The organism is Achromobacter sp. UBA4530, from assembly GCF_002388205.1.
Taxonomy (GTDB): domain Bacteria; phylum Pseudomonadota; class Gammaproteobacteria; order Burkholderiales; family Burkholderiaceae_B; genus Achromobacter; species Achromobacter animicus.
In genome coordinates, this window is sequence record NZ_DGMA01000004.1 from 57,672 (window position 1) to 115,342 (window position 57,671).

The window sequence follows — 57,671 nt, forward strand, 5'->3', positions numbered from 1 at the left end:
GGAAAGGATCCATCCACCTCGCAGAACAGCTCCGTCACCTCGCAGCCCAGCGCCCGGAAGAGCGCCGGCGCCACCGCGCCCGCGACCCCGCTGCCGCAGTCGATGGCGATCTTCATGGGCCGCGCCATGCGGATGTCGCCCACGAGGCGCGCCGCGTAGCAGGGCGTGATCTGCATCTGGGTGCGGCCGCCGGGCGTGGGCGCCGAATCGATCGGCTGGCGCATCGCGTCGCGCAGCGCGGTCAGGCCGTCGCCGTACAGCGAGCCGCCTTCCATCACGATCTTGAAGCCGTTGTGCGTGGGCGGGTTGTGGCTGCCCGTCACCGCGATGCCGGTCCCGGTGTCCATCAGCCGGGCCGTGAAATACACCATGGGCGTGGTCGCCATGCCGATGTCGATCACGTGCATGCCCGCCGAGCGCAGCCCGGCCTGCAGCGCCGCGGACAGCTCGACACTGCTCAGCCTGCCGTCGCGCCCCACCACGATCGACCGCACCCCCTGTGCGTGCGCCTTGGCGCCCACCGCCATCCCGAGGCTGTGGGCAAACCTGGCATCCAACTCGTCCGGGACCGTTCCCCGTATGTCATAGGCCTTGAAAACCGCATCCAGAATTTGCGGCGTGTCCCAGCCAAAAGTTCCGTGCATGCCAGTTTCTCCGTGTGGCGTTCACTTGGGACCGTTCTGTTTGAAATCACCGTAGTACGCCGCACGGGAGTAGCGATAACCACCGTACTTGGACCGGAACCCGAAACGTTCCGGCAGCAGCTTGAGACCGTTGAAGACCACGCCGTCGACCGGCGCGCCCGCCTGGATCAGGCGCTTGGCCGTTTCGCGGATCTCGCCGACCGTATTCATGCCCGACCGCACCACCACCATGACTGCCGCGGCATGCGTACCGACCACGGCGGCATCCGGCGACGACAGCACGGGCGCCGTGTCCAGGATCACCATGTCGTACTGCGTGGCCAGCTCCCGCAGGGTCTCGCCGAACACCGGCGAGGCCAGCAGCTCCGACGGATCGAACGTCACGGCGCCCGTGGCGATGAAGTCCACGCCTTCGGACACGCTGTGCTTGCGGACGCGGCTGAGCGGGATCGTGCCGGTCAGCACTTCGAACAGACCATCTTCCTTCGGCACGCCGAAATAGCGGTTGAGCTGGCCCTTGCGGAAGTCGGCATCGATCAGCAGCACGCGCTTGCCGACGCCCCCCTGGATGAAGGCAAAGTTTGCAGACAGGAAGGATTTACCCACACCCGCCACCGGACCGGTGAACATGACCATGTTGTTGGCGGACTGGCGCAGCGAGGCCTGCAGCACGTTGCGGAAGGATCGCAAACTCTCGATCGGTGGCGAGTTGCCCTGGCTCTGCGCCAGGAGCGCAGGCACGGTGGCGTTCTTGCGCCGGCTGCGGCGCCACAGCTTGTCCTGCACGTCGCTGTACGGAATGGCGGCCAGCACCGGCAGGCCGGTATGGCGCTCGACATCTTCCGGCTCCGACAGGCCGCCGAACAAGGCGTTGCGCACGAACGCGCACAGCATGGCGAAGATCAGACCGGCTGCGGTGGCCACGCCGATGATGATCGCGCCCTTCGGACGCACGGGCTTGTCAGGCTGCACGGCGGCATCCAGGATGCGCACGTTGCCCACCTTGCCGGCGCGGATCAGCTTGAGCTGCTGCGTGTTGTTCAAGAGCGCCGTGTAGAGCTCGGTGTTGACGCGCACGTCGCGCACCAGGCGCACCACATCCTGTTCCAGATCCGGCAGTTGCTTGATGTTGTTGCCCAGGCGGTTGACGTCGCCCGTCAGCGATGCGATCTGACGGTCGATGCCCACGATGCTCGGGTGCGTCGGCGCAAAGCGCGTGATCAGTTCCTGGCGCTTCTGGCGCAGTTCCATCACGCGGGTCTGGGCGTCGACCGACTGCCCCAGGATCAGCTTCGCTTCTTCGCTCAGGTCGATCGTGCCGCGCTTGTTGCGCAACTGGTTGTACTTGGTTTCCGCTGCATCAAGCTCGGCCTTCAGTTGCGGCAGCTGCTGCTCCAGGAACACCAGCGACTTCTCAGCCTGCGCGGACTTGCGGTTCACGTTCTGCTGCACGTATTCCTGGCCGATCTGGTTCAGCACCGCGGTGGTCAGCGCCGGATCGTTGCCCTCCAGCGTGACGCCGATCACGCCCGACGTGCGGCCGCGCTCAAAGATGCCCATGCGCGATTGCACATTCTCGATGGCCGCCAGACGCGAGCTGCGCGACACCGTGAACTCGGTGCCGGGACGGCCCGACAGCGCGTCGACGTGCACGTCCATCGCGCCGCCACCCGGCAACAGGAAGCGCTCGGGCTTGCCCACCGTGCCGGTGAACGTGGCGCCGGTCAGCTTGTCGCTGAGCGTGTAGCGGCCCTCGCCCAGCGTGGTCAGCCGGAACGGCTTGCCCAGCCACTCGTTGGGCACGTCCAGTTGCGAGATTGCAATGGACTCGCCGCCCCACGCATAGCCCCCGCGCGGCAGGCTGGACGGATACGGCAGGCTTTCGTAGCGCTGCGCCAGCCATTCGCCCACCACGGGGAAGTAGCGCGGCTTCGCATGGATGTAGAGCAGGAACTTGTCGACGGCGGGACCGACGACCATGCGCGAGCGCAGCACTTCCATTTCGCCCGACGTTTCCGCCTTGGTGTCGAACATGGATGAGACATCGCCCAGCAGGCTGCGCGCCTGGCCGTTCGGGAGCTCCTCCTCCACCTGCACGATGATGTCAGCCGAATAGACCGACGGCGTCACCATCACATAGGCGAGCGCGCCGAGAAACGCGAACATGGTGATCGCAATGATCATCCAGCGGTTGGAAAAAATGGCGTCCACGTGGGACGACAACGGGGTTTCCTGCTGACGGGCCGGTACTGACGGCTCGAACGATTCGATGGGCAACGACATGCAGCTCTCCAGGAGAGGGCGCCGCCGCGGTTGCGGCGCCCCCAAAGGCGGGGTTTTGAGGCGGACTAATCGATGGATCTGACGGTCTGTACGGTCTGCGCGCTCGGGAAGAGGTTGCTGATGAAGCGGTTCCACCGCACCAGGCCCGCCGAATCCACGAACACGACATCCTTGGGTTGCAATTCAAACTTGGCGCCCACCGCCAGTGCCTGCGGCGATGCGGCGTTCAGGTGATACACCAAAGGCTTTGCCTCCTCCGTGGCGCGCACGACGAAAATCTGCGAGGTGTCGGCCGTGATCTGGTTGGGCCCGCCAGCAAGACCCAATGCCTCGGTCAGCGACAAGCGTCCATCACGCATGACGGAAGCCCCGGGGATGAACACCTCACCCATCACGAACACCTTGCTATCCTCGCGCGGCGTGACTCTCACGATGTCCCCTGCCTTGAGCATGACCTGGTTCAGGTCCTGGCCGCGCTCGATCAGCGCGGGAAGGTTCACGCGAGTACGCTTGCCATCGCGGATCACATAAACCGCACTGCGGTCTCCGGTTGGCAGGATGCCTCCGGCCCTGTTGAGCGCTTCCAACAGGGTCATAGGCACATCATTGATCGCAACCGTACCCGGCGTGGTTACCTCGCCATCGACGAAGATGCGCTTGCTGCGGAATCCCAGAACGCGTACGGTGATCTGCGGGTCCTGTATGTACTTGCCCGAACTATTGACTATGAGATTGCGCGCCTGAAGTTCAGTCAACCCCGCCACTTTCAGCAGTCCCGTATACGGAAACTGGATATATCCAGCGGATGAGACCGTATAGCCCGGAATGCCCGAGGCGGTATCCCCAATAGCTAATTCCGTTGCCCCTGATCCGATGGCGTAGGTTTGCGTCGGAAGCACGAGCTCGGGGTGATCCCACACGACGATCGAGAGGATGTCTCCCGGCCCGATGAGGTAGGGAGCCGGCTTGCCGATGAGGTGACCGATGCCTTCGTTATCGATCAGTGCTTCACGTGCGCGCTGCTCTTCAAGAACGAGGGACGGCGTGATCTGTTTGATGACGGCCTTGGAGTTCGGATCCAGCGGATCCGCGAGCTGATTGGCGTTGAACGTCATACCGGGTGATAGCGCGCAAGCGCCTAGCGAGGACACGAGCGCGATAGCGGCTATGGCTCGGCTCATCGTTCCGAAAAATGTAGTCATGGCGAATCCACTGTGAATGACTTCGTTGCCTGGAAAGGAGCCCGATGCGTAACGGGTTGCGACATTCCACACGCTTTTCCTAAGCCCGCACATTCGACGGATGCCCTAAGCCTTCTCCTACACCGTTTGGAGGTTTCGGGTGAGTTGCGCACTCAATAAGATTTTGTCGGTAGCCACATGCTTTGCGGCACTGCACAGTTTTTGCGTTGCGCAAGGCGTTTCCCCGAACAGGAGTGCGCGATGGACCCGTCCCAAACGGACACGTCGGCAAGGTTCAGTGGGGCAAGCTATCTGTATCGCTTGCTCGACGCCGCGATCGTCATCACCTGCGGCCTGACTGCCACCGGCTTGAAGTTCTCGGAAGATGCTTTCACGGATCCTCCGCAGATTCATTTGTTCCTGATCTATCTGTGCGGCCTGGGCGTGATCGCGCTCTTCCCGGCCTTCCGCCTGTATGTCTCGTGGCGGGGACGCCTGCTCACCGATCTGGTGGTGCGCAGCCTTGCCGCGTGGGCCACCGTGTTTGCGTTGGGCATCTTCGTCAGTTTTCTCATGCACCAGACCGGCGCGATATCCCGCTTATGGGCTGCAACCTGGTTCGGCATGACGGCGTTGGCGCTGGCCGGCGTGCGCATCGCCGTCTATGCGGCGCTGGGCGCGGCGCGCGATCGCGGCATGGACAAGAAGCGGGTGCTGCTCGTGGGCTTTGGCGCGCTGGGCCACGACATGTGGCGCCGCGTGGAAAAGTACCGCGAGGCCGGCTATCAGATATCGGGGATCTACGCCGAACCGCATGAGATCCTGCCGCCGCAGGTCCGCCGTCTGCACGATCTGGACAACCTGACCGACTTCGTTCGTGAGAACAAGGTGCGCGAGATCTGGATCGTGCTGCCGATGGAAGCCGGCCAGGAGCTGCGCGAAGTGCTCTATCACCTGCGCAACGACCTGGTGGATATCCGCTGGATTCCCGATGTGATGTCCATCCAGCTGCTGGGCCATCGCATCGGCGAGTTCCTGGGACTGCCCGCGATTCAACTGAACAGCCTGCCCGCCGCCGGCGTGCGCGGCTGGGCGAAGGAAGCCTTCGACCGCAGCTTCGCGCTGTGCGCGCTGATCGGCCTGGCGCCCGTCATGCTGACCGTGGCCATGCTGATCAAGCTGACGTCGCGCGGCCCCGTGTTCTTCACGCAACCCCGCCTCGGCGTGGACGGCAAGGTGTTCCACGTCTACAAGTTCCGCACCATGACCGTGCACCAGGAACACGGCGTGGTCACCCAGGCCACGCGCAACGACAACCGCGTCACGCGCATCGGCGGCTTCCTGCGCCGCACCAGCCTGGACGAGCTGCCGCAATTCCTGAACGTGCTGATGGGCGACATGTCGGTGGTGGGCCCGCGCCCGCACGCGTTGGAGCACAACGAAATGTACAAGGACCTGGTGCAGCGCTACATGATGCGCCACCGCGTCAAGCCCGGCATCACCGGCTGGGCGCAGGTCAACGGTTTTCGCGGCCAGACCGACACGCTGCGCAAGATGAGCGACCGCGTCGAACACGACATCTATTACATCCAGCATTGGACGTTCAGGATGGACCTGCTGATCATCGCGCGCACCGCGATATCGGGATGGACGGGCCGCAATGTCTACTGAACCGTTGGGATGGCCCGTGCGTGAAGCGCCGGGGCCGCGTGGCGGCATGCTTGGCCGCTCGGACTTCCGCCAGGCAGTGGAAATGCTGCCCCTGGTGTCGATCGATCTGCTGCTGCGCGATGGCGCCGGCAACTACCTGACCGGGCTGCGGGCCAATCCGCCCGCCCAGGGCGCGTGGTTCGTGCCGGGTGGCCGGATCCGCAAGAACGAGTCGCTGCGCCACGCGCTGCGCCGCATCGTCCACGACGAGCTGGGCCTGTCGTTGCCCGACCTCGAGTGGACGCCGCGCGGCGTGTACGAGCACTTCTACGGCACCAATTTCGCGGGTGAGGCGGGACGCTCCACCCACTACGTCGTCCTCGCGTATGAGGCCGAGCTTTCTCTGGATACCGCAAGCCTTCCCCTGTCCCAGCACAGCGGCTATCGCTGGCTGCCGCGGGAAGTGATCGCCGCCGATCCCGGCGTGCATCCGTACACCCAGGCCTACTTCAAGGAGTGAGAGCCATGACCAACCCCCGTCCTCCGTACCGGGCAGTGATTCTTTGCGGTGGTTCAGGCTCGCGCCTGTGGCCGCTGTCGCGCGAACTGTTGCCGAAGCAGTTCATCCGTTTGACCGATGACCGCAGCCTTCTGCAGAACACCCTGCGACGGCTGGAGTCGGCGGGCGCGCAAGAGCGGCCCATCCTGGTCTGCAATGAGGCGCATCGCTACATCGCGGCGGAGCAGGCCGATGAGCTGGGCATCAAGGACGTCGAGGTCATCCTGGAGCCGTATGCGCGCAACACCGCGCCGGCCATCGCTGCCGCCACGCTGCGGGCCATGCAGGATGGGGAGGATCCCATCATGCTCATCATGCCGTCGGACCACGTGCTGGAAGACGGCGAGGTGCTCAGCGCAGCGTTTGCCCAGGCGTACGACGCGGCCCGCCAAGGCGCACTGGTGACGTTCGGCATCAAGCCGACCGCGCCGCTCAGCGGCTACGGGTACATCCAGGCGGACGAGCCCGGCGCCATGGCCCCGGCGCGCCGTGTGCGCCGGTTCGTGGAAAAACCGTCGCCCGAGGTCGCCCAGCGCTTCATCGACGACGGCGGTTACTACTGGAACAGCGGCATGTTTGCCTTCCAGGCGTCGGTCTTCCTGGCCGAGCTGGGCCGGCTGGCGCCCAAGATCCTCGCGCAGGCGCAGTCGGCCGTGGCGACGGGGCATGGCGACAACGGCCTTTTCCATCTGGACGGCCCGGCGTTCGAGGCATGCCCCAGCGATTCGATGGACTACGCCATCATGGAGCGCACCGACAGCGCGGTGGTCATCCCGCTGGCCGCCTCGTGGAGCGACGTGGGTGCGTGGGATGCCGTATGGGGCATCGCCCAGAAGTCGGTGGAAGGCAACTCCACCACGGGCGACGTCATGGTGGAGGATTCGCGCAACTGCCTCATCCATTCGACCAGCCGGCTGGTGGCCTCGGTGGGCCTGGACGACATCGTGGTCATCGAGACGGCCGACGCGGTCCTGGTGGCGCACAAGTCGCGCTCGCAGGACGTCAAGCGCCTGGTCGAGGTCTTCAAGTCGCAGCACCGCAGCGAACTGAACCACCACCGCGAGGTCCAGCGGCCGTGGGGGTCGTACGACTCGGTCGGCCAGGGGCCGCGATACCAGGTCAAGCGCATCACCGTGAAGCCGGGCGCGCGGTTGTCGTCGCAGATGCACCACCACCGCGCCGAGCACTGGATCGTGGTGTCGGGTACGGCGCGCATCTACAACGGCGACAAGCAGTACCTGCTGACCGAAAACCAGTCGACCTACATCCCGCTGGGCGAGATCCACAGCCTGGAGAACCCGGGGAAGATTCCGCTGGAAATCATCGAGGTGCAGTCGGGCGCCTACCTTGGCGAAGACGACATCGTGCGCTTCCAGGACATCTACGGCCGTGTCTGAGCGGGTTTCAGTTCCCTTTTGGCGCCCGGGCATGGCAAAGATCTGCCTGCCCGTGGCGGCCCTCTTTTTCATCGTGCTCATCACGGTGGGCAACCTGCCCGGGCTGGCGGCGGACATGTCCGATGCCTTTGGCGACAAGCGGCTGCATCTGGCCGCCTACGCCTTCCTGACCGGGCTGATCTACGTATCGGTCAACCGGCGCCCGGCGCTGGTGGCCATGCTGGCGGTTACCGCATTGGGAGTGGTGGACGAGTCCATCCAGTCCCTTTTTCCCTACCGAGAGGCTGAACTCTTAGACCTTTTGGCCGATATCTCAGCGGCTGGTGCAACAGTAATCTCTTTGCACATTGGTAACGCAGCCATCGGCTCCTTTCGTGCAGTCACTAAGTCTTAAGGACACAACCATGCCAAAACGGGCACTGATTACCGGCGTAACTGGCCAAGACGGGGCCTATCTGGCGGAGCTTCTGCTGGCCAAGGGCTATGAGGTCCACGGCATCAAGCGGCGCGCTTCGCTGTTCAACACCGCGCGGATCGACCATCTGTACCAGGACCCGCACGACCAGCCCCGCAATTTCGTCCTGCACCACGGCGACATGACGGACTCGTGCAGCCTCATCCGCATCGTCCAGTCGGTACAGCCTGACGAGATCTACAACCTGGCCGCGCAAAGCCACGTGGGCGTCTCGTTCGAGGAACCGGAATACACGGCCAACGCCGACGGCCTGGGCACCCTGCGCCTCTTGGAAGCCATCCGCATCCTGAAGCTGGAAAACAAGTCGCGCTTCTACCAGGCGTCGACGTCCGAGCTGTACGGCCTGGTGCAGGAAACGCCGCAGAAGGAAACCACCCCCTTCTACCCGCGCAGCCCCTACGCCGCCGCCAAGCTCTACGCCTACTGGATCAGCGTGAACTACCGCGAAGCCTATGGCATGTACGCCTGCAACGGCATCCTGTTCAACCACGAATCGCCCAAGCGCGGCGAAACGTTCGTGACGCGCAAGATCACCCGCGGCCTGGCGCGCATCGTGCTGGGCCTGCAGGAATGCCTGTACCTGGGCAACCTGTCCGCCCTGCGCGATTGGGGCCACGCCCGCGACTACGTCGAAATGCAGTGGCTGATGCTGCAGCAGGACACGCCCGAAGACTACGTCATCGCGACGGGCATGCAGTACAGCGTGCGCGAGTTCATCAACACCGCCGCGCGCGAACTGGGCATCCTGCTGGCGTGGGAAGGCGAAGGCCTGGAAGAGACGGCCACGGTGCTGTTCTCGCCGGTGCATGACGTCAAGGCCGGCCAGGTCATCGTCCGCGTCGATCCGCGCTACTTCCGTCCGACTGAAGTGGAGACCCTGCTGGGCGATCCCACCAAGGCCCGCGAAAAACTCGGCTGGTCGCCCCGCACCACGTTCGCGCAGCTCGTCAAGGAAATGGTCGAGGCGGACCTGAAGGACGCGCGGCGCGATGCGCTGGTCGAACAGAACGGCTACGAAATCTACGCCTACAAGGAGTAGCCCGCCATGACGAACCTGGACCAACGCGTTTTCGTCGCCGGCCACCGCGGGATGGTGGGCGCGGCGATCACCCGCGAACTGCACCGGCGCGGCTACGAGAACGTGCTGACCCGCAGCCGCGCGGAACTGGACCTGGAAAACCAGAACCAGGTGCACCGCTTCTTTTCGACCACGCCGGTCGACGTGGTGTACCTGGCCGCCGCCAAGGTGGGCGGCATCCTGGCCAACCAGACGCATCCGGTGGATTTTCTCTACAAGAACCTGATGATCCAGTGCAACGTGATCCGCGCCGCGTATGCGGCCGGGGTGCGCAAGCTGCTGTTTCTGGGTTCGTCATGCATCTACCCGCGCGAGGCGCCGCAGCCCATCCGCGAGGACGCGCTGCTGACCGGTCCGCTGGAATCCACCAACGAACCGTACGCCATCGCCAAGATCGCCGGCCTGAAGCTGTGCGAGGCCTATCAGCGGGAGCACGGCGCGCGCTTCATCTGCGCCATGCCCACCAACCTGTACGGCCCGCACGACAACTACGACCTGCACAGCAGCCACGTGCTGCCGGCCCTGATCCGCAAGTTCCACGAGGGCCGCGAAGCCAACGCGGAAAGCGTGACGATCTGGGGCACCGGGTCGCCGCTGCGCGAGTTCCTGTACGTGGACGACCTGGCGCAGGCCAGCGTCATGCTGATGGAGCATCCGGACGCCGAGGGCATCTACAACATCGGCGCCGGCCAGGACATCTCCATCGCGGACCTGGCGCGGCTGGTGGCGCGCGTGATCGGCTACGAGGGCAAGATCGTCTACGACACCTCCAAGCCCGACGGCACGCCGCGCAAGCTGATGGATTCGTCGCGCGTGCAGGCGCTGGGCTGGCGGCCGGAGATCTCTCTGACGCATGGCATCACGCTGGCCTACGGCCATTTCCTGCGCGAGCGCACGCAACAGGCGCTGCCGGTGGCCTGACGGCCGCGCCAGCATGACAGACAGGGTTACCGATGCTTGGATTCGTGAAGAAACACATCGCCGGCAATGCCTCCTTCTGGGGGCTGGTGGAGTACGGCATCGGTCCCGTCGCGGCGCTGGTGGCGCTGCCGATCCTGTTCCGCCAGCTCGGCACGGTCGGCTTCGGCCAGTATTCGATGATCATCGCGCTGGCCGGCTTCGGCAACGCGGCCAACCTGGGCGCGGCGGTGACTGCGACCAAGCTGGTGTCCGAGAGCGCGCACGAACCCGGCGGCGCCTATCGCGCGGCCGGCGTCAGCATGTCGCTGATCGGCTGTGCGCTGGCCGTCGTGACCCTGGCTGCCGTGCTGCTGTGGGGTGTGGTGGGACTGGGCTGGCCAGAAGCCACGTTCGGCGGCGTGGCGGTGACGATGCTGGCCATGCCGGCGCTCGCCATCTATCTCACGCAGCAGTATGACCAGCTCTTTTCCGGCTGCCTGAAGGGGCGCGAGGACTTTCGCGCCACCGCGCTGTGCGAGGTCTTCAGCCGCACGGGCACGATGGCGCTCGCGTGCGCGGCCGCCTGGTACACCGCCTCGCCCACGTGGACGGGACTGGCGCAGGCGCTGGGCCTCCTGATCGCGGGCAGCGTCAAGATGCGCGTGTTCTCGCGCGCCTACGACCGCTACATCGTGCGGCCCGTGCGCGATCGCGGCGCCATGATGGCCGCCTTCCGGTTCTCGCGCTGGTCGTGGCTGAACAGCCTGAGCGCGCTGGCTTTCGGCTCGGTCGACCGCGTGCTGGTCGGCAGCCTGATGGGGCCGGCGGCGCTGGCGATCTACACCGTGGGCGTGCAAGTGGGCCAGATCATCCACACCGCGTCCGTCGCCATCTTCCAGAAGGCCATGCCGCGCGTGACCCGCCTGTCGGTCTCGCCGCCCTACCCGGGCGCGGCCGAACGCGAGATCCGCCGCATGATGCTGTGGAACCTGGCGCTGTCGGCCGGCGCCACGCTGGCAGTGCTGGCGGTCAGCCGGCCGCTCTTGAACGTGCTGCTGGGCGACAACGTCGCCGGGGGCCATCTGGGCACATTCCAATTGCTGATCGTGGCGTCGGGCCTCTTGTCCCTGAACGCTGCGGCGCATTTCTCCCTGCTGGGGCTCGGCAATTCCCGCGCCGTCGCGATCCTGAACGGATTGGGCGGCCTGGCAATGCTGTGCGTCATGGCGGGACTGGTTCACGTGGCGGGGGAACACGCCGCAGCCTGGGGCCGCATGGCCTACGCGGCGATCACGCTGGCCGGCGTGGCCCTCGCCATCCGTCAATCCCGCCCCGAGTTTCCGGGCGCCATGCCTGCGGCCACCCGATAACCAACATGCTGAGGTCTTACATGCGCAAGCGCCACAACGAGTATTCACGCCAGCTCATCGACTTCGTCCGCGAGCTCCGTCCGCCAGCGCCCATCGCCAGCGGCCTGCTGCCCAAGGTGACGATCGTGACGCCCTCGTTCAACCAGGCCAAGTTCCTGGAGCGCACCATCCTGTCCGTGCTGAACCAGGGGTATCCGCGGCTGGAATACATCATCATCGACGGCGGCTCCACGGATGGCAGCGTGGACATCATCAAGAAGTACGAGCGCTACCTGTCCTACTGGGAAAGCACACCGGACCGCGGCCAGTCGCACGCGATCAACAAGGGCTTCGAACGCGCCACGGGCGATTACGTCGGTTGGCAGAACTCGGATGACCTGTATTTTCCGGGCGCGCTGCGCAAGCTGGGCACGGCCGCCGCCAAGGGCCGCGCGCCGATCGTCAGCGGCAACCTGTTCGTGGCGGATGCCAACAACCACATCTTCCGCAAGATCCACTACACGCCCGTCAACCGCGGCACGCTGACGGTGGTGAAGGCGTCGATCCCGAACCAGTCGGCCATCTTCCGCCGCGACCTGCTGCGCAAGTACGGCCTGCTGCAGGAAAGCATGCGTTATTGCATGGACCTGGAATTGTGGAGCCGGCTGCTGCGCGAAGGCAAGAACCTGATCGTGCCGGACGCGCTGGGCGTCTACACCGCCCACGACGAGACCAAGACGGCACTGATGCAGGACGTGCTGCTGGAAGAGCGCGAACAGATCGTCAGCCGCATCCGGCGTACCGAACCGGGTCTGGGCAAGCTGTTCGAACTGTCCTGCCGCGCCTCGAAAGTTGCCGCGCACGCACGCCAGGGCGATCTGACGTATCTGCTGGAGAAGCTGACCACCAAGATCTTCGGACGCGACGATTGGGCCGCGCACTAGGCCGGACCGACACTGATACGGAACTGCAATGACTACGCGCCGGCTTTCCACCCTGCACCTCCTGGGCCTGTTCGTCTTCACCGCGCTGGCGCTGAACGACGACAGGTTCGTCATCGGGGTGGGGAGCTTCAAGCTCTCGCCCTTCGACCTGCTGTTCGTGGCCATGCTGGGCGTCAAGGCGCTCCGGCTGGCCGACCCGGGCGCGTACGCGTTCCCGCGCGGCGCGCTGGGGGTGCTGCTGGGCATCCAGGCGATCTCGGTGATCTATCTGCTGGTGGTGTCGAGCCATCACCCCGGCATCGAGACCGGCGACGTCGCGCGCGACCTGCGCATCGTCTTCTACTTCCTTTGCACGCCGTTCCTTTGCTACAAGGACATCGACAGTCCGCACGCCTATGCGATCCTGCAGAAGTACATCGTTGCGGCGAGCCTGGCGGTTGCCACGTTGATGCTGGTGGAACAGGCGGCAGGCTTCAGCGTCGCCAATCCCCTGCGCAACGTGCGGCTGGGCGTGTGGGCGATCCCGATGGGCGTGGTGTCACTGCTGTACTTCCGTCGCACGCTGAACGTATCGGGCCCCAAGGCCTACATGTTGACGCTGTACATGGTGATGGCGCTGGTGTTCTCGCTGAACCGCAGCCAGTACCTGCAGCTGGCGATCTCCGTCATCATCGCCGTGCTGCTGGCCGGCAGCGCCGACATCCGCCGCCGCGCCGTGATGATCTTCGCGCCCGCGGCCGTGGCTGGGGTGCTGATCTTCGGCGCCATCGGCTATCTGGACGTGCTGACCGATCGGATCTTCAGCGTCGAGCGCCTGGACGAAGACTCCAGCTACGGCGCGCGCGTCCAGGAGATGGAGGGCCAGATGCAGTTCTTCGCGGAAAGCCCCGTGTTCGGCAAGGGCGCGGGCTTTCGCAGCTGGGTGATGGGCGAAAACGGCTTCGAGCTGAGCACGTTCGCGCACAACTCATGGGCCTTCTACCTGATGAAGTTCGGCGTGGTCGGCACGATCATGATCATGTTGCCGCCACTATTGATCCTGCTGTTCTCGCTCTTTCGGCGCTACGCCCATCCCGGGCTGGAGATGCACCGGCGATATCTGCTCGCCACCGCGCCCATCTACATCTTCATCGACTCGATGTCCGGCGGCCTGGCCTATGCGCCCAAGACCGCGTTTACCGGCTTCCTGCTGTGCTATTGCCTGTCGCTGATGCGCAATGCACAGATCATGCCCGTGCCTCGCCAAGAATCTCCCGCTCCCAGCCCTCGCCCGGATATCGTGCGCCGGGCGCCACCCACGCGAGTAATACCCCATGTCTGATGTCTTGTTTGTCGCACCGGACTTGCATGGCGGCGTCGGAAGATGCGTCGCCTTCATTGTGGATGCGTTGCCGGAACAGGGGGTGGACTCCGCCCTGTTCCTGCTGCGTTCGCGCAATCGCGAGTATCCCATCGCCAATCCCAAGGTCACCCGCGCATTTCCGATCATCGAGTCCCCAACCAAGCTGCGGCTGGCGCTGCCCGTGGCGTTCTTCAAGCTGCTGCAGCACATCCGCCGCGAAAAGCCCGCCATCGTCTGCTCGCACGGTCTGTTGTGCAACATGCTGGTCGTGCTGGCCAGAAAGATCCTGCGCGGCAACTTCCGTACCGTGGCCTTCGAGCACAGCAGCCCGGCCATCCACTACGGCGCATCGAAAATGCGCCGTCTGAAGTGCTGGCTGGTCAGCCAGACTTACCGGCGCCATGACGCCGTGGTGGGCGTGTCGCGCGGCGTGAAGGAAGACCTGGTCAGCATGTTTCCGCCGCTGCGCGGCAAGGTCCACACCATCTACAACGGCGTGCCGCTGGACAACGTGCGCCGGCAAGGCGCGCAACCCAAGCTGAACGACGGTGGCGAGTCGCCCTACCACGTCGTGGCCGTGGGCCGGCTCGAGGCAGTGAAGGACTATGCCACCTTGATCGACGCAGCCGCGCTGCTGGACGACCCGCGTATCGCATTCACGATCCTGGGCGAAGGCTCCGAGCACGCCGCCCTGCAAAAGCGCATCGACGACAGGCCATCGCGCACGCAGGTCACGTTGGCGGGCCATATCGACAACCCCTTTCCGGTCATCGCCGGCGCTGGCGCCTTTGCGCTCACCTCCGTGCGCGAGAGCTTCGGCAACGTGCTGGTGGAGGCCCTGTGCCTGGGCGTGCCCGTGATTTCCACGGACTGCCCGCATGGTCCCGCCGAGATCCTGGACGCCGGCCGCTACGGGCTGCTGGTGCCGGTCGGCGACGCCGAGGCGCTGGCCGGGGCGGTGCGGCGCCTGGCCTATGACGGCGAGATGCGCGAGAAGCTGGCGGCCCAGGGCCCCGAGCGCGCGGACGCCTTTTCCCTTGAGCGGCACTGCCGCAACGTCATCGATCTCTTCCGCCCGCTCATGCAGCGCGGAACGCCCTGAACAGGACAGCATCATGCAGAAGATACCGGTATCCGTCGTGGTGATGACGAAGAACGAGGAACGCAACATCGCGAAGTGCCTGAAGGGGCTGGTGGAGTTCGACGAGGTCTTCGTCGTCGACTCCAACAGCACGGACGCGACCTGCTCGATCGCCACGGCGATGGGCGCGCACGTGTCGAACTTCAATTGGGACGGCAAGTATCCGAAGAAAAAGCAGTGGTGCCTGGAGCAGCTTCCGTTTTCGCACCCCGTCGTCCTGTATGTCGACGCCGACGAAGAAATGACGCCAAGCCTCGCCGCCGAGATCCGCGAGGTGCTGCCGCGCTTTGCGGCCGGCGCGGGCGGCGCCTTTGTGCCGTTCGACTACGTGTTCTGCGGCAAGAAGCTCGAACACGGCCACCGCGTCTACAAGCTGGCGCTGCTGGCGCGCGACCGTTCGCGCTTCCTGGACTATGACGACCTGGACGTCGCCAACATGTGGGAGGTCGAGGGCCACTACCAGCCGCAGGTCCAGGGCGAAACGTTCGCGCTGCGCCAGCGCATGGTGCACAACGACCACGATTCGCTCTATCACTACTTCGACAAGCACAACCGCTATTCGGACTGGGAAGCGAACCTGCGCACCAAGGGCCTGATGAACGACCCGCGCGAAGCCAATGTGGGCGGACGCGCGCTGCTCAAGAAAATATTCCAGGCCATGCCGTTCAAGGCGCCCATCTCGTTTCTGCATTCCTACGTCTTCAAGCTGGGCTTCCTGGACGGCAAGGCGGGCTATGACTACGCCGTCGCACGCGCCATGTACTACTGGCAGATCCGCATCAAGACCGAAGAAATCCTGAAGGCGCGCCGGGCCAGCGAGGCCGCCTCGCAGCGCGATGCCGTTGCGGGAGCGGCCAAATGAGCACCTTGCAACGCCTGGACCAGTTCGCGCTGGCGCCGGGTCAGCGCGGCCGTTCGGCGCTGACCGTGCAGTTGTGGTGGATGGTGCAAGGCACGCTCTTTCGCTGGTCGCCGCAGGTGGCCTACGGCTTTCGCCGCTGGCTGCTGCGCTGCTTCGGGGCGCGCGTGGGCCACAAGGTGCTGATCCGGCCCACGGCCACGGTCACCTACCCCTGGAAGGTCGAGATCGGCGACTACGCCTGGATCGGCGACGACGCGGTGATCTACAGCCTGGGGCCGATTCACATCGGCGCACACGCCGTGGTGTCCCAGCGCAGCTATCTGTGCGCGGCGGACCACGACGCCGGCCGGCCCGACTTCCCGCTGCGCGAACGCGCCGTGCGCGTCGAAGACGGCGCGTGGGTGGCGACCGACGTGTTCGTCGGACCCGGCGTGACGATCGCGCGCGAGGCGGTCATCGGCGCACGCAGCTCGGTGTTCCGCAACATGCCGGCCGCAATGGTCTGCCACGGCAACCCGTGCCGCCCCATCCGGCCCCGCACCGCCACGCCAACATGAAAATACTCATTTATGGCATCAACTACGCGCCCGAACTGACCGGCACCGGCAAGTACACCGCCGAACTGGCCGAATGGCTGGCCGCGCGCGGGCACGAAGTCAGCGTGGTCACCGCCCCGCCCTACTACCCGCAGTGGAAAGTGCACGAGGGCTACCGCGGCTCGCGCTATGCCAAGGAAACGCGCCGCGGCGTGACCGTGCGACGCGCGCCCTTGTGGGTGCCCGAAAGACCTGGCGGCGCCAAGCGCCTGGTGCACCTGGCAAGCTTCGCGCTGTCCAGCCTGCCGTCGCTGCTGCGCGCCGCAATGCGCCGCCCGGACATCATCCTGGTCGTCGAACCCGCCCTCTTCTGCGCCCCGGCCGCATGGCTGACCGCGCGCCTGACCGGCGCGCGCGCCTGGCTGCACATCCAGGACTTCGAGGTCGACGCGGCGTTTGAACTGGGGCTGCTGAAGGGCGGCGCCTTGCGATCGATGGTCAAGCGCGCCGAGCGCTGGTTGATGCGCCGGTTTGACCGCGTGTCGACAATTTCAAACCGGATGCTGGATCTGGCGCTATCCAAAGGCATCGAACCCGCCCGTGCGGTGCTGCTGCCCAACTGGATCGATGTCAACGCCATCACGCCGCTGGCCGAAGGCGGCGATTACCGTGCGCAGCTCGGCATTCCGGATAACGCCATCGTTGCGTTGTATTCGGGGAACATGGGCGGCAAGCAGGGTCTGCAGATTCTGGCGGACGTGGCGCGGCGTCTCAACCGCGAGGACCGCCTGTGGTTCCTGTTCTGCGGGCAAGGGCCAGAACGCGCGGCGCTGGAAGAGAAGTGCCAAGGCCTGACGCGCGTTATCTTTCTGGACCTGCAGCCAGCGGAACGCCTGGGTGCGCTGCTGGGCACTGCGGATATCCACCTCCTGCCCCAACGCGCCGGCGCCGCCGACCTGGTGATGCCTTCAAAACTGACCGGCATGCTGGCCAGCGGCCGCCCGGTGGTCTGCGGCGCGGCGCGCGGTACGGAGCTTGCTAATGTCGTGTCGCGCTGCGGGCTGCTGACACCGCCCGAGGATGCCGTGGCGATGGCCGAGGCGGTGCGCAAGCTCAGCTATAACGCGCAAATCCGCGAAACTTTGGGCGCGGCGGCACGGCAGTATGCGATGGCGCATCTGCATATGGACGCGGTGCTAGGTGCGGCGGAGCGGGAGTTTATGGCGATTGCGAAGAGCAAGGGCCGCGGAGCGCCGGCGGGGACGCGGGCGAGTGAGGGGGATGTTTGAAGGGGCGGTGTGTTTTGGACTTGCCGCATGCATTGGCGGGCTCGGGACAGCATGGACAGCGTCGCCTTGCCCGCCGTTCTTGTTTAGCCAGTAGAAAAGCCACAATGTCGATTGTTCTCCTCCGGAAATTGAATCTCCGGGTAAAGGAGAACGATCAATTGCGGCAAGGCCATAGACGGCATGAATACGAGCAGAATCGCCAAATCAACCCAGATCGTCAGCGGCAACCACAGCCGCGCCTTCTTTGTGGTGAGAGACCTTACGATCCAACGACCACCGTAGCGCATCAGCACATCACGCGGACTTTGGGGGAGTGTGATGATTTTGGGTGAGGGCAAGTCTTCGATCTGGGCCATAAACCGATGAAGCCAAGCCCAGATATGGTCTGCCCAAATCTCGCCGTTATACATCACCGGTATCTTGACCAACTGAGGCTCCGGCAGGTTGCAGGTATAACCGACAAGGTAGAGATAAGGTTGTGCTCTACCTGTTGTCCAATCAATGCCTTGCAACCGATCCCAGTCCAGTTCCCATATGGTGTCCGAGCTTTCTTCGGGATACGGGACGTAATAGACGCGGCGGGATCGGCGGTCGAAACGGACTTTCGAACAGCGATACCTGTAACGCGGCAACAAGATGCGAGAAAGGAAGAACCCAAGAAGTCCTATGACAGGAAGGCCTAGAATAGGCACCCAAACCACTCCAAACCAGTTGTCGACACCTACGATCACTGCGATGAGAAATACAAGAAGCCCAAAGAAAGTGAAGGCTCGAAGGCCAAATCCCTCTAGTTCGGTTTGCAGCGTATCAGAAACAACTTCAATGCAATCATCATTGAACCGGACCGCTTGAATAGCAGGAGTCTCGTATGAGCCGGGGGCCGTAGGCAATAACGTGCTTGCAAAGCGAAAGAGCCGCCAGTTGTTTTGAATCTCCATAAACGATGGCCGCGCCTGCCTATGCCGCTTAGTAGTTCGCATTACTGAGGCTCCCGCACTGGAGCGACCAACGCTTCGTCGATGGGATCTGTAAGCCAAGTACCTCGTGTAAAGACGAGCGGCTCCTGCTGCGGGAATAGCGCGACGCTGGGCTGATTTACGATGTCTGGCCGGTAACAATAGTCCAGCATGACTTCCGTGTCTTCACGCATGATGATTTGCCAGCTCAACTGGCGGGTACCGTCTCGAATGAAGTCTTTGCCAGTAACCATGCATTCCGTGTCATATGGGAAGTGGTAGCCCGGGGCTGCTGCGATGGGTCCCTGGACCATATTCAGGATTTTGCCGTTCCGCTTCGCTTTGAGCGTGTATTGGAAAACGTCGACGTGTCTTATAAGCGGCGAATCTTCGCCCAGAGTGGGATAGCGAGGGAGGACTACAGATAGCGAAAGAGTTCCTATGCCGTCCTTCGCGATATCGCGCCGTAGAGCAACGCTGTCTTGCCAGAGTCCATAAATAGGGATGCTGCGGACTGCAATATCGCGCACAGACATCGAGGGAGCTTCCCAATTAGCTACAGCGCGAACGCCGTAAACGGCACCATGGAAAGCAGTAAGTTCTTCGTCTAAAGACTTATAACGATAAGCTCGCGCACCCCGACTCCAATAGCTGTGTGACAACCAGACTTCGTCGGGCTGAAATTTGGCGAGAGCGGCCTGTATGCTGAAATAAATTACGCCTGCAGTGGCGATGAAGGCCAGCACAATCCAGCCGACTGACCCGACAACACCAAGGACGAAGCCTGAGGCACTTAGGAACAACCCAGCAGCCGCCAACGCTCCAAATCCAGCTGACGCCATATATAGTCGACCAGCCTCGGAATTTTGTTGAATTGTGAAGGCATGGGAAGCGCGAATCGCGTCGGCGATGGCACCGAATGCGGTAGTTACTGCGCCAGCTTTTGTGGCGAGTGTTCGAGCTGGAAAAGCGGCCTTTCGTGCTGCGGCAAGTGATTCTCCTTTGGCCAATGTCCGCAGCTGGATCAGGTCGGCCTTAACGAACAAGCCCGAGCTAATTACGGCCGATACTGCAGCCAAGGCACTTGCGCCGCTAGTGAATCCGGCAAATGAAAAATCAATCCTCCCGTTTGCGAGATCTTTGATCGATGATCGCAGTGCCATGATGGCTGATACGGCGGCAAGTCCCGTGAATGCATACTCGGCGCGCACGATCCCAGTCTGCGCGGCGCCGTAGGCCGGACTTTGACGACCCCGCTCCAACATACGCTTGAACACGTTGCCTTCAAGTTGGAACGGCTGTCGATTGTTCACTGTAGATGGAGCGGAAGAAATGCGTTTTACCTGGTCCCCCACGCGCACCTCTTCGTATAGGAGCACCGTCGCCGCCTGATTGCGCAATGGCCGCTTGACCGTAATACCCCACTTCCTTAGTCGTTCGGTGTTCATGTGTTGCTCACCATGAAACTGGGCGTATTGAAAGCGCGCCTCAGCGCTGGACACGCGGTACGTGACGATCGTGCTGCCAACACGGACTTCAGCAAATAGGCGCAATCGTCGAACTATCCTGTCGGCCGTAGCATCGGGCAAACTCATATCACCCAGCTGTGACAGCATCTGGTTGACGAGTACATCTGAGGCTTTAGTTGCCGGATAAGAAACATTGAATTGAAAGATAGGCGCAAAGGCGGCAACCCCAATGTCCAGCACATTTTTCAGCAGCGGAGGGTTGGCGAAGCTGCCGTGCAGGTCTTGGATGCCGTGACCCAGCGCCAACCAGACAGGACTTTTTTCTGGTTGGGCCAACAACATCTTTCGGTAGGTGGATCGACCACTTTCGCTGTGAGTCAGGTTACCAACGCAGTGGGCAACAACCCGCTCGTAGTCTTGCGCATTCTCTTTTGCGCCCAGGTCGAAACAGGACAGCACCTTGTTGAACCACCCATCCTGCCAATCGTCGGCGATGGCGCTGCCGCCAGTCTTGATCCAACTTTCCAGGTCGTTCACTAGCGTGTCGATGGCGGACTGTTTCCGCTTGACGGCTTCTTCGTACGCCAGCATGTATGGAACCGCATTGCCGAACAAGACATCCGCATTGCTGTTTTGATCGAAGCGAACCAGGTCTCGCCTTTTGGCGTAGGCTTGCGGGGTCGCCCGCTCCTGAACGCTCTGCAAGTACTGCTTGATGACGGTGGCGCTCGTGTACGCGTGATTGTTATCGATTTCATAAACTTGCCGATCTGCCGCGCCAACAGCGACGAGATGCGCCAACTCACTCACGACGCCGATCGGGTCGTGCAGTACGACCGCCAACGGAACGATATCCCTTATCGGAACAAGCTCGACGTAAGCGCCTGGAATGACGGTGTCGTATGTAGTGAACGACTCCGGGAGAGATATCTCGCTCCATGTGTGGCCCGGCTTTTCGTTCGAGCCGGGTCGTCGCAGTTCCGGTGTTGCGTGAGCAAGCAACGCAATGTTGAACGCGTGGGGCTGTTCAACGCCACCGGACGGCCTGATCGTTGTCGCCAACCTGGTACGGATGCCATCGACATCATTCTCAATGTTCCATAGCCGAGCATGGGTGAGCATCGTCTCACTGGTCAGCAGGTAGACAACGTCCGCTGTCTTGCTCTCTGGGGCAGATAGATAGGGTCTGGCGCTGGCGATCTCGGGGCGAGCGAGCCGCCCAGGGGTGTCATCCTGATCGTCTTCGCGAGTCCACCAAATGCGTGCAAAGCGCAGGTCATCGGTGACTTGATAGTGCTGCGTCCACATACGGCCGTGCTGGAAATAGCACAGGTAGACGTAGGCGGCGGGACGCAGCACGCGCAGGCCGTATGCCTTGCCAGCGGCCAGCTCGGGATAGCCATCGGTGCTAAGCGTCGGAAACACGCCTTCTTCCCAGGAGCGCTCTGCAACGCCATAGCGCAAAGGATAGATGGGCACGCATCGCTGACACGCTGGCGGTGAGATGGCCTTGCCCAGTTGTTTTTCATTGGGACGGTCGGGACCCAGTGCTTTCTTGTAGGGCTGCGTCATGTCGGCTTCCTCAAGATGGTGTGACACCGGATCGTGAGCGCCGCTGCGTGATCAAGAACATTGCGGAGGTCGGCGGCCGCATTGGCGATAGCCAGGGCCACATGCATCACGAAGTTCCTGGACGGACCTCTCTGCAACGTGAAATCGACGACGAAGGACTTGTCGTATACGGCAAATGTGAACCGCAAATCGGATTGGATAGGAATGGCGTGCTCCCGGGAACGACAGGCCTTTTCCCATCCCCGATGAGTGCTCAGCCCGCGCCCGGCCATTACGGCATGCCAACTCAGGCTTGGATATCAGACACGTATGATTTTGAATTGCACCAGCTTAGAACTTGATCGGGTTCGCAACCTTGGGCGTGGCCGGGACCCGCCACGCGCCGCTGCAATGCTCAGTGGCACAGCATCGGATGACGCAACGCGCAACGAACGACTTTTATTGCGATAACTTTCACGCGCCCAAAAAAGCAGAGCCCGTGCTGGCAGCATCGCCACCCGCACGGGCCCTGAGTCGCGTCATCGCATCAATCCGCTTCGCCCTTCCCGGGCGCGGGCTGCCCATTCGAGCCTCGCACCAACCCCATCTGCACCGCGATGTACGCGGCCTCGGCCTGGTTGCGCGCATTGAGCTTCCAGTACAGCGTGCGCGCATGGCTCTTGACGGTGGCGACCGAGATGCCGACCTGCTGGCCGATCTCGCGCATCGTCTTACCCTGCACAAGGAGCTGCAGGATTTCCTCCTGCCGCTGCGTAAGCTCACGCAGCTCCTGCACGGACGCGTGTGTCGTGCTGGGCGGCCTGCCTGCGGGTTGGGGATAGCATTCGCCGCCTGCGATCACCAGGCTGACGGCCGCGGCCAGCGCGTCGGGGCTGGACGCCTTGGGCAGATAGCCCGCGACGCCGGCGCGCGCACACGCGGCCATGACGCTCTGGTCCATCGACGAATACAGCACCAGCACCAGCCGGGGCATGAAGAACGCCATCGCCTGGGAAAGAAGCCCGATGTCCTGCTCCGCAGTGCCGCTGCAACCGACCACCAGCAACTCCACTGGTTTGTTGATCGAGCTGGACATATTGAGAAGGTGAGCTGGCGAGATGGCCAGGATATCGTCGGCGTTGCGCACACGTTCCAGCACATGCTGAATTGCGACACGAAGCAGAGCGTAGTCTTCGATCAGTACGGTTGTCATCCCGGGAAGAACCTTGTGACGCATGGCCCATTACGGCTCCCATGACGCTGGCGCGACGCCGCGCAAGGCGCGGGTTCACGCGCGTCGCCAGGTTCAAGGGAATCCTGTCCGCAGCCTTGGGATTGCAGTGGCGAGACTAAGTGATTCGCCCTATCAATCCATGCTTGCGGACACAACTCATGCTATCAGCGGCTACGTTCGCTGAATCTCGTTCAGGAGGATGATTGGTGGCGGAAAGCGAGGTGACAGCAACCCGAACACCTGCTTTCTATGCCTTAGCCGTATTGGCTATGCGCAACCCCGGCAGCGTTGGAACTGGGCGTTCCTGCTGCCGGGCAGGCAGCGCAAACCTGACTCAACCGAGCTTGCGCCCATAGATCTGCCCGGCATCCACTTCGCGCCCGTTCGGTTCATGCCATTCCAAGGTCGCACCGCGTTGCAGCGCCGCGTAAACGGCTTCGCCCTTGTTCTTGACATGCAGGCGTTGATACAGCGTGCACGCGTGCGTCTTGGCCGTCGCCACCGAGATGTTCAACATCCGGCTGACGGTCTTGATGGGATAACCCCGTGCAAGCAGCACCAGCACTTCGTACTGGCGCGGCGTGATCTGCAGGAGCTGTGCCCCCGCGCTCACGGGCATGGTGCCCTTCGAGCCGGCTTCTTCCGCGTCCCGCGACGGCAAGGCGCATACGGTGGAGGCCGGAGCCTGCAGCGCCTGTTCGCTGGGGAAGCATTGCCCGCCCGCCATGACCAGGCGAATGGCGGCCTCGAGGATCTCGACCGAGGCCGTTTTCATCAGGCAACCGTACACGCTGGCGCCAGGCAGGCCTTGCACCGGCATGGGCAAGGGCATGACGTCCGTCAAAAGCAGAATCCGCTTGGGCGTCAGAACGCGCTGAATCTCGTGCAACGCGCTCCATGCTTCATCGGTATCCACTGGCAAACCATAGATCAGAAGATCGGCGCCCGCGTGCACGCCGTCGGCCTTGGACACGTCCGCAAGGCCCATCCCCTCGATCTCCCACACATCATCCAACTTGCTAAGAATCTGCCACAAACCCAACCGCAGTAGCGGATGAGCTTCAATCAGGACCATCTTGGCCATGGTGTCCTCCCGGTTTTTCGACGGGCCTAGAAGGGATCTTCGCTGTGCTGAAGACTATTTTTTATCCAGCCCTGCGGGGGTGGTCCGCATATCCCGGAATATCTAATGAAGCTGAACCGGGACGTTTGGGCTGGGCGACTTTGGTAGCCACATAACGGATGGCATGGAACCCATCTTATGGTTCGGATTTGTCAAAATCAAGACGTTTCAGGGCGATATAATCCGACAAAATCAGAAATCAATCGTTAGCCTTAATCACGTTCCTAAATATGGATGAGAAGTTCATCTCGTCCTTTTCGCCGCTAGGGTTTTCACCAGCGGCGTCGGGGTTCGGGGACGTGCCTTCCCCTATGAAACGGCCCGTCAGGGCGGCCCGTCAGGGCGGCCCGCGCAGGCGCTCTGGCCCTTGTTACAGACGAAAAAAAGCCGCGTCGGGACATCAGCCGGACGCGGCGTCGAATAGCCGGAGGAAGAGGGAAACCTGTCAACTTGTATCCGCAGACACATCAAGCCCGTGAACAGTCCCTGTATTCGAAATAACGGTAACATTTTTTATTTACACGCCCGCGGGCGGATTTACTCCATATAGGCGAAGTCAAATACCGTGTGCCCCCCCTGATGATGCCAATGGTGCATTGAAGCATGGCGTTTTCTCAGGAAGTTTGCGTAGTGGATTTCGCCGTCGGTTTCGACGTAGGTGGAAGGCGTCAATTCCTCGATCTGGTTGAGCGAGACGCCCTTGCCGTAGTGACAGAAGCCCTGGTACTGCGCGCACCGGATCACGTCTCCCCCAGGAGAGACAACGATTCCGGCGTTGCGGGCGCGCATCGGGTTGCGCACGATCGGGTTGCAGGCGTGCGGCGTCCAGGTCGTGGAACGTGGCGAATCGGAGAAGAACGCGAACAGCTCGTCGCAATGGCTTTGCCCGTCCGTCCGATCGATATTTGTTAATAGCCACCAGTATTCGCCGTGTTTAAAAATAATGGTATCCACGGCAGAAATATTGGTCATCAGATTAACGTCAAGCTCCCATTTCAGCGGAAATTCAGTGCATTTCCACAGTTCAATACTGCGATTTCCGCACGTTTCCGGAACCATGTACGTCACGCCTTCGTGTTCAAAAATATACGGAAACGAAAGATGATAGGGCAGGTTGAGCGCGGTGCCCAGCAGCCGGAAAGCCCCGTCGGAGTAGGTCGCGACCGAGATCGTGCCCTTGCGGGACGTAAAATCGTAATCCTCGAAAAATATATATGGCTTTTTATCGTGCGTATAAACGAAAGGGTCGGCGAAAAACCGGCCCTTTGGCGGCTGCAATACCATGGCTTCGGAGACCACGGCCTGCTGGCGTGCAGACGGAAACATACCGATCCGCCAGCGGACATTGCGTTTCATGATGCGGCGCACAACGAGATCGGACATTAACCAAGCCTGGCGCGCAATATATGCAGCGCTATCCCACTCCGCCGGATCGGCCCGGCGCGGGCCGCTCATGATCTGCATGGCGGGCGGGGCGACGCCCGGGCGGTCATGGGCCAGCGCCTGCAAGGCGTCGTAGACCATGAAGTTTCCCAAACTGAATGCGCGCGCCTGATTCTTCAGCCAGAACACTTCCGTATTGAAGCTGCGCTGGTCCAGAAGCTCGTCGTCTTCCTGCCTGGCGCCCACGCGCCAGAGTTTCACGGTGGTGTGGTCCTCGCGCTGAAAGACCTCCCAGAAACCCGCATACCGGCTTGTCGCCACCGCAATATCGGAATAGCTCAACTGCCAGACGCCCAGCCGCGACCAACTGGCGAGCTGCGCCCGTGTGGCCGGCGACGCACCCAGCGTGATGACCAGGTCCAGCCCCAGCGCCTGGACCTCGGCGCGCGCGTGCGGATCTTCGTCCCCCGGCGCCAGCGGGATCACCGACGCGCCCGCCTCCTGCAGGCCATCGCGCATGTCGCGGCAGGCCAGCATGTCCCGCTGCTTCTGCGGCAGCAGCTTGCCTTCCAGACGCGACAGCGAGCCAAACAGTGCCTTCACGCTCAGCCTGGGCGCGGTGTCGGCGGCTTCGCCGTTCATCACCAGCAGTGCCGTCAGGTCGAAATCCTGGCTATGGAGTAACCACTCAACCATCTCGTGCATCCAGCCGGGTTGCTCATACCCGTCAACCAGCAGTCCCACCTTGTACGTCTTCATTTCTCGTGCTCCTGTATCAGGGCGATTGGCCTGCCGCGCCGTGACTGCGCGGGTGCCTCGCCCGGCACACACCCGGGGCAATGCGTTCATGTTCTCGCGCTGATACTGCGGGGTTTTGGGCGTGCGTTCCAGAGCACATTCATCCTAGGGCCGGTGTCCGAGGCCGATCGGCCAAAACTCAACCTGGCAGACATGTCGCGCCTCATTCTTCTTTCCGGCGGGTCTCGTCCTTACGCCCGATGCGAAGCGCACGTGCCGCAAAACCGACATATCACGCGCGCATGGTTAGGGGTAAACCCTATTGGGGATAGCAGAGGCTCGCCTCTCATCCTTGCCTCCCGCATAATGCTTTGAAACAAACGTTTGAATTCAACCTTATGCAAGAAATCCGCGCCACGTCCACCAGAGAAACCATCCTCGACACCGCCGAGTCCCTGTTCGCGCAACAGGGACACGAAGCAACGTCGATGCGCCAGATCACGGGCGCGGCCGGTGTGAATCTCGCTTCGGTGAACTATCACTTCGGCTCGAAAGAGTCACTCGTGCAGGCGGTGCTCAAACGCCGCCTGGAAGTGCTGAATCGCGAGCGCATGCGCCTTCTGGACGAACTCGAGGCGCAATCCGACGGCAAGCCCTTGAAGCCCTCCCAGATCGTGGACGCGTTCTTCGGCACCCTGCTGCGCCTGGCCGCCGATCCGGCGCAGGCCGGCAGTACCTTCCTGCCGCTGCTGGAGCGCACGATGACCGACCCCACGGATTTCATCCGCGCGCTGTTTGCCGAGGAATATGCCGACGTGCTCGCGCGCTACCGCAACGCGCTGTTCGCCGCCCTGCCCGACGTGCCGCGCGCCGAGATCATCTGGCGCTTCCAGTTCATGCTGGGCGCGACGTCGTACGCCATCATGGGCACCGACCTGCTGCGCTCGGTCACCGGTCTGGCCGGCGACGAGGCGGAACAGCCCAACGACCGCGAGCTGCTCTTGCCGCGCCTGATGAGTTTCCTGCTGGGCGGGCTGCGCTCGCCCCTCCCGCACTTGAACGCAAGCCCCGGAGGCGCCTGACCGCCTTCCACCGCAACAGGCCGGCGAGCCGCCTTCGGTCACCGCCAGGCAACTGAAGAACAACGAGGAGACAAGAAAATGTACGCAGTCATCGTCGCGCTGGTTGTCATTGCGCTCCTGGCCGCCGTGTTGCTGGGCGTGCGCCCCATCCGGCGGGCGCTGCTGTCCGCGCCGATCTTCAACCTGTACCGCAAGGTGCTGCCGCAGATGTCCGACACCGAGCGCGATGCGCTTGAGGCCGGCACGGTCTGGTGGGAAGGCGAACTCTTTCGCGGCCGTCCCGACTGGAGCCGCCTGCTGGCATATCCGCGCCCCCGCCTGACCGACGAAGAGCAGCGCTTCCTGGACAACCAGGCCGAAGCCGCCTGCCGCATGGTCAATGACTGGAACGTCACGCAAGAGCGCTTCGACCTGCCCGCCGACGTCTGGAACTACCTGAAGTCCGAGGGATTCCTCGGCATGATCATTCCCAAGCAATACGGCGGCCTCGCGTTTTCCGCGTACGCCCACTCCGAAATCGTGACCAAGCTGTCCACGCGGTCCTCCGCGCTGGCCGTGTCGGTCATGGTGCCGAATTCGCTCGGTCCCGCGGAATTGCTGCTGCATTACGGCACCGAGGAGCAGAAGAACCATTACCTGCCGCGTCTTGCGCGCGGCGAAGAGGTGCCGGCCTTCGCGCTGACCAGCCCGTGGGCAGGTTCGGACGCCGCAGCCATCCCCGACAGCGGCATCGTCTGCAAGGGCGAATGGCAGGGCCGCGAAGTCATCGGCATGCGCGTCACCTGGGACAAGCGCTACATCACGCTGGCGCCGGTCTGCACGCTGCTGGGCCTGGCGTTCCGCCTGTACGACCCGGACGGGCTGCTGGGCGGCAAGAAGGACCTGGGTATCACCTGCGCGCTCGTGCCGCACGACCACCCCGGCGTGGACACCGGCCGCCGCCACTTCCCGCTGAACGCCATGTTCATGAACGGCCCGACGCGCGGCAACGACGTCTTCATGCCGCTTGACTTCATCATCGGCGGCCCCGCCATGGCCGGCCAGGGCTGGCGCATGCTGATGGAATGCCTGGCCGCGGGGCGCTCGATCTCGCTGCCCTCTTCCAACACGGGCATGTCCAAGCTGACGGCGCGCGCAGTGGGCGGCTATGCCCGCGTGCGCAGCCAGTTCCGCATGCCGGTCGGCAAGTTCGAAGGCGTCGAAGAGGCGCTGGCCCGCATCGGCGGCAACACCTACATGATGGACGCCGCGCGCACCATGACGGCGGGCGCGGTGGACTTGGGCGAGAAGCCCTCGGTCGTGTCGGCCATCGTGAAGTACCACGTCACCGAACGCGCGCGCCAGGTCGTCAACGACGGCATGGACGTGATCGGCGGCAAGGGCATCTGCCTGGGACCGTCCAATTTCCTGGGCCGCGCCTACCAGCAGATCCCCATCGGGATCACCGTGGAAGGCGCCAACATCCTGACGCGCAGCCTGATCATCTTCGGCCAGGGCGCAATCCGCTGCCATCCTTATGTGCTGGCGGAAATGCAGGCCGCGCAATCGCCGGACCGCAAGCAGGGCCTGGATGATTTCGATGCCGCGTTCTGGGGCCATGCGGGCTTCGTGGTGCGCAACACGCTGCGGGCGCTGGGCACCTCGCTCACCGGCGCGCGCTTCGTGGCCGTCAACGCCGAAGTCGCACCGGACATGAAGCGCTACTACCAGCTCCTGGGCCGCTACTCGGCCGCCTTTGCACTGCTGGCCGACACGTCGATGCTGGTGCTGGGCGGCAGCCTGAAGCGCCGCGAGCGTCTGTCGGCGCGCCTGGGTGATGTGCTGTCGCAGATGTACCTGATCAGCGCGACGCTCAAGCGCTTCGAGGACGAAGGCCGCCAGAAGGCCGACGCGCCGCTGGCGCACTGGTCGATCCAGGACGCGCTGTGCAAGTTGCAGGAGGCCTTTGACGGCGTGCTGGACAACTTCCCGAATCGCGCTGTCGCGTGGATCATCCGCCGCATCGTGTTCCCGTGGGGCCACAGCCAGATTCCGCCGTCCGACCAGCTTGGCCAGGACGTGGCCCGGTTGCTGATCAGCCCCAGCGCAACGCGCGACCGCCTGACGGCAGGCTGCCACCTGCCCGATACCGCGGACGAACCCGTGGGCGCGATCGAGCAGGCGCTGGCCGCCACGCTGGAAGCCGAGCCCATCGAGGCGAAGATACGCGAGATCGAAAAGCGCGGCGTGCTGGACGGCAATCCGCAAGCCAACGTACGCGACATCGCCGACGCGGCGGTCACCATCGGCGCGATCACCGCCGAAGAATATGCGGTCGTCAAACGCCGCAACCGCTTGCGCGACACCGTGGTCAAAGTGGATGATTTCCCCTTTGACCTCGGCGCCGCCGACGCAGACCGGCCCACGGCCGAACGCAAGGTCGCCTGAGGGAGGAAGCGGATGGCATTCAAACCGGTTTACGTCGTCGATGGTTCACGCACGCCTTTCCTGAAGGCCCGCACGGGCCCGGGACCCTTCTCCGCCGGGGATCTGGCAGTACAGGCCGGCCGCGCCTTGCTGCTGCGCCAACCCTACGCGCCCACGGATCTGGACGAGGTCATCGTCGGCTGCGCCGCGCCCTCGCCCGAGGAAGTCAACATCGGCCGCGTGATCTCGCTGCGGCTAGGCTGCGGCGACCGGGTGCCGGGGTGGACCGTCATGCGCAACTGCGCATCGAGCATGCAGGCGCTGGACTCCGCCATCGCCAATATCCAGAACGGCCGTTCGCACCTGGTGCTGGCCGGCGGCACCGATGCGCTGTCGCGCGCGCCGGTGCTGTTTTCGGACGGCATGGTGCGTTGGCTGTCGCGCTGGTATGCCGCGCGCGGCCTGGGCGCCAAGCTCAAGGCGCTGGGCGGCTTCAGACCGAAACACCTGGCGCCCGTCATCGGATTGCTCAAGGGGCTGACGGACCCGGTGGTGGGACTGTCGATGGGACAGACTGCCGAAAACGTCGCCACCCTCTTTCACATCGACCGCGCCGCGATGGACGCCTATGCGGCGCGCAGCCACCAGCGCGCGCTTGCGGCGCGCGCGGCCGGCATGCCCGAGATCACGCCGCTCATCGACACGCAGGGCAAGCTGCATCCCCACGATGACGGCGTGCGCGACGACTCCACGCCGGACAAGCTGGCCAAGCTCAAGCCCGTATTCGACAAGCCCTGGGGCAACATCACCGCAGGCAACAGCTCGCAGGTCACCGACGGCGCCGCGATGCTGGTGCTGGCCTCGGAAGAGGCCGTGCAGAAATGGAACCTGCGCCCGCTGGGCCGCATCATCGATACGCAATGGGCCGGGCTGGATCCCGCGATCATGGGGCTGGGCCCCGTGCATGCCGCCACGCCGATCCTGCAGCGCCACGGCCTGGGCTTGAATGACCTGGACTTGTGGGAGATCAACGAGGCCTTCGCGGCGCAGGTGCTAGGCTGCCTGGCCGCGTGGCGGGACGAGGCCTACTGCCAGCAGAATTTCGGCACACCTGCCTGGGGCGAGCTGGACCCCGCACGGCTCAACGTCGACGGCGGCGCCATCGCCATCGGCCACCCGGTGGGCGCGTCTGGCGCCCGCATCGTGCTGCATCTGCTGCACGCGCTCAAGCGCCGCGGCGCCCGGCGCGGCATGGCGGCCATCTGCATCGGCGGCGGTCAAGGCGGCGCGATGCTGGTCGAAACCCTGGACGAGGACCGCCCATGACGACACTGGACACGCTTTCCCACTGGCGCCTGGATCGCGACCCCGACGGGCTTGCCTGGCTGACCTTCGACCGCGCGGGCAGCGCGGTCAACGCGCTGTCGGCCGACACGATGGCCGAGCTCTCCGTGGTGCTGGACGCGCTGGACGCCGATCCGCCCAAGGGCCTCATCATCCAATCCGGCAAGGCCACGGGCTTCATCGTGGGCGCCGACGTCAACGAATTCGCCACGCTGGACACGCCCGAGCAGGCGCGCGGGCTGGTGTCGCGCGGCTGGAACCTCATGAATCGCCTGGCCGGCGTGCGCTATCCCACGCTGGCGCTGATCCAGGGCCATTGCCTGGGCGGCGGCCTTGAATTGGCGCTGGCTTGCCGCTACCGGCTGGTGGCCGATCAGCCCGGCGCCTCGCTGGCGCTGCCTGAAGTCATGCTGGGCATCTTCCCCGGCTGGGGCGGCATGCTGCGCCTGCCGCAGGTGATCGGCGCGCCCGCCGCGCTGGACATGATGCTGACCGGCCGCGGCGCCGATGCCCGCCGCGCGGCCTCGCTGGGGCTGGTCGACGCGCGTGTTCCCCCGCGGCTGCTGCTCGCCGCGGCACGCCAGACCGTGCTGTCGCGCAAGCCTGCCCGGCGCGCGCGCGGTTTGGGCGGACTGCTGAACCGCTGGCCGTTCAAGGCCATCGTCGCCAACCGCGCCCGCAAGCAGATCGCGGCCAAGGATCCGCTCGGCCACTACCCGGCCGCGCCGGCCATTGTGGAGATCTGGGAAAAACATGGGGGCAATGCGCTGAAGGCGCCCGACCTCATCGACCGCATCATTTCGTCCGGCACCGCGCGCAACCTGCTGCGCGTGTTCCGCCTGCAGGAGCGCCTGAAGGCCAATGGCAAGCAGCCCGGCGTCGCGCCGGCCCGTCACGTCCATGTGGTGGGTGCGGGCGTGATGGGCGGCGACATCGCCGCCTGGTGCGCGCTCAAGGGCATGACCGTCACGCTGCAGGACCAGGAGATGTCGCGCATCGCACCCGCCATCAAGCGCGCCGCCGAACTCTACGCGCGCCGCCTGAAGGATCCGCGCCTGGCGCGCGCCGCGTTCGACCGGCTGGTCCCGGATCCGGCGGGCGGCGGCGTGCCGCTGGCGGACGTCATCATCGAAGCCATCAGCGAGCAGCCCGATGCCAAGCGCGCGCTGTACCAGTCGCTGGAGCCGCACATGAAGCCCGACGCGCTGCTGGCCACCAACACGTCCAGCCTGTCGCTCGAAACTCTCCGCGAGGGCCTGGCCCATCCGGATCGTCTGGTCGGCATCCACTTCTTCAACCCCGTGGCCAAGATGCCGCTGGTGGAAGTCGTGCACGCGGACGGCGGCGATCCCGCCATAGAAGCCCGCGCCTGCGCCTTTGTCGGCCAGATCGACAAGCTGGCGCTGCCGGTCAAGAGCGCGCCCGGCTTTCTCGTCAACGCGGTGCTGGCGCCCTACATGCTGCAGGCCATGCGCAGCGTGGACGACGGCGTCGCGCCGGAAACCGTGGACGCCGCCATGGTGGCCTTCGGCATGCCGATGGGACCGCTGGAACTGGCGGACACCGTGGGCCTGGACATCGCGCGGGACGCTGGCGCGCAGCTTGCCGACGGCGCGGCGCCGCCGCGATGCCTGGCAGACCGTCTGGCCCGCAACGAACTCGGCAAGAAAAGCGGCAAGGGCTTTTACACGTGGCGCGACGGCAAGCCGGTCAAGCAACGCGACCCCGCCGCCGCCCCGGCAGGCCTGGCGCAGCGCCTGATCCAGCCGCTGATCGACGCCACGCGGCAGCGGGTGTCCAGCGGCATCGTGGCCGACGCCGACCTGGCCGACGCCGGCGTGATTTTTGGAACGGGCTTCGCGCCTTTCACGGGCGGCCCCTTGCATTACGAAGACGGCAGCACCCAGCAGCACCGCAGCACAGCGGCTCGCGCCGAATAGACCGGCAGCAACAGGCCGGCAGTGGTAGAGAGAGACACACATTCAACTCGAGGAGTCAGTACCATGCGCAGACGTCCATTGTCCCTGAGCACCCTGTCGGCCATCCTGGTCGGCCTGGGCGCATCCGCAACGTCCTACGCTGCCGGCTTTCAGCTCTTGGAGCAGAACGCCAGCGGCCTGGGCAACGCGTATGCCGGCTCGGCGGCAAACCCGGAGAATGCCAGCATCATGTATTTCAACCCGGCAGGCTTGACCTATCTGCCAGGGCTCAATTTCTCCGGCGGGGTAAACCTGATCAAACCGTCGTTCAAGTTTTCGGACAACGGAAACAGCCGCAATCCCAGCGTGCCCGGTATTCCCGGATCAGGCTTGAACGGTTCGGTTCCCACCGGTGGCAATGGCGGGGACGCGGGCCACCTGGGCGTCGTGCCCAACATCTATGCCTCCTGGCAACTGAACGAGCAGTGGTACATCGGCCTGGGCGTCGGCGCCCCCTTCGGCCTGATGACCGAATACGACGACGGTTGGGTCGGGCAGTACCACTCGAACAAGTTCGACATCAAGACCATCAACGTCAACCCGTCCATCGCCTACAAGGTCAACGAGAAGTTTTCGATGGGCTTTGGCGTGAACTGGCAGCACATCGATGCGACCTACAAGAAAAAGACCGTCGTGCCCATCGCCGGCCTGCCGCTGGCCACGAATGGCGACGCGGACCTGAATCTGAAGGGTGACGCGTGGGGCTGGAACGTCGGCTTCATGCTGCAACCCACCGAAGACACGCGCATCGGCTTGTCTTACCGTTCGAAGATCAAGCACTCGGCCAAGGGCGACACCGACATCGACAACATCGGCCCCACCGGCCAATCCGTGTCGTTTGACGCCAAGGCCAACGTCGACCTGCCCGACTCGCTGATCCTGAGCGCCACGCACCAGCTCAACGAAAAGTGGGAACTGCTGGGCGACGTGTCCTGGACGGGCTGGAGCAGCATTCCGGAGCTCAAGATCAAAAACTCGGGCCCGGGCGCGCGCGACGACGAGCTGCCGCTCAACTTCCGCGACACCTGGCGCGTCGCCGTGGGCGCGAACTACAAGTTCGCCCCGGCCTGGAAGTGGAAGTTCGGCCTGGCCTTCGACCAATCGCCGGTGCACGATGCCGCCGACCGTCCCACTTCGCTGCCCGACAACGACCGCTACTGGTTCTCGACCGGCGTGCAATGGGCCGCCACGAAGTCCACCACGATCGACGTCGGCTACACGTACCTGTACCTGCGCAAGACGGACATCGACACCACGTCCGGCAGCCAGGCCACCAAGGGCCGCGTCGCGGGCACCTACGACAGCAGCGGCCACATCTTCGGCCTGCAGCTCTCGTCCCGCTTCTAGCCGTGAACGGGCGGACGGCCGCGCGCCGTCCGCCCGCCTTTTCAGGAGACTCCCTTGAACAAGTTCGTCGTCAAACACGTCGCCGTGCTGGGTGCCGGCGTCATGGGCGCGCAGATCGCCGCCCACCTGGCCAATGCCGGCGTGCCGGTCACGCTGTTCGACCTGGCCGCCCGCGAAGGCGACCGCAACGGCACCGTCAAGAAGGCGCTGGCCGGTCTCAAGAAGCTGGAACCCGCGCCGCTGGCCGGCGCATCACGCCTGGCGCTCATCACGCCCGCCAACTACGATGACGACCTGGAGCGCCTGCAAGGCTGCGACCTCATCATCGAAGCCATCGCCGAGCGCATGGACTGGAAGACGGCGCTGTACGAGCGCATTGCCTCGCATGTCGCGCCCGGCGCCATCGTCGCCTCCAACACCTCCGGCCTGTCCATCGACGCGCTGGCCAACGCGCTGCCCGCCGGGCTGCGCGACCGCTTCTGCGGCATCCATTTCTTCAATCCGCCGCGCTACATGCGCCTGGTGGAAATCATCGCCACGTCACACACGCAGCCGGCCGTGCTGGACCAGCTGGAAACCTGGCTGACGTCTGCGCTGGGCAAGGGCGTGATCCGCGCGCTGGATACCCCGAACTTCGTGGCCAACCGCATTGGCGTGTTCTCGATCCTGGCCGCCATGCACCACACCGCGCGCCTGGGTCTGGCCTTCGACGAAGTCGACGCGCTGACCGGCCCCAAGATCGGCCGCCCCAAGAGCGCCACGTACCGCACCGCCGATGTGGTCGGGCTGGACACGCTGGCCCACGTCGTGGGCACGATGGAAAAGAACCTGCCCGACGATCCGTGGCATCAGTATTTCGCGCTGCCGGAATGGCTGTCGGCGCTGATATCCAAGGGCGCGCTCGGCCAGAAAAGCGGCGCCGGCGTCTATCGCAAGCAGGGCCGCGAGATCCAGGTGCTGGATCTGAAAAAGCAGGATTACGCCCCCGGCACCGGCAAGCTGGCCGACGAGGTGGCGGCGCTGCTCAAGGAACGCGATCCGGCCAAGCGCTTTGCCGCGCTGCGCGCCAGCGACCATCCGCAGGCGCAATTCCTGTGGAGCCTGTTCCGCGACATCTTCCACTACAGCGCCGTGCAGCTTGAGCACGTGGCCGACAACGCGCGCGATCTGGACCTGGCCATGCGTTGGGGCTTTGGCTGGTCGCAAGGCCCGTTTGAAACGTGGCAGGCCGCCGGCTGGCAGGCGATTGCCGCCGCCGTCGCCGAGGACATCGCCGCCGGCCGCGCCATGAGCAACACGCCCCTGCCCGCCTGGGTGCTGGAGTCCAACCGCCAGGGCGTGCATGCGCCGGAAGGTTCGTATTCCGCGCGCACCGGCAAGCTGCATCCGCGCTCGACGTTGCCCGTGTACGCGCGCCAGCTGTTCCCGGAGCGCGTCGTGGGCGAAGCGCCCGACGACCGCGGCGTCACCATCTGGGAAAACGAAGGCGTGCGCCTGTGGAACCTGCCGCAGGTCGACGCCGGCATCGCCATCCTGTCCGTCACGTCGCGCAACCACACGCTGGGCGCGGAAGTGCTGGAAGGCGTGCTGCAGGCGGTGGCCAAGGCCGAACGCGAATTCGACGGCCTGGTCATCTGGCACGACGCGCCGTTTGCCGTGGGCGCCAACCTGCAGCAGGTGGTAGAAGCCTGCGCGGCGGGCCAGTGGGAGATGCTGGAAGCCACGGTCGAAAAATTCCAGCGCGCCTCGCAGTCGTTCAAGTACGCGCAGATTCCGACGGTGGCGGCCGTGCAGGGCATGGCGCTGGGCGGCGGCTGCGAATTCCTGATGCACGCCTCGCACCGCGTGCTGGCGCTGGAAAGCTACATCGGCCTCGTCGAAGCCGGCGTGGGCCTGATCCCGGCGGGTGGCGGCAGCAAGGAATTTGCCGCGCGCGCTGCGGCGCTGGCGGCCAAGACGGCCACGCCCGGCGAGGTCTTTCCGTATCTGCAGCCGGTGTTCCAGACCATTGCCATGGCCCAGGTCGCCAAGAGCGGACTGGAAGCCATCGACGCCGGGTTCGCGCGCGAGCACGACATCGTGCTGTTCCATCCCGGCGAACTGCTCTACGTGGCCATCGGCCAGGCGCGCGCCGCCGCGCAGGCTGGCTACACCCCGCCCGCGCGGTTGCAGAACGTGCCGGTGGCCGGCCGCAACGGCATCGCCAACTTCGAGATGGTGCTGGTCAACATGCGTGAAGGCGGCATGATCAGCGCGCACGATTACCGCGTGGCGCGTAGCGCGGCGGTCGCGCTGTGCGGCGGCGAGGTCGAGACCGGCACGAAGGTCGACGAGGAATGGTTGTTGGCCGTGGAGCGGAAGGAGTTCGTGGCGCTCTTGCGCACGCCGGAAACGCAGGCGCGCATCCGCCACACCCTGGAAACCGGCAAACCACTACGGAATTGATTAGGCCCCCCCTTGCGCCTGCGGCGCTTCCCCCAGGGGCGCCGCAAGCGGACCGGCAAAGCCGGATCCGCGCGGCCCCGCTTGTGGGAGACCGTTTTGTGCGGGGGTCCGATTGATATGTCTCGCTATTGTTAGTTGAGGAAATGGATATGAGCACGCAGATCCAAGACGCCTACATCGTCGCCGCGACGCGCTTGCCGGTGGGCAAGCGCAATGGGGCCTACATCACCACCCGCCCCGATGACATGCTGGCCGCCGCGCTGAATGGCGCGTTGGCGCAGGTGCCAGGGTTGGACGCAGCCCGCATCGAGGACGTCATCGCCGGCTGCGCCATGCCGGAGGCCGAACAGGGCATGAATGTGGCCCGCATCAGCCTGCTGCTGGCGGGACTGCCGCAAAGCGTGGCGGGCGTCACCGTCAATCGCTTCTGCGCGTCCGGCCTGCAGGCCGTGGCGGACGCTGCCGCCCGCATCCGCATGGGCGAGGCCGACATCATGATCGGCGCGGGCACCGAATCCATGAGCGCCATGCCGCAGATCATGGGCAACAAGGTGTCCATGAACCCGGAGATCTTTGCGCACGAGGAAAACGTCGGCATGGCGTTCGGCATGGGGCTGACCGGCGAAAAGGTTGCGGAGCGCTGGAAGGTGTCGCGCGAAGACCAGGACGCCTTTGCGCTGGCGTCGCACCAGAAGGCATGCGCGGCCATCGCTGCCGGCCACTTCCGCGCTGAAACCACGCCTTATGAAGTGGTCACGCATCTGCCGGACGGCGCCAGCGGCGCGGTACGCGTGGCGCGCCGGCTTATCGAGGTCGACGAAGGCCCGCGCCCGGACAGCAGCCTGCAAGCGCTGGCCCGCTTGAAGCCCGTGTTCTCCACGCGCGGCAGCGTCACGGCCGGCAACAGCTCGCAGATGTCCGATGGCGCGGCGGCCGTGATCCTGGTGTCCGACCGCATCCTGCGCGAATTCAACCTCAGCCCGCTCGCCCGCTTTGTCGGCTTTGCTGTGGCCGGCGTGCCGCCCGAGGTCATGGGCATCGGTCCGGTCGCCGCCATTCCCAAGGTGCTGGACCGCGCCGGCATCAAGCAGGACGCGCTGGACTGGATCGAGCTCAACGAAGCTTTCGCGGCGCAGTCGCTGGCCGTGATCCGCGAGCTGAAGCTGGACCCCGCCAAGGTCAACCCGCTGGGCGGCGCCATTGCGCTGGGCCACCCGCTGGGCGCCACCGGCGCGATCCGCACCGCCACGATCACGCACGGACTGCGCCGCACCGGCGGCAAGTACGGGCTGGTGACGATGTGCATCGGCACCGGCATGGGCGCCGCCGGCCTGTTCGAGGCCCTGTAAGCAGGCGGCGGACAGCGTGAAGCCCTACTGGTTCAAGAACCTGTCGCCCGAGTGGCGCGCGCGGCTGATGCGGGTGGGCTTCAACCTGCATCCGGCGTTTCGCGCCACCGGCGGCCGCGTGTTGCACGTGTCGCCGGACTTCCAGCACATCCGCATCAAGCTGCCGCTCTTGCGCCGCACGCGCAATATCGTGGGGTCGATGTACGGCGGCTCGCTGTTCGCGGTGACGGACGGCGCGCATCCGACCATGCTGATGTCGGCGCTGGGCGCCGATCACATCGTGTGGGACAAGGCGGCATCGATCCGCTTTCGCAAGCCGGCCTACACCACGCTGTACGTGGATTTCCGGCTGCCGCCGGGCGAGATCGCAGAAATCCGGCGCCTGCTTGCCTCGCATCACGAAACGACCCGCACCTACACGGTCGAATTGAAGGACAAGGACGACGTCGTGTACGCCGTCGTGGAACGCACGATCTACATCGCAGACAAGAAGTTCTACAAACAGAAGAACACTGGAGGTGACCAATGCGTTTCAACCCCGGAGGGCGCGCCGCCGCCCTGAGTCTGATCCTTGCCGCCAGCCTGGCGGGCGCGCCGGCCCACGCTGACGTCGACGTCGCCGGCGTGCGCGTGCCCGAACAGCTTGCCGAAGGCGCCCACGCGCTGACGCTGAACGGCGCCGGCCTGCGCACCCGCTTCGTCGTGAAGGTCTACGTGGCGGCGCTGTACGTCACCACGAAGACCCACGACCCCGCCGCGATCATCGGCAGCACCGAGCCGCGCCGGATCCGTCTGCAAATGCTGCGCGACGTGGACAGCAAGAGCCTGGACGGCGCGCTGCAGGACGGATTGCGCGACAATACGCCCTCGCAGGCGCTGGCCGCGTTGAAAGAACCCGCCGAACGCCTGTCGCGCCTGATGGCCGACATCGGCGCCGCGCGCGAAGGCGACGTCATCGACCTGGACTTCGACGCCCGCGGCGTGGCCATCGCCAGCAACGGCAAGCCGCGCGGACGCATCGACGATCCCGCCTTCGCCCGCGCCCTGCTGCGCGTCTGGCTGGGCGACAGCCCCGCGCAGGCTTCCCTGAAGAAAGCCCTGTTGGGCAACTAGGGCCTTGCGCCCCAACGGAACCGCAAGACATGGAACGAATCTGGCACAAGAGCTATCCCTACGGTGTGCCCGCCGAGATCGAGACCGACGGCGAGACAACGCTGGTGACGATCATCGAGGAAAGCTTCCGGCGCTTTCCGGACAAGACGGCCTACATCAGCATGGGCAAGTCGATCACCTATGCCGAGCTGAACGCGCTGACGCGCCGCTTTGCCGCATGGCTGCACGCCCAAGGCCTTGCGCGCGGCGACCGCGTCGCGCTGATGATGCCCAACCTGCTGCAATACCCGGTCTGCCTGTTCGGCGCCCTGCGCGCCGGCTGCATCGTGGTCAACTGCAATCCGCTCTACACCGCGCGCGAACTGGAACACCAGCTGGCCGACGCCGGCGCGCGCGCCATCGTGGTCGCGGACAACTTCGCGGCCACGTTGCAAAAGGCCTTGCCCGGCACGCAGGTCGAGCACGTGGTGGTCACCTCCATCGGAGAAATGCTGGGCCCGATCAAGGGTCGCCTGGTGGACTTCGCGGTCCGGCGCGTCAAGCGCATGGTGCCCGCGTGGTCGCTGCCCGGCTCGCACAAGCTGGGCGACGTACTGCGTGCGGCACGCGACCTTCCCTACACCGACATGCGGCTCTCGCCTGCCGACCTGGCGTTCCTGCAATACACGGGCGGCACGACCGGCGTGGCCAAGGCCGCCATGCTGTCGCACGGCAACATGGTCGCCAACGTGAGCCAGGCCTACGCGTGGGTAAGACCCCTGGTGAAAGACGGCGAGGAATGCATCGTTACGGCCCTGCCGCTGTATCACATCTTCGCGCTGACGGCGAACTGCCTGACCTTCATGAAGCTGGGCGCGAGCAACCTTCTCATCGTCAATCCGCGCGACATCCCCGGGCTGATCAAGGAAATGGGCAAGGTCCCGATCTCGGCCTTCACGGGCGTCAACACGCTCTTTAACGCGCTGCTTAACCACCCCGATTTTGCCCACCTGGATTTTTCGCGCCTGCGGCTCACCATGGGCGGCGGCATGGCGGTGCAGCGGTCGGTGGCGGACCGGTGGCGCGCGGCGACCGGCGTATCGATCGCCCAGGCCTACGGCCTGACTGAAACGTCGCCCGCCGTCACCATCAATCCGCTGGACACCAAGATCTTCAATGGATCCATCGGATTGCCGGTGCCCTCTACGGATCTGTCGATCCGCGACGACGCGGGCCGCGAACTGGGCATCGGCGAAAACGGCGAAATCTGCGTGCGCGGTCCGCAGGTCACGCGAGGCTACTGGAACCGGCCCGACGAGACGGCGCTGGTCATGTACCCGGACGGCTTCCTGCGCACGGGCGACGTGGGTTATGTCGACGAGACCGGCTACGTGTATCTGGTCGATCGCAAGAAGGACATGATCCTGGTGTCCGGCTTCAACGTGTACCCGAACGAGGTCGAGGACGTGGCCGCGTTGCATCCTGGCGTACGCGAGGTAGCGGCCGTAGGCGTGCCGGACGAACGCTCCGGCGAGGCGGTCAAGCTGTTCGTGATCCGCAAGGACCCCACGCTGGACGCGGAAACGCTGATCGCGCATTGCCGCAGCCAGTTGACCGGCTACAAGGTGCCGCGCCACATCGAGTTCCGCGACGACCTGCCGCGCACCAACGTGGGCAAGATCCTGCGGCGTGAGCTACGTCCCGACGCGCCGGCGCCTGCCGCCACGCCCGCCGCCAACCCTCCGGCCCCCGCGAATCAGGCGACCCACCAGGACTGATCGGCGCACCGCCGACCGCACCCCGTTTTTGCGCGTGCAACACTGTCGCGCGCCGCCAACAGCGGCCGCGGCAGCGTCCCGCATCAAGCCGCGCTTCAACTCGATGAATTCACAGGGGATTCCTGTGCAAGCCCTGCCACGCCGGAGCGCCGCAGGGCTTTTTTACATCTTCCCGCGACGCGCGCTATTGGCTGAGCACATCGACACAATTGATAATTATTATCGTTGTCATTTCTATACGTAACTGGCCGCACCCAACCGACGCCAGTGGGGAGATCCTCTTGAAGCACCACCACACCCCCGCCGCCTCGCGCGCGCGGCTGCACACCCGTGTTCCCGCCGCCGCGCTGGCCGCCTGCCTGGGCGCCGGCGCCGCGCATGCGCAGCCCGAACAGCCCGCCACCCTGCCCGCCGTGCAGGTGCTGGGTACCGGCGAAACCGCCACCGGTCCCGTCGACGGCTACGTAGCCCGTCGCAGCGCCACCGGCACCAAGACCGACACGCCATTGTCCGAAACGCCCCAGGCCATCACCGTGATTCCGCGCGAGCAGATCATCGACCAGGGTTCGCAGAACGTGCAGGACACGATGAACTACGCGGCCGGCGTGCGGCCCAACGCCTACGGCGTGGACAACCGCGGCGACTACGTGCGTGTGCGCGGCGTGGAGCCCGTGCAGTACCTGGACGGCCTGCGCCAGTTCTTCAGCTTCAATAACCCGCGCACCGAGGTCTATGGCCTGGAACGCGTGGAGGTGCTGCGCGGCCCGTCGTCGATGCTGTACGGACAGGGCAGCACGGGCGGCATCGTCAACCTGGTCAGCAAGCGCCCGCAAGCCGAGCAGCAGGGTGAAATCGGCGTGCAGCTGGGCAACTTCAACCGCCGCGAGATCCAGGCCGACATCACCGGCCCGCTGACCGAGGACGGCCAGTGGCTGTATCGCGTGGTGGCGCTGGGCCGCGACAGCGACACGCAGGTGCAGTACGCGCAGGATGACCGGATGTTCCTCGCGCCGTCGCTCACGTGGCAACCCAGCGCAGCCACGTCGCTGACGCTGCAGGCCTCCTGGCAGAAGGACCGTTCCGGCACGACGCAATCGTTCCTGCCATGGAGCGGCACCGTGGATCACAATCCCAACGGCCGCATTCCGACGCGCCGTTTTGCCAGCGAACCGGGCTTTGACACCTACGACACCGAGCAATTCAACGTCGGCTGGCTGTTCGAACACAAGTTCAACGACACCTGGAAGGTCCGCCAGAGCTTCCGCAACACGGTCAGCAGCGTGGACTACAAATCGCTGTACCCGAACGTGTATGGCGACCGCCGCGGCGATTCCTACATCGACCCCGAACAGACCACCGTCGACCGCTACTACTACATCAACAAGCCGCGCATGCGCACGCTGCTCGCCGATCAGAACCTGGAAGGCAAGCTGAACTGGGGCCGCACGCAGCACACCGTCATCGTCGGCATGGACTACACGCGTTATCGCGAAACCAGCCAATCGGACAGCGGGCTGGGATCGCCGCTGAATCTGTACCACCCGGTGTATGGCAACGCGCCCGACTACACGCTCAGCGACTCGCCCAAGCAGCGCCAGCAGCAGCTGGGCTTCTATGCGCAGGACCAGATCACGTTCGACAAGAACTGGATCCTGCTGGCAGGCATCCGCCGTGATCGCGTCGAAAGCACGGCCGAGGGCCAGGACAAGGAAACCGATCAGGCCACGACCAAGCGCTTCGGCCTGATGTACGCGGCCGACAACGGCTGGTCGCCGTACGTGAGCTACAGCGAGTCCTTCACCCCCATCGCGGGCGCGGATTTCTACGACCAGCGCTGGAAGCCCATGCGCGGCAAGCAGTGGGAACTGGGCCTGAAGTACATGCCCCCGGGTGCCGACCTGGAATTCACGGCGGCGGCGTACGACCTGCGCGAAAGCAACCGCCAGACCAACGATCCGGACAATCCCAACAACCAGATCCAGGCGGGCAAGACGCGTACACGCGGCGTCGAACTGGAGATGCGCGGGCGCGTCACGCAAAACGTCGACGTGATCGCCAACTACATCTATACCGACATCGATCCGCAGCTTGAAGGCATGCCCAAGCACATGGTGTCGCTGTGGAGCAAGTACCGCTTCGCGATCGCGGGCCAGCCCGGCTTCGCGGTCGGCGCTGGCACGCGCTTCCTGTCCAAGTTCCGCGACGGCGGCGCGCCGGAGACGCCGTCCGTGACGCTGTTCGACGCGATGGTCAGCTACACCAACGGACCGTGGCGCTATGCGCTCAACGTCAACAACATCGCGGACCGCACGTATGAAGTGGTCTGCCTGGACCGTGGCGACTGCTTCTATGGTGCGCGCCGCACGGTGATGTTGAGCGGCGCCTACCGCTTCTGACGACGAAACCGTCCCCATATCCGGGACGGCAATTGGGGTCAACCTGTACGTACATGCTGTACGTACAGGTGTACACTACGATTTTTTCACCCGTCCGACAGACGCGCGCATGAACGTCTGCAACCCAGAAAAATCGTCCTGGAGACCTCGATAGTGTCGACCGCAACTACCCGCTCGCCCTTTTTTGGCACGATGCAGAAAATCCCTGGTGGATTGATGCTGGTGCCGCTGATCCTGGGTTCCCTGATCGGCACCTTCGCCCCTGATGCGCTCGCCATCGGCGGCTTCACCACCGCCCTCTTCAAGAACAGCGCGCTGCCGCTGATCGCGCTGCTGATCTTCGCGACCGGCACGCACGTCAACGCCCGCACCGGCGGCCCGATCCTGGCCACGGCCGGCACCATCCTGCTGATGAAGACGCTGGTGCCCGCCACGCTCATCATCATCCTCGGCAGCTACGTCGGTCTGGACGGTCTGTGGGGCGTGTCGATCCTGGCCATGCTGGCCGCGTTCGACAACAGCAACGGCGGCCTGTGGCTGGCCTACACCGGCCAATACGGCGATGCCCGCGACCGCGGCGCCTACGTCGCCAGCGCGGTCAACGACGGCCCCTTCTTCAGCCTGCTGTTCCTGGGCGCGTCCGGCTTGGCCGACATCCCGATGATCGCCTTGGTCGCTGCACTGGTGCCCTTCCTGCTGGGCGTCGTCGTCGGCAACCTGGACCCCAAGTGGCGCGACGTGCTCAAGCCCGTGCCCAACATCGTCATTCCGTTCTTCGCCTTTGCGCTGGGCACCGGCATCGATCTGGGCGCCGTGGTTGGCGGCGGCATCAGCGGCCTGATCCTGGGCCTGATCATCAGCCCGATCACGGGCGGCCTGGTCTACCTGGGCTACCGCATGATCCTGCGCCGCGGCGGCAAGAGCGGCCTGGGCTTCGCAGCCGGCACCACCGCCGGCAACGCCATCGCCACGCCCGCCGTGGTCGCGGCAGCCGACCCCAACTTCCAGCAGTACGTGTCCACCGCCACCGCGCAGGTCGCCGCATGCGTGCTGATCAGTTCCATTCTGGCCCCGGTGCTGGCATCCTGGTTCCTCAAGCGCGCCGGTGAATTGAAGTCCGAGGACGCCGACGCCACCGTCGCCCCGCCCCTGACCGAAGCCCGCGGAGAGGCCCTGTGAAACCCACCATCGCCATCGTTGCCGACGACCTGACCGGATCCGGCGACACCGCCGTGCAATTCGTGCGCGCCGGCTGGTGCACGCACCTGTCGATCGGCGGCGCGGACGAGGCCCTGTCCGGGCCCGCCCACGACGGCGTCGAGGTGCTGGCCGTCACGACCAACAGCCGCGCGCTTAGCGCGGCCGATGCGGCCGAAGTCATCCGCGGCAACGTACGTCAGTTGCGCGATGCCGGCGTGACCCGCCTGTACAAGAAAGTGGATTCGACGCTGCGCGGCGCCTTCAAGGCCGAGATCGACGCGGCGCGTGACGCCTGGGGCGATGACGCGATCGCGGTGGTCTGCCCCGCCTTTCCGGCGACGGGCCGCACCGTCGAGCAAGGCATTCTTTATGTGAACGGCAAGCCGGTCACCGAAACCTCGGCGGCGACCGATCCGGTCACCCCCGTGACCGAAAGCCACATCCCCACCCTGCTCGGCTGCGCCCACGTGGCGCCACTGGCTGAAGACACGCCGGAAACGCTGGCCGCGCGCATCGCGCACGCGGGCGGCGCCGTGGTGGTGGACGCGGCCACCGATGCCGACCTGGAACGGCTGGCGCGCGCCGTCGGCCTGCTGGGCGAGCGCGCCCTGCCCGTGGGCGCGGGCGGCCTGGCCGTCCCGTTGGCCCGCGTTTGGGCGGGCGCCGACCAGACCGCCCCCGTTGTCGTCGTGGTGACCTCGCAGCACAGCGCCGCACGCGGCCAGGCTGCCGCATTGCAGGCTGCGGGCGCCGACACCTGGCGCCCGTCGCTCGAACAACTGGCCGACGACGCGCAGTGGCAGGCCTGGAGCCAACCGCTCCTGCAGGCGCACGCGCAGGCCCCGCTGGAAGCCGGCACCATTCTGCTGCTGGCCCCCGAAGGCCAACGCGCCGGCCTGGATTCCGACAAGGTCGCCGACCGCCTCGGCAGCCTTGCCGCGCAATTGATCGCCGCCTCGCGCGCGGCAGGGGTCGTCGCCACCGGCGGCGACGGCGCGCGCAGCGTGCTGGTGGCCCTGCAGGCCAACGGCATTGCGCTGGTGGACGAAGTAATGGGCGGCGTGCCACTGGGCACGCTGACCGGAGGCACGGCCGCTGGCCTGCCCGTGGTGACCAAGGCCGGCGGCTTTGGCACCGAAGACGTACTGGTTCGCGCGGTGCGCGCGATCCGCGACAGGAGATTCAAGCGATGACACAAACCCCTCCCGCAAAGCTGCCCCTCTTGGCCGTGACCTTGGGCGACGTAGCGGGCATCGGGCCGGAAATCACGGCCAAGATGCTCATGGGCCACGACGAACTGCGCCAGAAGGCACGCCTTTTCGTCGTTGGCGACGCAGACGTCATGGCCAATGCCGTGCGCAATCTGGGCGCCGACCCCGCCATCGTGCGCAAGATCGAACGTCCGGCCGACGCGACCAACACCCCCGGCTTGATCGAAGTGCTGCAGGCCGGCCCGTCGCTCGCGCACGTCAAGCTGGGCGAGATCAGCGCCGACGCCGGCGACGGCTCGGTGCGCTTTGTCACCACGGCCTGCGCCCTGGCGCGCGCCGGCGAGATCGACGGCATCGTCACCGCCCCGCTGAACAAGGCCGCGATGCACGCCGCCGGCCACAAGTGGCCCGGCCACACCGAACTGCTGGCGCATGAGTTCGGCGTCAAGACCTTCTCGCTGGTGCTGTCGGCCGGCGACCTGTACATCTTCCACGCCACGACGCACGTGTCGCTGCGCCAGGCCATCGAAGACGTGAACCCTGCCCGCATGCGCGCTGTCCTGCGCCTGGCCGGCTCGTTCGCCACGGCCTTGGGCCGCGCCGACGAACCCGTCGCCGTCGCGGGCCTGAACCCGCACGCCGGCGAAAACGGCATCTTCGGCAGCGAAGACGCCGACATCCTCGCGCCCGCCGTGGCCGAAGCCAACGCAGCCGGCATCCTCGCCGCCGGCCCCATCCCGGCCGACGCGCTGTTCCCGCAGGCCGTGCGCGGCAAGTGGAAGTTCGTGATCGCCTGTTACCACGACCAGGGCCACGCGCCCTTCAAGTCCGTGTACGGCGATGATGGCGTCAACATCACCGTCGGCCTGCCCGTCGTGCGCGTGTCCGTGGACCACGGCACCGCCTTCGACATCGCCGGCAAGGGCATCGCGCGCGAAGACAGCCTGATCCTGGCCGCCGAGCGCGCCGCGCATCTGGCCCCGGGCTGGACGCATGTATGGGAAACTGCGCGGGCACAAACCGGAGGTTGATTCCCATGGCGCCCGCCACGCACGACGCATTGCCCGATCTTGACCGCGCGGGAGACATCCCGCTGCACGCCCAGGTGGCGTCGCGGTTGCGCGGATACATCCGCACGAACAAGCTCGCGGCGGGCGCCGTGCTGCCCAGCGAGGCCGCGCTGTGCGACCGCTTCGGCGTGGCGCGCAGCGTGGTGCGCCAGGCCCTCGCGGCACTTGCCGCCGAAGGCCTCATTCAACGCGAGACCGGGCGCCCCGCCACCGTGGCGGCGCCGCAGGAACACCGCCGCCTGGTGCAGCGGTCCACCGGTCTGTACGAGCAGTTCGCCCAGTCGGGCGTTGCGCTGCGCACGCGCGTGCTGGCGCTGGGCCCGGCCGAGCCGCCCGCCGAGGTTGCCGAGTTCTTCGGCACTACCCGCCTCCTGATGCTCGAACGCCTGCGCCACGTGGCCGAAGCGCCGCTGGCCTACGTGCGCACGTGGCTGCCCGCCGCCGCGGTGCCCGGCCTGCGCGCCGAGCACCTGGCCGACGCCTCCCTGCACGGCGTGCTGACGCGGCAGTTCGGTCTGCGCCCGGGCGCCGGCCGCAACCAGATCCGCGCGGTCGCCGCAGACGGCGTACTGGCCGCCCTGCTGGACACGCAGGCCGGCACGCCGCTCTTGATGCTGCAGGGCCAGGGCATGGACCAGCACGGCAAGCCGCTGGAATGGTTCACCACCTGGCATCGCGCCGAACAACTGGTGTTCGACGTGGACGTCAGCATGGGACATGAAAGCGTGCAACCCCGGCTGCATGAAACCGCGCCTGAGCCGCAGGCGCCGGTCAACGGACAGGACCCGCTGGCGCGCGCGCAGGCGCTGGTCGCGGAGTTGTCGGCGGAATTGGCGCGACTGCGCGGGCAGTCCTGAATCACAACGCAACGCGCGCGATGCGGTTCTCAGCGTTCTGAGCCGCTGCGATGCGCAGGCGCTTCAAGGCGCTTCAAGCCGCCTTCGCGCCGTTCCCGCTCGCCTTCCAGGCCGCCAACACGCTGTCGCAGATCGCCGGCGCCTCGCCCACATAATTCGCCGGATTGCCAAGACGATCCAGGTCATCGTCACTGAGCGTTCCCCGCGTCGCGGCATCGCTTTCCAACGCCTCGCGCAGCGCATCCCTGAGCGAAAGCCCGTTCGCAACAGCATCGCGCGACGCGCGTTCCACCAGCGCGTGGGCGGGCAGACGGCCGAGCCGGGCGCCCAGCGCCAGCATGTAGGCCTCGCCAAGGATGAGGCCATCGGTCAGCGCGAGATTCTTTGCCATGCGGTCCGGATACACCTGCAGCCCATCCAGCACGCTGCCCAAATGGCGCAACGCCCCACCCGTCAGCGCGGCAATCTGGGGCAGCACATCCCATTCGGCCTGCCAGCCGCCCAGCGCGCGTTCATGTTCCTGGATCATTCCCGACAGCATCGTCGACACCAGCGGCGGCACGCGGACCGCAGCGGCCAGGATGGCCGCACAACCCACGGGATTGCGCTTGTGCGGCATGGTGCTCGATCCGCCTCGCCCCGGGCCCGATGGCTCGCTCACTTCGCCGACCTCGGATTGCGCCATCAGCGACAGGTCCCGCGCAATCTTGCCCATCGTGCCGGTCAGCACTCCCAGCGACGCGGCCAGGCTGGCAAGCCGGTCGCGGTGCGTGTGCCATGGCATCGCAGCCGCGCCCAGGCCCAGCTCGGCGGCCAGCGCCTGCACCACCTCATTTGCCGACGGTCCCAGGCTGGCCAGCGTGCCCGCGGCGCCGCCGAATTGCAGCAGCGCCATCTGTGACGTGTCCTGCCGCACGCGCAGCCGGCTACGTTCCAGCGCCTCCAACCAGCCCGCCGTCTTGGCGCCGAATGTCGTGGGCAGCGCATGCTGCAGCCACGTGCGTCCGACCATGATGGTGTCCCGATGCGCGCGGGTCAGTCGAGCACACGCCAGCGAGGCGCGCTCCAGCCCCGCGTCCAGCCTGGCCGCCACCTGAAGCAACTGCAGGACAAGCGCGGTGTCCAGAATGTCCTGGCTGGTGGCGCCCCAATGCACGTAGCGGGCGGCTTCGGCATCCACGCGCGCGACGGCCGCGGTCAGTTGCTTGACGAAGGGGATGGCGATGTTGCCCGCTGCCACCGCAGCCCTGGCAATGCCGTCCACGTCCAGCACGTCGCGGATTTCGCCACCCCGGCAGACCTCATTGATGGCGGTTGCGGCGCTTTGAGGAATGACGCCGCATTGCGCCTGCGCGCGCGCCAGGGCCGCCTCCACGGCAAGCATCTGGCCGAGGGTCGCCGCGCCCGAAAACAGCGACAGGATCGCGTCATCCGAATAGATGGATTCGGTCAGCCCGGAAAGGTTGCTCATCGTGTAGACCTTGTCGCACACCGGCTCAGATGTCGAAGAACACGGTTTCTTCCGAACCCTGCAGGACGATGTTCCAGCGCAAAACGCCCGCCTCCGCCGCTGTTGCCACCAGCGTGCCGCGCCGGCTGGCGGGCACCTTGGCCAGGATCCAATCCGCCTCGTTGGCGCCGGCCTCATCCGGAAAGTACATTCGCGTCGACAGATGCTTGAGCAGGCCGCGCATGAAGACGGACACCACCAGATGCGGCGCCTGCAGTTGTCCGTCGGGTGCGGGCACACGGCCCGGCTTGATCGTGGTGAAACGAAAGCCGCCGTCCGGCTGCGTGGCCACACGACCAAAGCCGCCGAAGCCCGCACTGCCCTCGCCATGCCGGGGATCGTCAGGATGCCCGTACACACCGCGCGCATCGGCCTGCCATATCTCGACCATGCCGTCCGGCACGGGATTGCCCTCGCCATCGATTACGCGTCCTTCGATGACGACGGGCGCCGCGCCCAGGTCGCCGCACCCTGCCGTCAGATCGTCACGGTTCAACCCGGACAGCCCGATGTGCAGATAGGGACCGACAGTCTGTGAACTGGTGGGATAGAGCATGCGTTACTCCATGGGGGTGGCGTTGCGGCCGCGCAGGACGATGTCGAAGCGATAGCCCAGCGCGTACTCGGGCACGGTGGTCTCCCAATCCAGCGCAGCGATCAGCCGGTTGCGCGCCTTGGCGTCTGGCACGCACTGGAAGATGGGATCGAACTCCAGCAGCGGGTCGCCGGGGAAATACATCTGGGTGACCAGACGCGTGGCGTAGGCTCGGCCAAACAGCGAAAAGTGAATGTGCTGCGGACGCCATCCGTTGTAATGGTTGCCCCACGGATACGCCCCCGGCCGGATCGTCTTGAACTGGTAGCGCCCCTGCGCGTCCGTGACGGTTCGCCCTTCACCGCTGAAGTTCGGATCCAGCGGCGCATCGTGCTGATCGCGCTTGTGCAGATAGCGGCCCGCGGCATTGGCCTGCCAGATCTCGATCAGCGCGTCCGGCACCGGCCGGCCGTTCTCGTCCAGCACCCGGCCGGACACGATGATGCGCTCGCCGATCGCCTCCGCCGTGGAAACGCGGGTCAGGTCGTTATCGCCCTGTTTGACGAACGCCGCACCAAACATCGGCCCCGTGACCTCCGAAAGCGTCTGCGGCACGACGATCAGCGGTTCGTTCGGCGAGCGCAAACGCGTGGATCCATACGGATCGAAACGGTAGCCCGGCTGGGTGTCCCAGAAGGGGCGCCGGTATTGAGCAAGATCGGACATCGCGAAAAATCTCCAATGAATCGAGCTTCAGGTTGCGCCGGCGAGCGGCGCGGGAGGTGCGTTGGCGCCTACCCGCCAAACCACCGCGCGGGAATGATCACCAGGGCCGGAAAGGCCACCATCAGGAACATGACGAGAAACTCGGCGGCCATGAACGGCAGGACGCCGCGCGTCACGTCGTCCATCTTCATCTTCCCCACGCCGGCCACCACGTTGAGCACGGTGCCCACGGGCGGCGTGACCAGCCCGATCGAGTTGTTGATGATGAACAGCACGCCGAAATACACCGGATCGATGCCCGCCGCGCGCACCACCGGCATCAGCACGGGCGTCAGGATCAGGATGGTCGGCGTCATGTCCATGGCCGTGCCCACCACCATCACCAGCACCATGATCGCGGCCATCAGCAGGATCTTGTTGCCCATGAAAGGCTGCAACATGTCCACGACCTTGGACGGCAGATCGGCCACGGTGATCAGCCACGCGCTGACCATGGCGGCGGCAATCAGGAACATGACGATGGCGCTGGTCTTGGCTGCCGACACGAACACTGCGTAGAGCTGATTGAGCTTGAGTTCGCGGTACACCAGCGTCGACACCAGCAGCGCGTAGGTCGCAGCGACGACCGCGGCTTCGGTCGGCGTGAAGACACCCATCCGCAGCCCAACCAGGATAATCACCGGCAGCATGAGCGCCCAGATCGCCTTGCGGAACGCGGTGGCAATTTCCTGCGGAGACTTGCGCGGCGGAGGCACGATCTTTTCGCGCCGGACCAGAAACGCCCACGTCAGCCACAACGCCCCACCGATCATCAGACCGGGCGCGATCGCCGCCATGAACAGTTTGGAAATGGACACATTGGCCGCCACGCCGAAGATGACCAGGCCGATGCTGGGCGGAATGACCGGACCGATCACACCTGTCGCGGCAATCAGGCCGCCCGCGGTCTGCTTCTTGTGGCCGGCGCTGACCATCATCGGCAGAAGCAGCGCCGTCAACGCGGCGGCGTCCGCCACAGCCGATCCCGACAGCGCCGACAGCAGGCAGCCCGCCATGATCGTGACGTAGCCAAGCCCGCCCTTCACGTGCCCGACCAGCGCCAGCGCAAGATCGACGATTCGGCGCGACAGCCCGCCCACGTTCATGATTTCGCCGGCCAGCATGAAGAACGGCACCGCCAGCAGCGGGAAGCTGTCCGCCCCGCCAATGACGTTCTGCGCGAGGATCTGTGCGTCGAAGATGTCCAGATGCCACATGAGCGCCACGCCGCTGGCCAGCAGCGCAAAGGCGATCGGCACACCCAGCGCCATGACCCCCAGCAGCGATCCGATGAACACGGCGATCGTCATGCGCTTCTCCCGGGCGCGCCGTTGCCGGCATCCTCGAGAATCTGCTTGAGCTGCACCGCCTCTTCGGACTCCTGGACCATGATCAGATCCTGGTCCTGCAGCTTGCCGGCGAGCACGCGGTACAGATCCATGGCGATGATCAGGCCCGCCATCACCGAGAACACCAATCCGGCCACGTAGACAATGGCCATCGGCAAGCCGCTCACGGGCGCGCTGACATCCGCATTGATCACCGCCTGATCCCAGCTTCCCTTGAACATGAGGCTCACGATGTAAAGCATCAGGACCTGTCCCGCGACGAGGCAGATCTTCTTGCCCGCCGTGGGCAGCTTGGCCACGACCATGTCCATGCCCAGGTGGCCGCGCTCCTTCAGGGCGATGACCGCCCCTAGAAACGTCAGCCAGATGAACATCCAGCGCGACAGCTCTTCCGACAGCGTGATGCCGGAGTTAAAGCCGTAACGCGCCACGACATTGCCGAAGACCAGCACCACCATCGCCGCCAGCAGCAAGGCGATGGCAAACTCCAGCACACGGCAGACCGCGCCGATGAATCTGTCTATGACGACCATGGCCAGCCTCCTTGCGGCGTCGGATGCGCGGGCGCCGGGCTCATGCCTTGGCGTCCTGCAAAAGCCCGACCAGGCCACGCAACGCCGTCAGGTAGGACTGGGGGCCCAACCCTTGCACCGTGCCGCGCACCGCCGGCGAAATAATTGAATGCGCGCGCCAGGTCTCACGGGCGGCGATGTTCGACATGTGCACCTCCAGCGTGGGAAACGGCATGGCCTTGATGGCATCGTGCAGCGGCACGCCGTGCTGGGTCAGCCCGGCAGGATTCACCAAGGCGCCCTGGGCGGAGTCGATGTTCTCGTGCAGAAAGTCGATCAACGCGCCCTCATGGTTCGATTGCAGCGTCGACAACTGGACGCCCAATTCCGCGGCCAGCGCCGCCAGGCGGTCGTTGATCTCCGCAAGCGTCGTGGTTCCGTAGATGTGCGGCTCGCGGCGGCCGAAAAGGTTGAGGTTGGGGCCGTGCAGGACAAGGATCTTCATGATGGGGATGCCGGTGCGGGTTACTTGCGGATGCGGGCGAGTTCGTCGTTGTAGAGCTTGACGATCGCGGGGTCGTAGCTGCTGGTGAAGTGCTCGATCACCGGCTTGACGACCTGCTGCATGCGGGCCTTTTCGCCCGGTTCGATCGTGTTGAACTGGATGCCCTTCGCCTGCAATTCCGTCACGGCCTTCTGGGCGGCGGCCCGGCTTATCTGGCGCTGGTAGCCGCGTGCTTCATTGGCCGCCTCCTGCAGGATCTTCTGCTCGGCGGGCGACAGCTTGTCCCAGAACTTCTTGCTGACCAGCACGATATTCGCGGCATACACGTGGTTGGTCGCGCTGACGTACTTCTGCACTTCGTAGAACTTGTTGGACAGGATCACCGAATAGGGATTTTCCTGGCCGTCGACCGCCCGCGACTCCAGCGCACCGTACAGCTCCGCAAAGGGCATCGGCACGGGATTGGCCTTGAACGCCTTGAACGTATCGAGGAAGACAGGGTTGGGAATCACGCGGATCTTCAGGCCCGCCAGGTCCTCCGGCTTGCCGATGGCGTGCTTGGAGTTCGTCACGTTGCGAAAGCCCAGATCCCAGAAGCCCAGCGCGACCAGACCTTTTTCGGGCAGCTTGGCTATCAGCGCCTGCCCCAGCGGGCCGTCCAGCAGCGCGTCGGCCTGGCCGAAGTCGGTCACGGAAAACGGCAGATCGATCAGCCCGAACTCTTTGACGATGCCCGCCAGCGACGTGGAAGCCGGCGCGGACATCTCCTGCACGCCCCCCTGCAGCCCGGACTGCTGCTGCATTTCATTGCCGAGCTGCGAGGCGGGAAACTCCTTCACCTTCAGCTTTCCGCCGCTCTTGGCCGCCACCAGTTCCGTAAACTTCTGCACCCCCGCGCTGACGGGGTGATCCGTGTTGTTCAGATGGCCAAAGCGTATCGTGCGTTCCTGGACGTCCTGCGCGGCGGCCGTCATGGCGCTGGCGCACAGGGCCGCCGTCAATGCAATGCGGAAAAGGCTGGTCTTCATCGTTGTCTCCGGTGTTATTTGGAATTTTTTCGATGTCTGGCAAGACTCGGTAGTGGAATGTAATTCCGAGTGGAATAGTTTTCCACCTAGGGTTATCATCCATCACCCCACTACTTGTTGAGATGACATGGCCGGAGTCCTCGAACGCGCGCTCGCCGTCATGGAGTACCTGTCCTCCAGACCCGAAGGCGTGCCCCTCGCTTCACTTGCCCAGCAACTGGAGATTCCGCAGAGCGCCGCGCACCGTCTGCTGACAGACCTTTGCCGCTGCGGCTATGTGCGCCAGATCCGGGATCACGGCGACTACGCGCTGACAGCCCGGGTCGCTTCAATCGGGTTGAGCTATCTTGCGGCGACAGGCATCGTCGACATCGCCCAGCCGCTGGTGGATCGGCTGGCGGACATCTCCGGCGAACTCGTGCGGCTGGCCATCGTGGACAACGAAGAGCGGCTGACCTGGGTTGCGAAGGCGCAGGGCGCGCGTCACGGCCTGCGCTACGACCCGGAGATGGGCTCAGAAGCCAGGCTGTCGTGCAGCGCCTCCGGCCACGCGTGGATGCTGACGATGACCGACGAACGCGCGCTGGACCTGGTTTCGCGCCAGGGTTTCGGTTCGCCGGAGGAATACGGTCCCAATGCCCCCACCACCATCGCCGCGCTGACGAAGATGCTTCAGGCCGGACGCAAGCGCGGCTACGCGATGATCAACGAAGTGTTCGCGCCGGGGATGACCGCGATGGCAGCGCCCGTGCAGCGCAAGGGCGAGGCGGCCATTGGCGTACTGAGCATTGCCGGTCCGGCGATGCGCCTGACCGAAGCGCGGATGGAAGCGCTGGGTCCCGACCTGCTGGCGGCTGCGCAGGAACTGGCGCTGGCCAGCCTGGCATCGCCGATGTTCCGGACGCGCTTCCCGATGCAGGGCCGCAATTCCGGAGACGAGGCGTCCGCGGATTAATCCGCCGCCGGCTCTTCACCCTGCGCGGGGCCGTTTCCCCAGGTGCCCACGCGCGCGGAGCGCAGCAACGGCGAGGCGTCTCCGGCCTGCGCCAGCTCGCTTGCCGCGCGCAGCAGCGCCGGCCCGAATTTCTCCATGGCTTTAACGGTCAAGCGTTGCGATGGACCGGCCACCACCAGAATGCCGGTGCTTTGATGCCCGGGACGCCGGATGGGCGCCGCCATCGCGCTCATGCCGGCCGCGTAGACGTCCTGCAGAATGCTGTAGCCGCGCCGCCGATGCGCGTCCAGGCTGGCCAGCAACGCGCGGATCGACGTGGGGGCATTCGGCCCGAAATCCCGCGGTTTTCCCAGCCCCTGTTCGGTGACGTAGGCAATGGCCTGGTCTTCAGGCAACGTCATCAACCACGCGTGGCCGGCCGCGCTGCACGACAGGCGCAGGTCGATGCCCATGTCCGGGTCGTACAGCAGCCCGGATTTCGCGCCTTGCGCCTTGGCCACCAGCGTCAGGCGTTTGCCGTCGACGATGGCCAGGCGCACGAGTTCACCGGTTGCCGCTGCAAAACGGTCGATGACCGGCTGCGCGATGTCGATCACGCCGGACCGGCTCAGGAAACTCAAACCCATCGACGCCAGCTTGGTCGTCAATGCGTATTCGCCCCGCACCGACGTCTGCCGGACGTAGCCGAACTTCATGAGTTCGTGCAGGGTCCGGTGACATCCGCTGCGCAGTTGGTGCAGGTCGTCCGCAATGTCGGCGAGGTTCGCGCCGTCGGGATGGGCAGCCAGGTATTCAAGCAACGCCAGTGTTTTTTCGATTGCCCCGCTCATCGCGCTCTCCGGGTGACCATCCATGGAATCGTTCAATTTTTGAATTCGATCAAATTTTGAACGGGATTCAAAATTATGCCCTATGCTCGCAGCCGGGTATTCACACGATGGCCCGCCGCCGTAACCGCATCAACCGGACCTTTGCCAACGACAACCGAAGAAGGTGCTTGTGATGAATTCAAATAAAACGTGCTTGCGCATCGCCGTGAATGCCGCAGCGACCATCCTGGCCTGCCTTGCCGTAGCGGGAACCGCCGCCGCACAAGAGATCAAGGCGCGCACGATGAAATTCGCGTTCAGCCTGGCTGCGGACCATCCCCTGGGCCAGGGCGCGCAGAAATTTGCCGATCTGGTCGCGGAGAAAAGCGGCGGCAAGATGAAGGTGTCGATCTACGCCAATGCGGTGCTAGGCGGCGATCCCCAGAATCTGTCGGCCGTTCGCGGCGGCACGCTGGACTTCACCTCGATGGCGACGGGCCTCCTGGCCGGCATCGACAAGCGGTTCATGGTCTTTGACCTTCCGTTCCTGTTCAACGACGCACGCGAGGCGTACGCAGTTTCGGACGGACCCGTTGCCCAGCGCCTCTTGAATGGCCTGTCCGATCACGGCCTGATCGGCCTGGGCATCTGGGACCTGGGCTTTCGCAACATGACCAACAGCAAGCGCCCGATCGCGCAGGCGCAGGACCTGCAAGGCCTGAAGATGCGCGTCATCGCCGCGCCCGTCTACATCGACATGTTCAAGACGCTGGGCGCCAACCCGGTGCCGATGACGTTCGGAGAGGTCTACGGCGCGCTGGAGTCCAAGGCCATCGACGGCCAGGACAATCCGGTGGGCGTGATCCTGTCCGCCAAGTTTGCCGAAGTGCAGAAATACCTGTCGCTGACGCGCCATATCTACACGGGCATGCCGTTCCTGATGAGCCGCAAGACGTGGGACAGCATGTCGGAGGCCGAGCGCAAGATCATCCTGGAAGCGGCCGCCGAGGCCAAGGCGGAAGAACGGCGGATCTCGCAGGCCAAGGAAGCGGTGGCCATCGACGATCTGCGCAAGGTCATGCAGGTCAACACCTTGACGCCTGAAGCGGTCGAGCGCCTGCGCGGCGCAGTCAAACCGGTGGTGGACAAGTTCGCGGGCGAAATCGGACCCGACGTCATGCAGCAGGTTACCGCGGAACTTACCGCGTTGCGGGCCAAAAACTGATCATGGCCATGCTCGGAAAGGCCGCGATCGCAATGTGGTGGGACATTGCGCCGGCGTGGCGCGCGGAGTTCGAAGACTGGCATACCCATGAGCACTTCCCGGAGCGCATGGGCGTTCCCGGGTTTCTGCGCGGCACGCGCTGGACCAGCGCCCAGGGCGGGGAAGGATTCTTCGTGTTGTACGAGCTGGACGCCTACGAAACGCTGGTCTCCCCCGGCTACCTCCAGCGGCTCAACGCGCCCACGCCGTGGTCCACGAAGCTCATGCCGCAGCACCGCAACATGATCCGCAGCCAATGCCGCGTGGTCGAGAGCGTCGGCGGCGGCTTGGCCAGATATGCCCTGACGATTCGCCTGTCCCCCTTGCCAGGGTCGGAGGAAGCGCTGCGTGCGTATCTGAAGGCGCATGCGGCGGCCGCGGCGGCGCAGCCGGGATTGTCCGGCGCGCATCTGATCGTGACGGACACGCCGGCAATGAACGCCACCACGGAACAGAAAATACGCGGCGGAAAAGACCGCGCGGCCGACTGGATCTACATCGTCAATGGTTATGCGATCAACGCGGTGACCGCCTGCGACGGCGACATTCTGAACTCGGCCCAGATGCGCGCGATGACGGGTGGTGGCCCGGCGTGGTCAGACGTCTATTGCCTGTCCCACACACTGGAGCGTGCGGGGGCAAGGTAGTTCCCTGCCCCGCGCCCTGCCTCTTCACCGGTCGGCGCGATGCAGATCAGCGCACCATGCAAGGCCGCTTGTTGTCGAACTTCCACCCAGGCACCAGATACTGCATCGCCGTGGCATCGTCGCGCGCGCCCAGGCCGTGCTGCAGATAAAGC

The 57,671-nt window shown here is 65.0% G+C and carries 48 protein-coding genes (2 of these 48 cut by a window edge); 31 read left to right on the forward strand and 17 right to left on the reverse strand.

The features are described from left to right. The 3 genes from B2W22_RS02610 to B2W22_RS02620 all read right to left on the reverse strand — a co-directional run. Positions 1-644 carry the 5' end (the start) of a phosphomannomutase/phosphoglucomutase gene (locus B2W22_RS02610; RefSeq protein WP_175126157.1) on the reverse strand. The gene continues 754 nt to the left of window position 1, outside the view, so the window shows 644 of its 1,398 coding nt (coding positions 1-644); the start codon lies at positions 642-644; its stop codon lies off the left edge, out of view. A gap of 21 nt (positions 645-665) precedes the next feature. Then, positions 666-2,927, reverse strand: coding sequence for a GNVR domain-containing protein (locus B2W22_RS02615; protein WP_286936086.1), 2,262 nt, complete (start codon positions 2,925-2,927; stop codon positions 666-668). A gap of 65 nt (positions 2,928-2,992) precedes the next feature. Further along, complete coding sequence (locus tag B2W22_RS02620) at positions 2,993-4,129, reverse strand: polysaccharide biosynthesis/export family protein (RefSeq protein ID WP_175126159.1); 1,137 nt, start codon at positions 4,127-4,129, stop codon at positions 2,993-2,995. A gap of 240 nt (positions 4,130-4,369) precedes the next feature. Here B2W22_RS02620 and B2W22_RS02625 point away from each other — a divergent pair, with 240 nt between their 5' ends. From B2W22_RS02625 to B2W22_RS02685, 13 genes are read left to right on the forward strand one after another with little or no spacing between them, the layout of a single operon-like run. Continuing rightward, a complete protein-coding gene (locus B2W22_RS02625; RefSeq protein ID WP_175183995.1) occupies positions 4,370-5,779 on the forward strand; it encodes an undecaprenyl-phosphate glucose phosphotransferase in 1,410 nt (469 codons plus the stop codon). A gap of 46 nt (positions 5,780-5,825) precedes the next feature. Next, positions 5,826-6,278, forward strand: coding sequence for a GDP-mannose mannosyl hydrolase (locus B2W22_RS02630; RefSeq protein WP_175126173.1), 453 nt, complete (start codon positions 5,826-5,828; stop codon positions 6,276-6,278). Between the two features lie 5 nt (positions 6,279-6,283). Beyond that, the gene (locus B2W22_RS02635; protein ID WP_175138038.1) at positions 6,284-7,714 is read left to right on the forward strand and encodes a mannose-1-phosphate guanylyltransferase/mannose-6-phosphate isomerase; all 1,431 of its coding nucleotides are present in this window, start codon (positions 6,284-6,286) and stop codon (positions 7,712-7,714) included. 31 nt (positions 7,715-7,745) lie between these two features. Next, the gene (locus B2W22_RS02640) at positions 7,746-8,108 is read left to right on the forward strand and encodes a VanZ family protein (RefSeq protein WP_175138037.1); all 363 of its coding nucleotides are present in this window, start codon (positions 7,746-7,748) and stop codon (positions 8,106-8,108) included. Between the two features lie 10 nt (positions 8,109-8,118). Next, on the forward strand, positions 8,119-9,228 hold the full coding sequence (gene gmd / locus B2W22_RS02645; protein ID WP_175126163.1) for a GDP-mannose 4,6-dehydratase: 1,110 nt from the start codon (positions 8,119-8,121) through the stop codon (positions 9,226-9,228). Between the two features lie 6 nt (positions 9,229-9,234). After that, complete coding sequence (locus B2W22_RS02650) at positions 9,235-10,188, forward strand: GDP-L-fucose synthase family protein (protein WP_105239707.1); 954 nt, start codon at positions 9,235-9,237, stop codon at positions 10,186-10,188. Positions 10,189-10,232: 44 nt separating this feature from the next. After that, positions 10,233-11,537 carry a lipopolysaccharide biosynthesis protein gene (locus B2W22_RS02655; protein WP_239213175.1) on the forward strand — a complete coding sequence of 435 codons (1,305 nt, stop codon included), beginning with the start codon at positions 10,233-10,235 and terminating at the stop codon, positions 11,535-11,537. A gap of 5 nt (positions 11,538-11,542) precedes the next feature. Beyond that, on the forward strand, positions 11,543-12,460 hold the full coding sequence (locus B2W22_RS02660; protein ID WP_224776689.1) for a glycosyltransferase family 2 protein: 918 nt from the start codon (positions 11,543-11,545) through the stop codon (positions 12,458-12,460). Positions 12,461-12,488: 28 nt separating this feature from the next. Next, positions 12,489-13,781 (forward strand): O-antigen ligase family protein, encoded by a 1,293-nt coding sequence (locus tag B2W22_RS02665; RefSeq protein WP_175126166.1) that lies wholly within the window; start codon positions 12,489-12,491, stop codon positions 13,779-13,781. Next, a complete protein-coding gene (locus B2W22_RS02670; protein ID WP_286936087.1) occupies positions 13,774-14,904 on the forward strand; it encodes a glycosyltransferase in 1,131 nt (376 codons plus the stop codon). Before B2W22_RS02665 ends, B2W22_RS02670 begins: the two co-directional genes overlap by 8 nt. 13 nt (positions 14,905-14,917) lie before the next feature. Next, positions 14,918-15,805 carry a glycosyltransferase family 2 protein gene (locus B2W22_RS02675; protein ID WP_175138034.1) on the forward strand — a complete coding sequence of 296 codons (888 nt, stop codon included), beginning with the start codon at positions 14,918-14,920 and terminating at the stop codon, positions 15,803-15,805. Beyond that, positions 15,802-16,362, forward strand: a complete 561-nt coding sequence (locus B2W22_RS02680) for a putative colanic acid biosynthesis acetyltransferase (RefSeq protein WP_056563330.1) — start codon at positions 15,802-15,804, stop codon at positions 16,360-16,362. Before B2W22_RS02675 ends, B2W22_RS02680 begins: the two co-directional genes overlap by 4 nt. Then, complete coding sequence (locus tag B2W22_RS02685; protein WP_286936088.1) at positions 16,359-17,630, forward strand: glycosyltransferase WbuB; 1,272 nt, start codon at positions 16,359-16,361, stop codon at positions 17,628-17,630. Before B2W22_RS02680 ends, B2W22_RS02685 begins: the two co-directional genes overlap by 4 nt. An 83-nt stretch (positions 17,631-17,713) precedes the next feature. Here the strand turns inward: B2W22_RS02685 and B2W22_RS02690 are convergent, their stop codons facing one another. The 5 genes from B2W22_RS02690 to B2W22_RS02710 all read right to left on the reverse strand — a co-directional run bounded on the left by B2W22_RS02690 (position 17,714) and on the right by B2W22_RS02710 (position 26,105). Next, positions 17,714-18,568 (reverse strand): hypothetical protein, encoded by an 855-nt coding sequence (locus B2W22_RS02690; protein WP_286936089.1) that lies wholly within the window; start codon positions 18,566-18,568, stop codon positions 17,714-17,716. A gap of 41 nt (positions 18,569-18,609) precedes the next feature. Then, complete coding sequence (locus B2W22_RS02695; RefSeq protein WP_286936090.1) at positions 18,610-21,627, reverse strand: toxin VasX; 3,018 nt, start codon at positions 21,625-21,627, stop codon at positions 18,610-18,612. Positions 21,628-22,153: 526 nt separating this feature from the next. Beyond that, entirely contained in the window at positions 22,154-22,819 is a 666-nt protein-coding gene (locus B2W22_RS02700; protein ID WP_175126203.1) for a response regulator transcription factor, read from the reverse strand. 355 nt (positions 22,820-23,174) lie between these two features. After that, entirely contained in the window at positions 23,175-23,924 is a 750-nt protein-coding gene (locus tag B2W22_RS02705) for a response regulator transcription factor (RefSeq protein ID WP_175138027.1), read from the reverse strand. Positions 23,925-24,500: 576 nt separating this feature from the next. Next, positions 24,501-26,105 carry a glucosamine inositolphosphorylceramide transferase family protein gene (locus B2W22_RS02710; protein ID WP_175126201.1) on the reverse strand — a complete coding sequence of 535 codons (1,605 nt, stop codon included), beginning with the start codon at positions 26,103-26,105 and terminating at the stop codon, positions 24,501-24,503. A gap of 377 nt (positions 26,106-26,482) precedes the next feature. Between B2W22_RS02710 and B2W22_RS02715 the strand changes: the two genes are divergently transcribed. From B2W22_RS02715 to B2W22_RS02785, 15 genes are all read left to right on the forward strand, one after another. Next, positions 26,483-27,166: a TetR/AcrR family transcriptional regulator gene (locus B2W22_RS02715; RefSeq protein WP_286936091.1), complete on the forward strand. Its 684-nt coding sequence runs from the start codon at positions 26,483-26,485 to the stop codon at positions 27,164-27,166. Positions 27,167-27,244: 78 nt separating this feature from the next. Further along, a complete protein-coding gene (locus tag B2W22_RS02720) occupies positions 27,245-29,593 on the forward strand; it encodes an acyl-CoA dehydrogenase (RefSeq protein WP_286936092.1) in 2,349 nt (782 codons plus the stop codon). Between the two features lie 12 nt (positions 29,594-29,605). Beyond that, positions 29,606-30,898 (forward strand): acetyl-CoA C-acetyltransferase, encoded by a 1,293-nt coding sequence (locus B2W22_RS02725; protein ID WP_286936093.1) that lies wholly within the window; start codon positions 29,606-29,608, stop codon positions 30,896-30,898. Next, on the forward strand, positions 30,895-32,856 hold the full coding sequence (locus tag B2W22_RS02730) for a 3-hydroxyacyl-CoA dehydrogenase NAD-binding domain-containing protein (RefSeq protein ID WP_286936094.1): 1,962 nt from the start codon (positions 30,895-30,897) through the stop codon (positions 32,854-32,856). Before B2W22_RS02725 ends, B2W22_RS02730 begins: the two co-directional genes overlap by 4 nt. A 63-nt stretch (positions 32,857-32,919) precedes the next feature. Continuing rightward, a complete protein-coding gene (locus B2W22_RS02735; protein ID WP_175126198.1) occupies positions 32,920-34,242 on the forward strand; it encodes an OmpP1/FadL family transporter in 1,323 nt (440 codons plus the stop codon). Positions 34,243-34,296: 54 nt separating this feature from the next. Continuing rightward, positions 34,297-36,687: a 3-hydroxyacyl-CoA dehydrogenase/enoyl-CoA hydratase family protein gene (locus B2W22_RS02740; RefSeq protein WP_286936095.1), complete on the forward strand. Its 2,391-nt coding sequence runs from the start codon at positions 34,297-34,299 to the stop codon at positions 36,685-36,687. Positions 36,688-36,836: 149 nt separating this feature from the next. Continuing rightward, entirely contained in the window at positions 36,837-38,036 is a 1,200-nt protein-coding gene (locus tag B2W22_RS02745; protein ID WP_286936097.1) for an acetyl-CoA C-acyltransferase, read from the forward strand. Positions 38,037-38,052: 16 nt separating this feature from the next. Next, positions 38,053-38,598 carry a DUF4442 domain-containing protein gene (locus B2W22_RS02750; protein ID WP_175126195.1) on the forward strand — a complete coding sequence of 182 codons (546 nt, stop codon included), beginning with the start codon at positions 38,053-38,055 and terminating at the stop codon, positions 38,596-38,598. Continuing rightward, positions 38,562-39,149, forward strand: coding sequence for a chalcone isomerase family protein (locus B2W22_RS02755; protein ID WP_175184007.1), 588 nt, complete (start codon positions 38,562-38,564; stop codon positions 39,147-39,149). Before B2W22_RS02750 ends, B2W22_RS02755 begins: the two co-directional genes overlap by 37 nt. 29 nt (positions 39,150-39,178) lie before the next feature. After that, a complete protein-coding gene (locus tag B2W22_RS02760; RefSeq protein WP_175184008.1) occupies positions 39,179-40,906 on the forward strand; it encodes an AMP-binding protein in 1,728 nt (575 codons plus the stop codon). 320 nt (positions 40,907-41,226) lie between these two features. Further along, positions 41,227-43,302: a TonB-dependent siderophore receptor gene (locus tag B2W22_RS02765; RefSeq protein ID WP_175126206.1), complete on the forward strand. Its 2,076-nt coding sequence runs from the start codon at positions 41,227-41,229 to the stop codon at positions 43,300-43,302. Between the two features lie 192 nt (positions 43,303-43,494). Beyond that, the gene (locus B2W22_RS02770) at positions 43,495-44,481 is read left to right on the forward strand and encodes a 2-keto-3-deoxygluconate permease (RefSeq protein WP_255809193.1); all 987 of its coding nucleotides are present in this window, start codon (positions 43,495-43,497) and stop codon (positions 44,479-44,481) included. Further along, positions 44,478-45,695, forward strand: coding sequence for a D-threonate kinase (gene dtnK, locus B2W22_RS02775; protein ID WP_286936098.1), 1,218 nt, complete (start codon positions 44,478-44,480; stop codon positions 45,693-45,695). The genes B2W22_RS02770 and dtnK overlap by 4 nt, the downstream gene beginning before the upstream one ends. After that, positions 45,692-46,744: a 4-hydroxythreonine-4-phosphate dehydrogenase PdxA gene (pdxA, locus tag B2W22_RS02780; protein ID WP_056323631.1), complete on the forward strand. Its 1,053-nt coding sequence runs from the start codon at positions 45,692-45,694 to the stop codon at positions 46,742-46,744. The genes dtnK and pdxA overlap by 4 nt, the downstream gene beginning before the upstream one ends. Before the next feature lie 5 nt (positions 46,745-46,749). Beyond that, the gene (locus B2W22_RS02785; protein ID WP_286936099.1) at positions 46,750-47,640 is read left to right on the forward strand and encodes a GntR family transcriptional regulator; all 891 of its coding nucleotides are present in this window, start codon (positions 46,750-46,752) and stop codon (positions 47,638-47,640) included. A 73-nt stretch (positions 47,641-47,713) separates the two neighbouring features. Here the strand turns inward: B2W22_RS02785 and B2W22_RS02790 are convergent, their stop codons facing one another. The 7 genes from B2W22_RS02790 to B2W22_RS02820 form a co-directional block, all read right to left on the reverse strand. Then, the gene (locus B2W22_RS02790; RefSeq protein ID WP_286936100.1) at positions 47,714-49,111 is read right to left on the reverse strand and encodes a 3-carboxy-cis,cis-muconate cycloisomerase; all 1,398 of its coding nucleotides are present in this window, start codon (positions 49,109-49,111) and stop codon (positions 47,714-47,716) included. A 25-nt stretch (positions 49,112-49,136) separates the two neighbouring features. Further along, positions 49,137-49,706, reverse strand: coding sequence for a protocatechuate 3,4-dioxygenase subunit alpha (gene pcaG / locus B2W22_RS02795; RefSeq protein ID WP_286936101.1), 570 nt, complete (start codon positions 49,704-49,706; stop codon positions 49,137-49,139). 3 nt (positions 49,707-49,709) lie between these two features. Next, positions 49,710-50,411 carry a protocatechuate 3,4-dioxygenase subunit beta gene (gene pcaH, locus B2W22_RS02800; protein WP_175126187.1) on the reverse strand — a complete coding sequence of 234 codons (702 nt, stop codon included), beginning with the start codon at positions 50,409-50,411 and terminating at the stop codon, positions 49,710-49,712. A 68-nt stretch (positions 50,412-50,479) separates the two neighbouring features. Next, entirely contained in the window at positions 50,480-51,760 is a 1,281-nt protein-coding gene (locus B2W22_RS02805) for a TRAP transporter large permease subunit (protein ID WP_175138018.1), read from the reverse strand. Beyond that, entirely contained in the window at positions 51,757-52,323 is a 567-nt protein-coding gene (locus tag B2W22_RS02810; protein WP_370633061.1) for a TRAP transporter small permease, read from the reverse strand. The genes B2W22_RS02805 and B2W22_RS02810 overlap by 4 nt, the downstream gene beginning before the upstream one ends. 49 nt (positions 52,324-52,372) lie before the next feature. Next, a complete protein-coding gene (locus B2W22_RS02815; protein WP_056563405.1) occupies positions 52,373-52,816 on the reverse strand; it encodes a type II 3-dehydroquinate dehydratase in 444 nt (147 codons plus the stop codon). Between the two features lie 20 nt (positions 52,817-52,836). After that, positions 52,837-53,844, reverse strand: coding sequence for a TRAP transporter substrate-binding protein (locus B2W22_RS02820; protein ID WP_286936102.1), 1,008 nt, complete (start codon positions 53,842-53,844; stop codon positions 52,837-52,839). A gap of 127 nt (positions 53,845-53,971) precedes the next feature. On the opposite strand from B2W22_RS02820, the gene B2W22_RS02825 reads away from it, so the two are divergent. Continuing rightward, on the forward strand, positions 53,972-54,799 hold the full coding sequence (locus B2W22_RS02825; protein ID WP_175138015.1) for an IclR family transcriptional regulator: 828 nt from the start codon (positions 53,972-53,974) through the stop codon (positions 54,797-54,799). Here the strand turns inward: B2W22_RS02825 and B2W22_RS02830 are convergent. Beyond that, positions 54,796-55,629, reverse strand: a complete 834-nt coding sequence (locus B2W22_RS02830) for an IclR family transcriptional regulator (protein WP_175126182.1) — start codon at positions 55,627-55,629, stop codon at positions 54,796-54,798. The two genes, B2W22_RS02825 and B2W22_RS02830, sit on opposite strands and share 4 nt — an antisense overlap. 172 nt (positions 55,630-55,801) lie before the next feature. Between B2W22_RS02830 and B2W22_RS02835 the strand changes: the two genes are divergently transcribed. Together B2W22_RS02835 and B2W22_RS02840 are read left to right on the forward strand one after the other, a co-directional pair. Next, on the forward strand, positions 55,802-56,833 hold the full coding sequence (locus tag B2W22_RS02835) for a TRAP transporter substrate-binding protein (protein WP_286936103.1): 1,032 nt from the start codon (positions 55,802-55,804) through the stop codon (positions 56,831-56,833). 2 nt (positions 56,834-56,835) lie between these two features. Beyond that, a complete protein-coding gene (locus B2W22_RS02840) occupies positions 56,836-57,519 on the forward strand; it encodes a hypothetical protein (RefSeq protein ID WP_286936104.1) in 684 nt (227 codons plus the stop codon). 46 nt (positions 57,520-57,565) lie between these two features. On the opposite strand, the gene gudD is transcribed toward B2W22_RS02840, so the two are convergent. Next, a protein-coding gene (gene gudD, locus B2W22_RS02845) for a glucarate dehydratase (RefSeq protein ID WP_286936105.1) crosses the window boundary here: on the reverse strand, positions 57,566-57,671 show its final stretch. Its footprint extends 1,241 nt past the window's final position; only the last 106 of its 1,347 coding nucleotides appear in the window; its start codon lies off the right edge, out of view; the stop codon is at positions 57,566-57,568.

Bases quoted from the DNA above. Each gene is read 5' to 3' on its own strand.
- B2W22_RS02615 (WP_286936086.1), bottom strand. From the start codon at position 2,927: ATGTCGTTGCCCATCGAATCGTTCGAGCCGTCAGTACCGGCCCGTCAG.
- B2W22_RS02620 (WP_175126159.1), bottom strand. From the start codon at position 4,129: ATGACTACATTTTTCGGAACGATGAGCCGAGCCATAGCCGCTATCGCG.
- B2W22_RS02625 (WP_175183995.1), top strand. From the start codon at position 4,370: ATGGACCCGTCCCAAACGGACACGTCGGCAAGGTTCAGTGGGGCAAGC.
- B2W22_RS02630 (WP_175126173.1), top strand. From the start codon at position 5,826: ATGCTTGGCCGCTCGGACTTCCGCCAGGCAGTGGAAATGCTGCCCCTG.
- B2W22_RS02635 (WP_175138038.1), top strand. From the start codon at position 6,284: ATGACCAACCCCCGTCCTCCGTACCGGGCAGTGATTCTTTGCGGTGGT.
- B2W22_RS02640 (WP_175138037.1), top strand. From the start codon at position 7,746: ATGGCAAAGATCTGCCTGCCCGTGGCGGCCCTCTTTTTCATCGTGCTC.
- gmd (WP_175126163.1), top strand. From the start codon at position 8,119: ATGCCAAAACGGGCACTGATTACCGGCGTAACTGGCCAAGACGGGGCC.
- B2W22_RS02650 (WP_105239707.1), top strand. From the start codon at position 9,235: ATGACGAACCTGGACCAACGCGTTTTCGTCGCCGGCCACCGCGGGATG.
- B2W22_RS02660 (WP_224776689.1), top strand. From the start codon at position 11,543: ATGCTGAGGTCTTACATGCGCAAGCGCCACAACGAGTATTCACGCCAG.
- B2W22_RS02665 (WP_175126166.1), top strand. From the start codon at position 12,489: ATGACTACGCGCCGGCTTTCCACCCTGCACCTCCTGGGCCTGTTCGTC.
- B2W22_RS02670 (WP_286936087.1), top strand. From the start codon at position 13,774: ATGTCTGATGTCTTGTTTGTCGCACCGGACTTGCATGGCGGCGTCGGA.
- B2W22_RS02675 (WP_175138034.1), top strand. From the start codon at position 14,918: ATGCAGAAGATACCGGTATCCGTCGTGGTGATGACGAAGAACGAGGAA.
- B2W22_RS02680 (WP_056563330.1), top strand. From the start codon at position 15,802: ATGAGCACCTTGCAACGCCTGGACCAGTTCGCGCTGGCGCCGGGTCAG.
- B2W22_RS02685 (WP_286936088.1), top strand. From the start codon at position 16,359: ATGAAAATACTCATTTATGGCATCAACTACGCGCCCGAACTGACCGGC.
- B2W22_RS02690 (WP_286936089.1), bottom strand. From the start codon at position 18,568: ATGGAGATTCAAAACAACTGGCGGCTCTTTCGCTTTGCAAGCACGTTA.
- B2W22_RS02695 (WP_286936090.1), bottom strand. From the start codon at position 21,627: ATGACGCAGCCCTACAAGAAAGCACTGGGTCCCGACCGTCCCAATGAA.
- B2W22_RS02700 (WP_175126203.1), bottom strand. From the start codon at position 22,819: ATGACAACCGTACTGATCGAAGACTACGCTCTGCTTCGTGTCGCAATT.
- B2W22_RS02705 (WP_175138027.1), bottom strand. From the start codon at position 23,924: ATGGCCAAGATGGTCCTGATTGAAGCTCATCCGCTACTGCGGTTGGGT.
- B2W22_RS02710 (WP_175126201.1), bottom strand. From the start codon at position 26,105: ATGAAGACGTACAAGGTGGGACTGCTGGTTGACGGGTATGAGCAACCC.
- B2W22_RS02715 (WP_286936091.1), top strand. From the start codon at position 26,483: ATGCAAGAAATCCGCGCCACGTCCACCAGAGAAACCATCCTCGACACC.
- B2W22_RS02720 (WP_286936092.1), top strand. From the start codon at position 27,245: ATGTACGCAGTCATCGTCGCGCTGGTTGTCATTGCGCTCCTGGCCGCC.
- B2W22_RS02725 (WP_286936093.1), top strand. From the start codon at position 29,606: ATGGCATTCAAACCGGTTTACGTCGTCGATGGTTCACGCACGCCTTTC.
- B2W22_RS02730 (WP_286936094.1), top strand. From the start codon at position 30,895: ATGACGACACTGGACACGCTTTCCCACTGGCGCCTGGATCGCGACCCC.
- B2W22_RS02735 (WP_175126198.1), top strand. From the start codon at position 32,920: ATGCGCAGACGTCCATTGTCCCTGAGCACCCTGTCGGCCATCCTGGTC.
- B2W22_RS02745 (WP_286936097.1), top strand. From the start codon at position 36,837: ATGAGCACGCAGATCCAAGACGCCTACATCGTCGCCGCGACGCGCTTG.
- B2W22_RS02755 (WP_175184007.1), top strand. From the start codon at position 38,562: ATGCGTTTCAACCCCGGAGGGCGCGCCGCCGCCCTGAGTCTGATCCTT.
- B2W22_RS02760 (WP_175184008.1), top strand. From the start codon at position 39,179: ATGGAACGAATCTGGCACAAGAGCTATCCCTACGGTGTGCCCGCCGAG.
- B2W22_RS02770 (WP_255809193.1), top strand. From the start codon at position 43,495: ATGCAGAAAATCCCTGGTGGATTGATGCTGGTGCCGCTGATCCTGGGT.
- pdxA (WP_056323631.1), top strand. From the start codon at position 45,692: ATGACACAAACCCCTCCCGCAAAGCTGCCCCTCTTGGCCGTGACCTTG.
- B2W22_RS02785 (WP_286936099.1), top strand. From the start codon at position 46,750: ATGGCGCCCGCCACGCACGACGCATTGCCCGATCTTGACCGCGCGGGA.
- B2W22_RS02790 (WP_286936100.1), bottom strand. From the start codon at position 49,111: ATGAGCAACCTTTCCGGGCTGACCGAATCCATCTATTCGGATGACGCG.
- pcaG (WP_286936101.1), bottom strand. From the start codon at position 49,706: ATGCTCTATCCCACCAGTTCACAGACTGTCGGTCCCTATCTGCACATC.
- pcaH (WP_175126187.1), bottom strand. From the start codon at position 50,411: ATGTCCGATCTTGCTCAATACCGGCGCCCCTTCTGGGACACCCAGCCG.
- B2W22_RS02805 (WP_175138018.1), bottom strand. From the start codon at position 51,760: ATGACGATCGCCGTGTTCATCGGATCGCTGCTGGGGGTCATGGCGCTG.
- B2W22_RS02815 (WP_056563405.1), bottom strand. From the start codon at position 52,816: ATGAAGATCCTTGTCCTGCACGGCCCCAACCTCAACCTTTTCGGCCGC.
- B2W22_RS02820 (WP_286936102.1), bottom strand. From the start codon at position 53,844: ATGAAGACCAGCCTTTTCCGCATTGCATTGACGGCGGCCCTGTGCGCC.
- B2W22_RS02825 (WP_175138015.1), top strand. From the start codon at position 53,972: ATGGCCGGAGTCCTCGAACGCGCGCTCGCCGTCATGGAGTACCTGTCC.
- B2W22_RS02830 (WP_175126182.1), bottom strand. From the start codon at position 55,629: ATGAGCGGGGCAATCGAAAAAACACTGGCGTTGCTTGAATACCTGGCT.
- B2W22_RS02835 (WP_286936103.1), top strand. From the start codon at position 55,802: ATGAATTCAAATAAAACGTGCTTGCGCATCGCCGTGAATGCCGCAGCG.
- B2W22_RS02840 (WP_286936104.1), top strand. From the start codon at position 56,836: ATGGCCATGCTCGGAAAGGCCGCGATCGCAATGTGGTGGGACATTGCG.